General features: G+C 42.4%; 41 protein-coding genes, 1 tRNA gene and 1 other RNA gene (2 of these 43 only partly in view). 26 read left to right on the forward strand and 17 right to left on the reverse strand.

Features of this window, described 5'->3' with window-relative positions; translation table 11 throughout:
* The 5 genes in view from BM739_RS02735 to BM739_RS02755 are tightly spaced (at most 55 nt apart) and all read left to right on the forward strand, a layout consistent with a single transcriptional unit that may run on beyond the window.
* Positions 1-457, forward strand: partial view of a TSUP family transporter gene (locus BM739_RS02735; protein ID WP_076537033.1) — the 3' portion only. 317 nt of this gene lie to the left of the window's left edge; only the last 457 of its 774 coding nucleotides appear in the window; the start codon falls outside the window, past its left edge; its stop codon occupies positions 455-457.
* Positions 454-1,119, forward strand: a complete 666-nt coding sequence (locus BM739_RS02740) for a primosomal replication protein (protein WP_076537035.1) — start codon at positions 454-456, stop codon at positions 1,117-1,119. Before BM739_RS02735 ends, BM739_RS02740 begins: the two co-directional genes overlap by 4 nt.
* 9 nt (positions 1,120-1,128) lie before the next feature.
* Positions 1,129-1,857 (forward strand): DUF2057 domain-containing protein, encoded by a 729-nt coding sequence (locus BM739_RS02745; protein WP_076537037.1) that lies wholly within the window; start codon positions 1,129-1,131, stop codon positions 1,855-1,857.
* Positions 1,857-2,762, forward strand: coding sequence for a histone deacetylase (locus BM739_RS02750; protein ID WP_076537039.1), 906 nt, complete (start codon positions 1,857-1,859; stop codon positions 2,760-2,762). The genes BM739_RS02745 and BM739_RS02750 overlap by 1 nt, the downstream gene beginning before the upstream one ends.
* Positions 2,763-2,817: 55 nt before the next feature.
* Positions 2,818-3,141: a late competence development ComFB family protein gene (locus BM739_RS02755; protein ID WP_076537041.1), complete on the forward strand. Its 324-nt coding sequence runs from the start codon at positions 2,818-2,820 to the stop codon at positions 3,139-3,141.
* A 137-nt stretch (positions 3,142-3,278) separates the two neighbouring features.
* On the opposite strand, the gene ffs is transcribed toward BM739_RS02755, so the two are convergent.
* An RNA gene (ffs, locus tag BM739_RS02760) (signal recognition particle sRNA small type) lies at positions 3,279-3,375 on the reverse strand.
* An 810-nt stretch (positions 3,376-4,185) separates the two neighbouring features.
* Between ffs and BM739_RS02765 the strand changes: the two genes are divergently transcribed.
* The 7 genes from BM739_RS02765 to panP all read left to right on the forward strand — a co-directional run bounded on the left by BM739_RS02765 (position 4,186) and on the right by panP (position 16,031).
* Positions 4,186-6,489 (forward strand): hypothetical protein, encoded by a 2,304-nt coding sequence (locus tag BM739_RS02765; protein WP_139326802.1) that lies wholly within the window; start codon positions 4,186-4,188, stop codon positions 6,487-6,489.
* A gap of 367 nt (positions 6,490-6,856) precedes the next feature.
* Complete coding sequence (locus tag BM739_RS02770; protein ID WP_076537044.1) at positions 6,857-8,848, forward strand: OmcA/MtrC family decaheme c-type cytochrome; 1,992 nt, start codon at positions 6,857-6,859, stop codon at positions 8,846-8,848.
* 82 nt (positions 8,849-8,930) lie between these two features.
* Positions 8,931-9,920: a DmsE family decaheme c-type cytochrome gene (locus tag BM739_RS02775; RefSeq protein ID WP_076537046.1), complete on the forward strand. Its 990-nt coding sequence runs from the start codon at positions 8,931-8,933 to the stop codon at positions 9,918-9,920.
* Positions 9,921-9,932: 12 nt separating this feature from the next.
* A complete protein-coding gene (locus BM739_RS02780; protein ID WP_076537048.1) occupies positions 9,933-12,020 on the forward strand; it encodes an MtrB/PioB family decaheme-associated outer membrane protein in 2,088 nt (695 codons plus the stop codon).
* A 205-nt stretch (positions 12,021-12,225) separates the two neighbouring features.
* Positions 12,226-12,801 (forward strand): hypothetical protein, encoded by a 576-nt coding sequence (locus BM739_RS02785; protein ID WP_076537050.1) that lies wholly within the window; start codon positions 12,226-12,228, stop codon positions 12,799-12,801.
* A 286-nt stretch (positions 12,802-13,087) separates the two neighbouring features.
* Positions 13,088-14,248: a glycerate kinase gene (locus BM739_RS02790; RefSeq protein ID WP_076537052.1), complete on the forward strand. Its 1,161-nt coding sequence runs from the start codon at positions 13,088-13,090 to the stop codon at positions 14,246-14,248.
* Between the two features lie 133 nt (positions 14,249-14,381).
* Positions 14,382-16,031, forward strand: coding sequence for a pyridoxal-dependent aspartate 1-decarboxylase PanP (gene panP / locus BM739_RS02795; RefSeq protein WP_076537054.1), 1,650 nt, complete (start codon positions 14,382-14,384; stop codon positions 16,029-16,031).
* 604 nt (positions 16,032-16,635) lie between these two features.
* On the opposite strand, the gene BM739_RS02800 is transcribed toward panP, so the two are convergent.
* The gene (locus BM739_RS02800; protein ID WP_076537056.1) at positions 16,636-17,457 is read right to left on the reverse strand and encodes a rhamnogalacturonan acetylesterase; all 822 of its coding nucleotides are present in this window, start codon (positions 17,455-17,457) and stop codon (positions 16,636-16,638) included.
* Between the two features lie 872 nt (positions 17,458-18,329).
* Here BM739_RS02800 and BM739_RS02805 point away from each other — a divergent pair.
* The 7 genes from BM739_RS02805 (at position 18,330) to BM739_RS02835 (ending at position 31,354) form a co-directional block, all read left to right on the forward strand.
* Positions 18,330-21,389 carry a TonB-dependent receptor gene (locus BM739_RS02805; protein ID WP_076537058.1) on the forward strand — a complete coding sequence of 1,020 codons (3,060 nt, stop codon included), beginning with the start codon at positions 18,330-18,332 and terminating at the stop codon, positions 21,387-21,389.
* Between the two features lie 138 nt (positions 21,390-21,527).
* The gene (locus tag BM739_RS02810) at positions 21,528-22,829 is read left to right on the forward strand and encodes a right-handed parallel beta-helix repeat-containing protein (RefSeq protein ID WP_139326803.1); all 1,302 of its coding nucleotides are present in this window, start codon (positions 21,528-21,530) and stop codon (positions 22,827-22,829) included.
* A 163-nt stretch (positions 22,830-22,992) separates the two neighbouring features.
* Complete coding sequence (locus tag BM739_RS02815) at positions 22,993-24,471, forward strand: glycoside hydrolase family 28 protein (RefSeq protein ID WP_076537060.1); 1,479 nt, start codon at positions 22,993-22,995, stop codon at positions 24,469-24,471.
* Between the two features lie 34 nt (positions 24,472-24,505).
* A complete protein-coding gene (gene uxaC / locus BM739_RS02820; protein ID WP_076537062.1) occupies positions 24,506-25,951 on the forward strand; it encodes a glucuronate isomerase in 1,446 nt (481 codons plus the stop codon).
* A 19-nt stretch (positions 25,952-25,970) separates the two neighbouring features.
* Entirely contained in the window at positions 25,971-28,592 is a 2,622-nt protein-coding gene (locus BM739_RS02825) for a glycoside hydrolase family 88 protein (protein ID WP_076537064.1), read from the forward strand.
* 92 nt (positions 28,593-28,684) lie between these two features.
* Positions 28,685-29,632, forward strand: a complete 948-nt coding sequence (locus tag BM739_RS02830; protein WP_254843448.1) for an alpha/beta hydrolase — start codon at positions 28,685-28,687, stop codon at positions 29,630-29,632.
* A gap of 78 nt (positions 29,633-29,710) precedes the next feature.
* Positions 29,711-31,354: a pectinesterase family protein gene (locus tag BM739_RS02835; protein WP_076537066.1), complete on the forward strand. Its 1,644-nt coding sequence runs from the start codon at positions 29,711-29,713 to the stop codon at positions 31,352-31,354.
* A 342-nt stretch (positions 31,355-31,696) separates the two neighbouring features.
* Here BM739_RS02835 and BM739_RS20345 read toward each other — a convergent pair whose 3' ends face one another.
* From BM739_RS20345 to kduD, 7 genes are all read right to left on the reverse strand, one after another.
* Positions 31,697-35,410 (reverse strand): CBM35 domain-containing protein, encoded by a 3,714-nt coding sequence (locus tag BM739_RS20345; protein WP_083698044.1) that lies wholly within the window; start codon positions 35,408-35,410, stop codon positions 31,697-31,699.
* 569 nt (positions 35,411-35,979) lie between these two features.
* Positions 35,980-37,002, reverse strand: coding sequence for a LacI family DNA-binding transcriptional regulator (locus tag BM739_RS02845; protein ID WP_076537068.1), 1,023 nt, complete (start codon positions 37,000-37,002; stop codon positions 35,980-35,982).
* Between the two features lie 204 nt (positions 37,003-37,206).
* The gene (locus BM739_RS02850; RefSeq protein ID WP_076537070.1) at positions 37,207-38,505 is read right to left on the reverse strand and encodes a TRAP transporter large permease; all 1,299 of its coding nucleotides are present in this window, start codon (positions 38,503-38,505) and stop codon (positions 37,207-37,209) included.
* Positions 38,505-38,987, reverse strand: a complete 483-nt coding sequence (locus BM739_RS02855) for a TRAP transporter small permease (RefSeq protein ID WP_076537072.1) — start codon at positions 38,985-38,987, stop codon at positions 38,505-38,507. Before BM739_RS02855 ends, BM739_RS02850 begins: the two co-directional genes overlap by 1 nt.
* A 10-nt stretch (positions 38,988-38,997) precedes the next feature.
* Positions 38,998-39,921 (reverse strand): TRAP transporter substrate-binding protein, encoded by a 924-nt coding sequence (locus tag BM739_RS02860; protein ID WP_254843457.1) that lies wholly within the window; start codon positions 39,919-39,921, stop codon positions 38,998-39,000.
* An 89-nt stretch (positions 39,922-40,010) separates the two neighbouring features.
* Entirely contained in the window at positions 40,011-40,856 is an 846-nt protein-coding gene (gene kduI / locus BM739_RS02865; protein WP_076537076.1) for a 5-dehydro-4-deoxy-D-glucuronate isomerase, read from the reverse strand.
* Positions 40,857-40,910: 54 nt separating this feature from the next.
* Positions 40,911-41,672, reverse strand: coding sequence for a 2-dehydro-3-deoxy-D-gluconate 5-dehydrogenase KduD (gene kduD, locus BM739_RS02870; protein ID WP_076537078.1), 762 nt, complete (start codon positions 41,670-41,672; stop codon positions 40,911-40,913).
* Between the two features lie 188 nt (positions 41,673-41,860).
* On the opposite strand from kduD, the gene BM739_RS02875 reads away from it, so the two are divergent.
* Genes BM739_RS02875 through BM739_RS02885 form a run of 3 tightly spaced genes read left to right on the forward strand, consistent with a single transcriptional unit; the run spans position 41,861 to position 45,794 of the window.
* Complete coding sequence (locus BM739_RS02875; protein ID WP_076537080.1) at positions 41,861-43,321, forward strand: tagaturonate reductase; 1,461 nt, start codon at positions 41,861-41,863, stop codon at positions 43,319-43,321.
* Position 43,322: 1 nt separating this feature from the next.
* On the forward strand, positions 43,323-44,810 hold the full coding sequence (locus BM739_RS02880; protein WP_076537332.1) for a UxaA family hydrolase: 1,488 nt from the start codon (positions 43,323-43,325) through the stop codon (positions 44,808-44,810).
* Complete coding sequence (locus BM739_RS02885; protein ID WP_076537082.1) at positions 44,811-45,794, forward strand: sugar kinase; 984 nt, start codon at positions 44,811-44,813, stop codon at positions 45,792-45,794.
* 67 nt (positions 45,795-45,861) lie between these two features.
* Here the strand turns inward: BM739_RS02885 and BM739_RS19985 are convergent, their stop codons facing one another.
* The 8 genes from BM739_RS19985 to BM739_RS02925 form a co-directional block, all read right to left on the reverse strand.
* Positions 45,862-47,211 (reverse strand): GGDEF domain-containing protein, encoded by a 1,350-nt coding sequence (locus BM739_RS19985; protein ID WP_083698045.1) that lies wholly within the window; start codon positions 47,209-47,211, stop codon positions 45,862-45,864.
* 511 nt (positions 47,212-47,722) lie between these two features.
* A tRNA-Ser gene (locus BM739_RS02895) sits at positions 47,723-47,813 on the reverse strand.
* Between the two features lie 132 nt (positions 47,814-47,945).
* Complete coding sequence (locus BM739_RS02900; RefSeq protein WP_076537084.1) at positions 47,946-48,281, reverse strand: hypothetical protein; 336 nt, start codon at positions 48,279-48,281, stop codon at positions 47,946-47,948.
* A gap of 254 nt (positions 48,282-48,535) precedes the next feature.
* On the reverse strand, positions 48,536-49,408 hold the full coding sequence (gene rluB, locus BM739_RS02905; protein ID WP_076537086.1) for a 23S rRNA pseudouridine(2605) synthase RluB: 873 nt from the start codon (positions 49,406-49,408) through the stop codon (positions 48,536-48,538).
* The gene (gene scpB, locus BM739_RS02910; RefSeq protein ID WP_076537089.1) at positions 49,409-49,996 is read right to left on the reverse strand and encodes an SMC-Scp complex subunit ScpB; all 588 of its coding nucleotides are present in this window, start codon (positions 49,994-49,996) and stop codon (positions 49,409-49,411) included. It lies immediately after the preceding gene.
* A 33-nt stretch (positions 49,997-50,029) separates the two neighbouring features.
* The gene (locus tag BM739_RS02915; RefSeq protein WP_076537092.1) at positions 50,030-50,818 is read right to left on the reverse strand and encodes a ScpA family protein; all 789 of its coding nucleotides are present in this window, start codon (positions 50,816-50,818) and stop codon (positions 50,030-50,032) included.
* 241 nt (positions 50,819-51,059) lie between these two features.
* The gene (locus tag BM739_RS02920) at positions 51,060-51,680 is read right to left on the reverse strand and encodes an L-threonylcarbamoyladenylate synthase (protein WP_076537094.1); all 621 of its coding nucleotides are present in this window, start codon (positions 51,678-51,680) and stop codon (positions 51,060-51,062) included.
* Positions 51,677-52,537, reverse strand: coding sequence for a PHP domain-containing protein (locus BM739_RS02925; RefSeq protein ID WP_076537096.1), 861 nt, complete (start codon positions 52,535-52,537; stop codon positions 51,677-51,679). Before BM739_RS02925 ends, BM739_RS02920 begins: the two co-directional genes overlap by 4 nt.
* Before the next feature lie 476 nt (positions 52,538-53,013).
* On the opposite strand from BM739_RS02925, the gene BM739_RS02930 reads away from it, so the two are divergent.
* The 4 genes in view from BM739_RS02930 to trpCF are tightly spaced (at most 38 nt apart) and all read left to right on the forward strand, a layout consistent with a single transcriptional unit that may run on beyond the window.
* Complete coding sequence (locus BM739_RS02930) at positions 53,014-54,564, forward strand: anthranilate synthase component 1 (protein ID WP_139326804.1); 1,551 nt, start codon at positions 53,014-53,016, stop codon at positions 54,562-54,564.
* A 38-nt stretch (positions 54,565-54,602) separates the two neighbouring features.
* The gene (locus BM739_RS02935; RefSeq protein WP_076537335.1) at positions 54,603-55,220 is read left to right on the forward strand and encodes an aminodeoxychorismate/anthranilate synthase component II; all 618 of its coding nucleotides are present in this window, start codon (positions 54,603-54,605) and stop codon (positions 55,218-55,220) included.
* On the forward strand, positions 55,220-56,260 hold the full coding sequence (gene trpD / locus BM739_RS02940; RefSeq protein ID WP_076537098.1) for an anthranilate phosphoribosyltransferase: 1,041 nt from the start codon (positions 55,220-55,222) through the stop codon (positions 56,258-56,260). Before BM739_RS02935 ends, trpD begins: the two co-directional genes overlap by 1 nt.
* Positions 56,260-57,671: the 5' portion of a bifunctional indole-3-glycerol-phosphate synthase TrpC/phosphoribosylanthranilate isomerase TrpF gene (gene trpCF, locus BM739_RS02945; RefSeq protein WP_076537100.1), read on the forward strand. The gene runs 40 nt beyond the window's last position; 1,412 of the gene's 1,452 nt are visible here — the first part of the coding sequence; it begins with the start codon at positions 56,260-56,262; its stop codon lies beyond the right edge, outside the window. The genes trpD and trpCF overlap by 1 nt, the downstream gene beginning before the upstream one ends.

Genomic DNA, 57,671 nt, shown 5'->3' on the forward strand with positions numbered 1-57,671 from the left:
AATCTTACCGCTGATCATTATCGGGATTGCAATCTATACCCTTATAAGCCCCAAAGCGATGGGCGAAACCATCATCAATCAACCCACTGCGCTGCCATCTAAAAACAAACAAATAGTCCAAGGTATGACCTTAGGCGCTTATGATGGTTTTGCAGGCCCCGGTATTGGCGCTTTTTGGACAGTATCTAGCATCAGGCTGCACAAGCTGCCGTTATTAAATAGCTGCGCCTTAGCGCGACTCATGACCTCAGTAAGTAATGTTACCGCATTAGTCATTTTTGCCTTATTAGGCGAAGTGGATTGGATATTAGGATTGTGGATTGGGGTTTGTATGATGGCAGGTTCCTTTATTGGCGCTAAATCTGCTATAAGATTTGGTATTCCCTTTATCAAACCGCTATTTATCATTACTGTATTATCCATTGCAGCACATTTAGCTTGGACGGCTTGGCTATGAGAAACACCAACCAACTCATTTACCAATTAAAACAGCAGCTCAGTTCATTAGAACAAGATGCCTTACATCACGATCAGCAATTGCCTGCGCAACAAAAGAAAATGCTGCAAGATATTGAACGGTTTAATTCACAATTATTTATTCAACAAGGTGCCCAATTAAGCCCTTGTATTGCCCAATTAAAAAAAGACATTCTGCAATTAGAAAAGCAACTTTCTTTCAAACTTGATGTCAGAATCATTGAGCTTAGCTGCCAGCGCATTCAAGATCGCTTTACTGCACTCAGAAGAGCCTTAGTGACCACCAACCTGAATGTGAATACTGAAAAGCAAAAACGTGACAATAGCCGAGCACGCTATGCTAAAAAACAACAGCAACAACATTCAGACAGTGGCTTTGGCTGGATAGCCAGTAATGTAATGAAAAACAGCCACCAAATTTATCAAGAGTTGAACAAACATTTGAATTGGGCTACAACCTTTGAACAAAAAATTGCAGAAATGGAATCTGCACTTGCAAACTGTCATAGTACTGACAAAATCAGATTACAAAATGAAATTCTCTCTCTGCATCGACGGTTAGGAAAATGTCGTCAAGCAATTAGCTATATAGAAGAAAGAATCCAGATGTTTGAACGACCAAATAGAAATTTAAATCGTTAAGGAGCAACAATGAATTTTACCCGAACGCTAAGTGCCACCTTACTTGCATTAGTGACATCTACCTCAGCTTTAGCGGCAAATTTAACCATACCTATGTCGTTTGAGTATTTAGCATTAGATGGCAAAGAAATTGATACTAATAAATTTACCCATAAATCAGATCTAGACCTAAGTAATGGCTCCCATAAAATAGCCATCCGTTACCACGATATGATTGAAGATGACTTCAGCGATAGCCAAAGCTTTATAAAGTCAGCGCCTTTTATTGTCACTATTATGGTCGATGGCGATCATGAGTATTTGCTTAAGCCAGCAGACGGAGAATTTGTAAAGCGTCCAAAAAGCTTTGCTAAAGATCCCCAAGTGATTATCTCACGCCAAGATAATGGCACTGTCGATTACACAATTACCCAAACCGATTTTAAAGAAGGTTCATTTTTAGGCGGATTATTTGGCAGCAATAAAGGTGATGATATTGACGCATTAGCAGCTTCTGCAACCAGTAGCAATGTTGCTCCTGCCGCAGTAAACACTGCAACTGCCACAACAGCAGCCGTAACAGCGACCACAGTAGTGGCTAGCACACCTGCAGCGGCAACAGTTTCTGCAACGCCAACGACATCGCCTGTAGCTGATAAAGCAGCAACTCACCCTGAGCAAATGCTGCAATATTGGTGGTTACAAGCTGATGAGCAAACACGCAAAGAGTTCATGAGTTGGGCTATTAAACAGCTTTAATGGCCATTCCACTTGTCTACCACGCCAGCTATTCCAAGCTGGCGTTACCTAAAAAGCATCGATTTCCAACCAGTAAATATCAACGTTTACAGCAATATTTACTTGAACAAGGTCTCGCTTACCCGCAAGACTTTCATCAGCCTATTCCAATAGATATTGAAGTATTAAAACAAACCCATCAAAGTGACTATGTTGATGGATTTATCAATAACACCCTTGAGAATAAAGTGCTGCGCCGCATCGGCTTTCCTTGGAGCGAATCACTGGTTAACCGCACCCTTCACGCGGTCAATGGCACAGTATTAAGCGCCAATTTGGCAATTGATCATGGTATTGCCCTGCATTTAAGTGGTGGCTATCATCATGCTCATTATGACTTTGGCAGTGGTTTCTGTGTCTTTAACGATTTAATCGTCGCTGCCAAGCAAATGCTTACTCAACAAAAAGCCACCAAAGTGCTTATTATCGATTGCGACGTACATCAAGGCGATGGCACTGCGGCGCTATCTCAAAGCCAAGACAACATCATAAGTTGCTCGCTTCATTGCCAAAAAAACTTCCCATTTAGAAAGCAACGCTCCCACCACGATATAGAATTTGATAACCACACTCTCGACGATGAATATTTATCCGTTATCAAACAGGTGATCCCATACCTCATAAGCATCCATCAACCTGATCTCATTCTTTACGATGCCGGCGTTGATATTCATCAAGATGATGACTTAGGCTATTTGAACATATCAACCAAAGGAATTTTGGACCGAGATACATTTATTTTACAGCAAGCTAAGCAGGCTGAAATACCGATTGCAGCGGTGATTGGAGGCGGTTACAGCCGCGACGAGCAAGCGCTAACTCAAAGACACAGCCAACTTTTTATTGCAGCAAAAGCAATCTGGTAGCACACTAATGATAATCAGATAAAGAAGTTAAATTTCATTCTATAGGGAGTCAAGGATGCAAGTTGATATTCGTAATTACTATGAAGTGCTTTTAATGGAAATATTAAGAGACGAAGGCTTACTCGAAGAGCTGCCTGAGGAGTATTTAGCTGATTTATGCTGCGTTACCTTAAATCAACTTCCTGTTCGCTACATTAGACATCTCGTTGATACTTATTTTTTTGAAAATTACGCAGAGCTGCAACAGATGAAAAACGAGATCCATAGCGCTCTTGAAAAGTCACGACAGTTTTTAAAAGCCAACCTGCATAAAAAGTTAGTCGAAGATGCTGAAAACGCAGCTAAAGAGCCTGCTATCAAGAAAAAACCTAACATCTAACGTGCTAAAATTTTAAATGGCTAGCTTGGTTTACTAAAGAAAGACTCAGCATAAACGCTGATTAAAATGACTTTATAATAAGTAAAATAAGGTGCTTAGAGAGTTTTTTGAAATAAATACTAGGAGTATTGGAGGTTCCCCTAGAGCCACACCCCGGCACACGAGTCACTTGCTGCGGTTGCTCCCTTCCAGGCCTGGCCGAGTTCACAAGTTATCATTGCGGGGGGACCCTAAGGTCACCATAGATTTCTAATTAAGCGAATAAGGTTAAATATCTAATTATTTTAAATAACTAAAATGAACCCTGCTTAACAAGAACAACAGGATTATCCCCTAAGCACTGACCATGTTCAAGTTAAATTCGCTCACTTTTAGCAACAAAGCGCTCGACTGCACAAGCTTTGCCCGATCCAGGTTAAATTAGCTCATTATTTAACTGATTTAAGCATATGACACCTGCAAAGCAGCAGTTCAATTCGACCTTACCAATACACAACACAATGCACAGCAATTTATCAGCTAAAATTAACTGTCCAAACCTCAATTTCAGCAAAATTATTTGACCAAGTGATAATGCACATCAACCACAACAAGATCACGATCACACTTTTAACCGAAACCAGCCTTTAATCATCAAAAAACACACAATTCGCTCAAAGTTTAACCCCGTTTTCACATAAAACACTTATTATTAGTAATGGCAATTTTAGCAATCTATTTAGTAGTGAGTAGTACATTAGCAAAATCATTGCAGATACTAGAGCTTACTGAAATTGGATATCAAACTGAGTTTGATTGCTAATCAACAGGAAAACCTAAAGCAGGCAACCGTTAATTAGCGGCAACTTAACAACTTAAAAACAATAAGTTGTAAATTGCAGAATTTAGAAGTACTCCTTTCGGAATACTAAGATCTTAATCACGGTGGCGCCATAGACAAGTGATTAAAATAGTAGGGCTTATTTCGGATAAGTTTGGATAGTATCCATACGCTTGGTTTTATGATGAAGGATCAAGTGAAAATAAAATCTCTTGCAGGGACAAATGATGAATAAATTTAATTTAAACACGACTGCCAAAGCGGTATTCAGTGCGGGGCTATTAGCTTTTGCATTGACTGGCTGTGGTAGTGATGGCAAAGACGGTACTGACGGTGAAGATGGCGAAGTTGCAATCAACATCAATGCAGCATCTGCATTACAAACTGAAGTCGAACTTGCTAAATACGATGCTGAAGCAGAGTCTTTAACTATTGAGTTCTTACTGACTAACCCTAATGGTGTAGCCATTACTGGTTTAGACACCTTAGAGAGTAAGCCTATTAGCCTTAACTTCGGTCGAATGGGTACACGTGAAGAAGCATTCTTATCTTACGAGACTGATGCTGGCACTGTAACAAGTCGTGGAGATGGCGACAGAGAAATCTGGCTATCTTACATGAATAAAGAAAAAGGTGAGTATATTGCCGGATCTAGCTCTTGGAGCCTTTCAAGCTGCCCTGAAGACACTGAATGTTTGACCTATTTAGGTCAAGGTAAATACAGTTTAACTGTACCTACTCCAATTAATACATTGGCGCTTGACTACGGTTATGATGACACTAAAACACAAGGCATATTCTTGCGTGTGTCTAAGGCAGGTACAAACCAGCTTAATACCAATAGTAAATATTATTGGGAGCCAGCTACTGAAGAAAGTGTTAGCGCCCCTAAATTAGTTACCAACATGGAAACATGTACAAACTGTCATGTTGGCCAAGACAACATAAGACATTCAGATAGAGGTAACACTGCGGCAGAATGTGTTTTCTGTCACACTGATTACACCCTTTATACTGGCACCGATACTGATGGCAATGAATTTACCTATGACGGTTCTATCAAAGGTCTAGTTCACGGAATTCATACTGGTGCGACTGAAACTGACCGCCGCTTACTGAATAAGTTTGCTGAATTAGCAACAAACACAACTACTGGTGTGATTGCTAATAAAGACCCATTAAAGAACCCTGCATTCTCATATAAACATGATGGTGCGATTCTTGATTCTGAAGGTAACCCTGAAGGCCCGCTCAACTTCCCAACATCAATGTCCAACTGTGATACCTGTCATGTTGATTACACCACTACAGAAGAAACACTTCCAGAAGGTGTAACGATCCATGCATTAGATTGGTTTGCTGATCAAGATGCTGATAGCTGTCAAAACTGTCATGGTGACTACCATAACGGTGGTAAGACTGAAGAAACTGAAGATGGGCTAAGCTACGTAGGTTGTGTTACTTGTCATAACTCTGACGATGCTCAAGGATCTCGTTCTGCTGGTGGTGCTTTCCGGCATATTGCAGGCCATGATGAGCTTGGTAATCAAGCAGCAGCTGAAGCGGGCAAACTGGTAGAAGCAACGTATTCTAACCTTGTTTGGACAGAGGGCACTTCTACCCTAACCTTCACTATGAACTTGATGAAAGGCGAAGAAGCTGTAACAAGTGAGTTTGTTCCTAGCGTCACCATTTATGTTAATGCTATTGACTCTGCAGCTCCTGATGCATATTTAGCTTCACGTACTAAGGGTAGCGCAACACAAAATACTGATGGCTCTTACTTAGTAACGGTTGATGCGACTTCAGCTGATTATGTATTGCCTTCTTTAGCAGAGACTATTACTTCAGGAGCTGATTTAGCAATCACTTCAAGCTTTAGCACTTGTTTTGCAAACAAGAGCTCTACACTTTCTCCATTAACTGACGATGGAACAGGCTCAATGAGCTGTGGCGCAGTTTTAAGTCCAAATGCAGCTAAAACAACATTCTTGAAATTAGATGGCAGCGCTGGTGCAGAGCGCGTAAGTGCCGCTGCCTATGAAAACTGTTCAAGCTGTCATAACAACGATATGGTTGCTCGCTCAAGTGGTTATCATTACCGTAATGCTGACTTACATACTTGTGCCCAGTGTCATGAAGCTGGTGATTACAACAGTATGGTAGTTCGTGTACATGGTACTTATGGCAAGGCTCATGGTCGTGAAGATGTGCAAGACTTAGTAAGTAGTAATAATTGTACTGCTTGTCACAGTGACACTAACTATAGTCTAGAGAATGCTCGCTCTACTCCTATGCGTTGGAACAGAAAAGATGAAACGTTCTCTAGCTCCCAAGCTGGTGTATGTGCTTCATGTCACGTTTCTGACAGTTATGAAATTGGCGGTGGCTCTGCATCAGCAGAGGCTCACATCACTAATAATGGTGGTGTAGTTGCAGGTACTTATGAAGATGCACAAATGGCTCAAGAAGGCTGTGCAACATGTCATAGTGCAAGCAAAATTGCTGAAGTACACGGTATTCAGTAAAAGTGATGTTAAGTTTACTTTTTATTGATTAACGATATCCCTCTGCTAATTTATTTGGTAGGGGGATTTTTAGTTTTAAGACTGTAAAATCAATATAATTTTTTATTCACGATAATTTAAAATGAGTATGGATTTGTATTAAGGCGTGAAATCAGCTTTATCGCGGCTAAAACAGCTACCTCTTTATAAATAGACTGATCCGCTTCACAGTATCGGTCGACATATAAAGATTTTTCTCAGGTTGTGGATTAATCTTATATTGATGAATTTAAAATCCAAAAAGTTAAATTGGCTCAATAGACTAAGTATCTAGGCAACACAAAATAAGCCAAGCCAAATTTAACAATGTCTTACTATGCAGGGACAAATGATGAACAAGAAACATTCCAAATTAGCACTGATGCTTGTAGCAAGTGCAGTAAGCGTAGCCTTAACCGGCTGTGGCAGTGACGGAGATGATGGTAAAGATGGTAACCCTGGTCTTCCAGGTGGTGAACCAGCTGAAGCTATCCAACAACTTAAGCTTGAAGTCCTTTCAGTAACGTATGAAGGTGATAACCCAACGCTTAAGGTTTTTGCGACTAATGAAGATGATGAAGCAGTAGTCGGATTATCCGCTTTTGAAGTTAAAAAGGCTGTGCAACTTGTTCCAGCTGGGGCAACAGGTGCTGGTAACAGTGCTGAGTGGCAGTTTATTGGCTCTCAAAACGAATTCACCGATAATAAAAACGGCACTTACAGCTTCACAATTGAAACTGAAGGCTTTAACCCAGAGCTAACTCAGCGTTATAACTTAATCGCAAGTGCGGGTACTTTATTAGATGGTACAACAACGGTACCTCGTACTGAGTTCACTCAAGATTTTGACGGTGAAGGTTACGACGCCAAATATACTAAAAATGTTGTAAGCACCGAAGCATGTCAAGCATGTCATGCTGAAGGTGAAAGCATTTACCATAGCTACACTTCTCTTGATACTTGTACTTCTTGCCATACTGATGAAATGGTTGAAGAAAAAGAAAAAGTACAAGTTGGTTTCAACCACCTCATTCATAATGTCCATAATAACAACAAGATGTATGGTCGCAATATGGACAAAAGTGCTGAAACTGCACACAACATCGTTCAAGATAACTGTCAAAACTGTCACGTCGAGTCTGAAGAGTTAACTGAATGGGGTAACTGGACTCGCGTTCCAACTATGGAAACGTGTTCAAGTTGTCACAACGACATCGACTTTTTAGCAGGCCAAGGTCACCCACAACAGTCTGATAACTCAAACTGTATCGCCTGTCACAATGCCAGCTGGACAGAAGAAATCCACACTAGTGGCTTTACTGAGAAAAAAGCCTTCATCGACATGTACGGTATGAATTCAACCCTGACTGTTAATGAAGACAAATCAGCTAAGCTTTCAGTTTCTATTACTGATGCTTCTGGCAATGCTATTGATGTAACAAGTTTAGTGAGTCAAATTCAACGCCTTGAAACTATTACCAATGTCGGCCCTAACTTCCCAGTAATGGGTTACAACCCTAGCCCTATTAGTGGATTAGCTAAAGTTGCGGTTGACTTAGTTAGTGTTGGTGAATTACAAGAAGCTGTAACAATTGTTGATGGCAACTTAGAATACACTATCCCTTCTTTACCATTTGGTGTTGATTCACCAGCTGGCATTCAAGATACTGATACAGCGTTCAGCTTTATTGGTTTAGAAATGTGTAACGATGGTACTTCTGCTGTTGCGTGTGGTGATGATGTCATGACTACCAGCATGAAAGCAGACATGACTTTCGGTACTTTCTCTGGTGAAGCAGCAAGCATGCGCCACACTAACTCTGTAGCGTTTAATACCTGTGAAAACTGTCATGGTGAAACATTTGAAATCCATAAAGGTCATCATGCTGGTTTCGTAATGACCGAACAATTAGGACGCGAAAATGCTGACGGTGAAGTCGTTGTCGGTGTTGATGCATGTGTGGCTTGTCATACCCCTGATGGTACTTACGCTTCTGGTGGTAACCAAGGCGCGCTTGAAATGAAACTTCACAGTGTTCATGGCGAGCAAGGTATCATTAGCGATTGTACGCAGTGTCATAATGACTTCAACTTGGATGCATTCAAGCTTAAAGGTGCACTAGCATCAGATAACCCTAATTATTCTGGTACTTTATACACTACCCCAATCACAGCAACTTGTGCTTCTTGTCATGGCTTTGAAGAAATCAAGCTTCATGCTGAAGGTCAAGGCGGTGTTGTAAATGGGTCTTTCGAAGAAGCAACTGACTCTGCTCCTCTTGAATTCTGTATGGGTTGTCACGCACCAACCATTTTCGATCACACTGCGATAAAGATGTAATTTACGCTTAAGGGAGAAGCTTGCTTCTCCCTTAAATTACATAAATCACATCAACATCATGGATAGATTGGGAAGCCTCACTATGAAAATTAAAATGAAATTAAACACTTTAATCCCGACATTTATGGCAGTTGTTTTGCTATCTCTTGGGATGTCTCACTCGGCTTATGCGTCGAAGTGGGATGCAAAAATGACACCTGACGAAGTTGAAGCCGTACTTGATAAAAAGTTCGAAGAAGGGAGTTATTCACCTAAAGGCGCTGACTCATGCTTAATGTGTCATAAGCGTTCAGAAAAAGTTATGGATATCTTCAAAGGTGTTCATGGCGCAATTGAATCGTCAAAAAGCCCGATGGCTGGCCTTCAATGTGAAGCTTGTCATGGCCCTATGGGTAAACATAACCGTGGTGGTAATGAGCCTGTTATTGCTTTTGGACCTGACTCAACGTTATCTCCAGAAAAGCAAAACAGTGTTTGTATCAGTTGTCACTTAGATGACGAACGTATGTCATGGAATACCAGCCATCATGATAATGCTGATGTTTCTTGTGCATCTTGTCACAGTGTTCATACTGCAAACGACCCTATTTTGTCTAAAAAGACTGAAATGGAAGTTTGTACTAGCTGTCACGTCAAAGTTAAAACAGACATCAACAAACGCTCAAGTCATCCAATGAAGTTTGACCAAATGACCTGTAGTGATTGTCACAACCCACATGGCAGCATGGCTGATTCAGATCTTGTTAAACCAAGTGTGAATGAAACCTGTTACTCATGTCATGCTGAGAAACGTGGTCCAAAACTTTGGGAACACGCGCCAGTGACAGAAAACTGTGTAAGTTGTCATAACCCACATGGTTCAGTTAACGAAGGAATGCTAAAAACTCGTGCTCCTCAGCTATGTCAGCAATGTCATGCCAGCGATGGTCATGCTAGCAATGCTTACTTAGGCAATACAGGAATGGGTTCTAATGTTGGTGATAATGCCTTTACTGGTGGCCGCAGTTGTTTAAATTGTCATAGCCAAGTACATGGTTCAAACCACCCTTCTGGCAAATTACTTCAGCGTTAAGGATGTACGACTATGAAATTTAAACTGAACTTAATCACCTTAGCGCTAGTAGCCAATGCAGGTTTTGCAATGGCAGCTGATGGTTACGGTGTCGGTAATGCCAACACAGACAAAGTCAAATATGACAAGTGGGTTTGTAAAGGTTGTGCTGTAGAAACTGGCGTAACAGGTAGTGTGGGTGTAGGCGTTGCTTATAACAGCGAAGACGATATTCACTCTGCCAATGCATTTGGTAGCAGCAACGAGTTTGCTCCTAAAGTTGATGCTGATATTAACTATATTGGTAAATCAGGCTACCGCGCTAAAGTTGAAGCTACCGATTTAGGCCTAGACAATGGCCGTTTAGATGTCAATGTTGGCAAATTAGGCCAATATAACTTTAACCTAAATTATCGCTCAATTGCTACTTATAGCTCTAATACCGTGATGTCTCCATACAGTGGTATTGGTGGTAACGACTTAACCTTGCCTGATGGCTGGGTTACTGCTGGTTCTACCGATGGTATGACTGAGCTTGGTAACAGCTTAAACCCGTTTGAATTGTCACTTAAACGTGAACGTGCAGGTTTAGGGTTTGAATATCAAACTGAGTCACTATTCACCACTTATGTGAATTATCAACGTGAAGAAAAAACCGGCACCAAAACGGCGTCGGGTAGCTTTTTCAATCAATCTATGATAATTGCAGAGCCTGTTGATTACACGACTGATACTATCAATGCGGGTATTAAATTTAGAGGCGCTAACTGGTTCACTAGCCTTAACTATGACGGTTCTATCTTTAAAAATGATAATGCCCAGTTAAGCTATGACAATGCCTTTAACCCAACCTTTGGTGGTCAAACCCGTGGTTATATGTCATTAGACCCTGACAACGAATCACATATTGTGTCGTTATTAGGTCAATACAATGAAAATGGCGCAGCGATCAGTGGCCGTTTGATGTTTGGTCAAATGACTCAAGATCAAGATTTAGTCACCTCAGGCTATGGTTACAGCGTTCCAACTGAATCAATCGATGCCAAAGTTGATATCACTGGCTTAACGTTAAAAGCAGCTAAGCGTATCAACCGTGAAGTTCGTGTTACTGGTAGCTACGACTACTCAGATCGCGACAACAACACCAACATCGAAGAGTGGACTCAAATCAGCATCAATGATGTTAACGGTCAAGTGGCTTATAACACGCCATACGATCAAACCACTCATAGAGCGAAACTTGCTGCAGATTACCGCATTAGCCGTGGTATGAAACTGGATGCCGGTGTTGACTATAATCGTGATGAACGTAGTTATTCTGAGCGTGAAGTCACTGAAGAAAGCACAGTTTGGGCCCGTTACCGTTTAAACAGTTTTGATAAATGGGACATGTGGGTTAAAGGTAGCTTTGGCAGCCGCGATGGTTCAGATTACCAAGCGTCTGAGTGGACCTCTTCAGAAAATAACGACCTATTACGTAAATACTACATCGCAGATCGTGACCGTAGTATGGTTGAAGCACGTGTGAGCTATAGCCCTCTTGAAGCATTAGCCATCGATTTTGGCGCGCGTTACGCACTTGATGATTACACTGATACTGAAATTGGCTTAACTGAGTCGAAAGACACCAGTTACGATATCAATTTTAACTACATGTTTAATAAAGATGTGATGTTAAATGCATTTTATAATTATCAAATCATTGAGTCACAACAAGCGGGTAGTAGCACATTCTCAGGTCCAACTTGGGAAGCTGATATTGAAGATACTATCGATGTTGTCGGTGCAAACTTAAGTTACAACAACTTAATGGATAGCCGTTTACGTTTAGGTTTAGATTACACCTATTCAGAATCTGACAGTACGACTCAAGTTCGCCAAAATGTTACTGGCAACTACGGTGACTACTTTGCTAAAGTGCACAACGTCAATTTATATGGTCAATACCAAGCCACTGACAAAATGGCTGTCCGTTTAGACTACAAAATTGAAAAGTACTTAGATAATGATGCTGCCAATGATATCCAACCAGATACCATTTGGAATGTAATGAGTTTTGGCAGTAATAGCCATGACTACACTGCACATATGATTATGTTAAGTGTAAATTACAAATTATAAAACTAAGTAAAAAATACCAGCCTGCTATCGCAATATAGCAGGCTTTTTTTTGCCAGAAATTTAACGTTTTGTGCAGTAACTATCAATAAACTACAAATAATCTGCAATTACTAAATTAACAAAAGCTATTACACTAATAGTCGATTAAAATTTACTGCTAGTGCCACTATCTTTGATTTCATACAGTAGAAATAGCCAAATTATTATGCAAAAAACATCAATTGTTCTGCTTAGCTCACTGGTTGCATTTCCGGCATTTGCCGCCAGTTCGACCGTTATGACCAATAACAGCATTCTTATCTTCATTGCTTTAATGGCCTTTACTTGCGTAAATGCTATCGCGCAAGCTAGCTGCTATTTTGCAGGCTTATACGTACAAAAAAGCGTTAGCCAAAAGCATGTCACACTGAGCTTAGTGTTTCCGCTTATTGCGTTAATTGGCTTTATTGCCGAGTATCAATCCTTAGCACAATTTATTTTATATTTGGGCGCTGTGTTATTAGCCTTTGGTGCAGCGTTAGTGCCACTGCTGTTAACCAATAAAAAAGTGCCTTGTATGCAATCGGCGCTAATACTACTAACAGGGGCGATTATTATTTTGCCTTTAAGCATTATTGTTGCCCCAATCAGTCTTTTTTCTATTGTATTGTGCCACTTAGCCTTAAAACAAACGCCTATTGCGCCAGTGGCAAAGTTTTCGACCATATTGACACTGTTAACCAGCTACGGTTTATTTGGCTATTGGTTATTCCAGTTGTTTAACCAAATTGCCCTCGCCTAAGCTTCAGCTACGCTTTGGTGGTTTTCAGCTGAATTACCTATTTATGGGCATTTATCATGAGATGAGTGCCCATTTTCATTTTTGATCCTAGCCTAAGTCCTATCCCCAAGTCCTGCCCCTATCAAACCCAGCGTTATGGCTAATATCCACTTATCCAATAGCAATAATAGAATTTTTCAATAGCTGCTTCGTTTTAAGCATTTATCAAACATACATTAACTGCTAATTTATTCATAAGCTCAGGTTTAAACGCTAATCACTAAGTTACTACAAGGAAAGGACACCTATGAAAATTGTCATTGCGCCAGACTCCTTCAAAGAAAGCCTCAGCGCCTTAGGTGTTGCTAATGCCATCGAAGCAGGCTTTAAGCGGGTATTTCCTAATGCAGAGTATTGTAAAGTGCCTATGGCTGATGGAGGCGAAGGTACAGTGCAGGCCATGGTTGACGCGACCCAAGGGGAAATTATCAGCATGCAAGTCACAGGGCCACAAGGCACTCCTGTAAACGCTCATTACGGCATCATTAATCAAGATGCTCAAACTGCGACCGCCGTGATTGAGATGGCCGCAGCATCAGGTCTAAATTACGTTGAACGTTCGAATCGTAACCCTATGCTAATGACCAGTTATGGCACTGGTGAACTAATAAAAGATGCCTTAGATCGCGGCATAAAACATATTATTTTAGGTTTAGGTGGCAGTGCGACAAACGATGCGGGTGCAGGTATGGCGCAGGCGTTAGGTTTTACCTTACTTACAGCACAAAATAAGCCTATTTGTTATGGCGCCTTGGGGTTAACCGAACTTGCAAAAATTGATAATGCATCAGCTCACCCGTTACTGGCGAAATGTAAAATTGAGGTGGCCTGTGATGTAGATAATCCGCTATGCGGCCCTAATGGCGCATCCGCTGTTTTTGGTCCTCAAAAAGGCGCAGATGAACAGATGGTTACAGAACTTGATGCTGCATTAGCCCACTTTGCCAAGGTGGTTTGTGCAACTCATTCACTTACAACGACAACTGAGCTGGCTGAGTTTCCTGGCGCAGGCGCAGCCGGCGGTATGGGCTATGGGGTGATGACACTACTCAATGCCAAGCTAAAGCCGGGGGTCGATATCGTCATTGACACGGTGAAGCTTGCAGATGCTATCGCTGGCGCCGATCTGGTGATCACCGGTGAAGGCCGCATGGACAGCCAGACATTAGGCGGTAAAACCCCAATGGGGGTGCTACAACAAGCTATACATCAAGACGTACCTGTCATTGGCATTGCTGGCTGCTTTGGTGATGGCGCCGAGCTTATTTTAGCTCAAGGCATGACAGCGATATTTCCTATTATTCCGTCATTAGCACCACTGGATGATATTCTAGCTAACGCCCATGACAATCTGGCGAAAACTGCGCAGAATATCGCCGCAACTTATCAGTTATCGCTGGGTAAATAGACAGTTTGAGTTAAAAACTTGCTGAGCAATAATCCTTGCAGTAAAGTTAGCCCTCATAATGGCCATGAAAGCGCTTATATCAATATATTTAGCACATTAATGGCCCAAGAATAAAAAATGATGGCACCAGTTAATGACCAAAAACGACCGCATAGCACAAGCATCAGAGGCAAGTCTTCTGCGTATTTTTACCGTACCAGAAGACGCCGACTCAACCTTAAGCATTATCGAGCAGAAACTTTCTGAAGACTTAGCGGGCTTTTTAGGTAAGAGTATTGCGGCATTAGAAAAGCCATTATCACTTATTGAAACTGACTTTAAAGCGTTTCAAATTCCTGACTCGCCTCGTTTTGTGTCTGATTATACCGACGAAATAATGCAAAACTTGGTCGCACACTCGGTACATACCTCGGCGCCGAGCTTCATCGGTCATATGACATCAGCGCTGCCCTACTTTGTTTTACCCTTGTCTAAAATGATGGTGGGCTTGAACCAGAACTTAGTCAAAATCGAAACATCTAAAGCCTTTACCCCACTAGAGCGCCAAGTTTTGGGGATGATGCACCACTTAATTTACAGCCAAGACACTGACTTTTATGAGCAATGGATGCACAGCGCTGATTACTCCCTTGGCGCATTTTGTTCTGGCGGCACGGTGGCCAATATCACCGCATTATGGATAGCACGAAACCAGTTACTAAAAGCTGATGGTAATTTTAAAGGCATTAACCGTGAAGGATTACCCAAAGCATTAAAACACTATGGATATGATGATTTAGCCATCTTAGTGTCTGAGCGCGGTCATTACTCAATTGGTAAAACCGCTGACTTACTGGGTATTGGTCGTGACAACATCATCAGTATCCCCACCACAGCGGACAATAAAGTCGATGTAGCAGCCATGCGTCAAACCGCATTAAAGCTCGCTAAAGACAATATTAAGGTGATGGCTATTGTCGGTGTTGCAGGCACCACCGAAACCGGTAATATTGACCCACTGGTTGAACTTGCAACACTTGCAAGTGAACTCCAATGCCACTTTCATGTTGATGCCGCTTGGGGCGGCGCCAGTTTACTGTCGAACAAATACCGCTATTTACTCGATGGTATTGAATTAGCCGACTCGGTCACTATTGATGCCCACAAACAAATGTACGTGCCTATGGGCGCCGGCATGGTGTTATTTAAAGACCCAGAGCTTGCCCACGCCATTGCCCATCATGCCGAGTATATTTTGCGAGTTGGCTCTAAAGATTTAGGAAGTCAAACCCTTGAAGGCTCCCGGCCTGGCATGGCAATGCTAGTGCATGCTTGTTTACAGATCATTGGCGGCGACGGTTATGAGATTTTAATCAACAACGGCCTAGAAATGGCCCGATATTTCGCATCACATATTGCTGCAGATGAAAATTTTGAGCTTATCACAGAGCCTGAATTATGTATTTTAACTTACCGTTACGTGCCTAAGACTGTTCAACTAACAATTGATAAAGCATTAGCCAATGGTGATGTAAATACTGTAGAGCGCTGTAATTACTTGCTTGACCGCTTAACCCGCTTTATTCAAAAGCACCAACGTGAACAAGGTAAATCATTTGTCTCACGTACCAGAATAAAACCAGCAAAATACCACCGTGAAATCGTCACGGTATTTAGAGTGGTATTAGCAAACCCGCTTACTACCCATGAAATTTTACATGATGTATTAACCGAACAAGCCGAAATTGCCAAATTGGATAACGAGTTTTTACCGCAGTTATTAGCCATAGCAAAAGCTTACTGATTAATTTTACCTGCAAGTGACCTAACCAATAAAATTAGCCCACATCAAGTGGGCTTATTTATGGGTCTTTGTTCGTCTTTGTGTGGAATATTTATTTAAAATACAGCAACGAACAAGCTTTCTTGTTTTAGAAACCTCATCATAAATAGGTACCCTCATTATCAATTAGAGTAACAATGTACTCTGCTGGCTTTAAACCAAATAGCTGAAGTCGCGCTCCCAAAAAGCAACGGTTAAACCAGTACCACTTAACAACTGACATCTGCAGCGCACTATTTTTGATGACCGATTCGCCATTTTTGAATTAGCTCAATAAAGTAACAAGTTAAATGTTCAATTGTTGTAATAGAGCGTGCTTTCCCAACTTATCTTTTGAGATAACAAATTAAGCGGCTCCTCAAACCTCACAACAGGCATTGCTAGGACTACTGCAATAGTTTTCAAGGTAAATTAACCGCCTAGTACACAGCTCCGATAAGGCATATTTATAAGCTCTTAATTCATATTAATCAGCATCATGAGCTATTCACGCAGGGAGACTACTTTAACGGTTTAATCAACTAAAAAGCACTAAATCGGCTGTATTTAGCCAGAAAGTCTCTTTCTAGTTTATCGTAATGCCAATTTGCGCAGAGTTATCTATTTCCGTTGGCGCGGACAAGTTTAAATGCTTGGGATCTGGCTTTCTTAGGTGATTTACTAATGGATGGTCAATTTCACGAAGCTTGGCTAACACTAATTGCGCAACTTCTCGTGCACCTAATTCATTTAAATGGGTATTGTCTGTGACACCATTGGGGTAATTAGGATGAACATTAGCAGCTAGGTGCATAAATCGCATCGCTGAACCTGCATCTTCCAAAGATTGAAAATACGCTTGGGTTACTCGCTCCATATCAATAAAATCAACTTGTGTCTCTTTTGCTACCCTTCTGACTAAATCGGCATAAATGGGGTGAGTATCTTTTATTTTGCCTTGCTCATCAAAATTACGACGAGTGATCGGTGTCATCAACAGCGGCAACCCTCGACGTTCTCGAACGTCGTTGATAAACTGGGTTAAGTTGGTGACAAATTCATCAGGTGGTGTATATCTATCTAGTTTATGTTTTGATTGATCATTATGCCCAAATTGAATAATCACAATATCATTGATTTTAAGTTGTTCAATTACGCCTTGCCAACGTAATTCGCTGATAAAGGTACGAGTACTTCGACCATTTTTAGCCCGATTATCCACTACAATAGTTTCATCAAAAAAAGTGCTAAACGGCATTCCCCAGCCAGTTTCTGGGTAATCTTTTATATCTTTGATCGACATGGTTGAATCACCTGCCATGTACACATGCATTGGCAGCTCATTAGCAAGTACTGTCATAGGACTCAAAAACAGCATGCCTCGCAATAAATATTTTACATATCCCATAGTGTCTCCTACTATGCCAGCTCGTACAAAGACCATCTAACGTCTGTGTGTTACAGCCCTTTAAGTGGTGCTGCTCTGCCCAAAGCTGGCGCCTAATACCAGCGACTAATACTGCTATTTTCATCAAAGGAAAAATGGTTAGCAATACTTATCCCAACAACCAATCAATGATTGCAATGTTCAAAAAATCAACGCTAATTGTTTTGTTTCCCAACAGATTGACTTGTAAAGCAACCAAACGACCTGTTTCAAAGCCCCAGAAGCAACTCGATCGACAATACTTTTTTATTAATCGATATGGCGAACTTTTAATTGCTAGTAGCTAGCCTAATACAATGCTTTAAATCCAATATTGGCATTCCCTTCACCATGTATTTACCCAACTAATAAATATTCATCTTTAAATATTTAGTAATGCATCACATTAAGTGGCAATAAAACCAATACATAAAACTCTTCGTGATGTTTAATTATACTAGCGCCAATCTGCCACCGGTGGCAATAGTTTATTTCCCATTCGTTTAAAAACTGAGATTTTTTCGTTTAAACCACCACAAGCCCGATAAACACCTAACGAACAACGACAACCTAAAAACAAGTACAAAGTTTAAACAATTATTTGACAATTGATTCTACAAGGGCTAATTTCACTAATGCCACCGGTGGCAGGATTCGGAACAAAAACAAACAAACCATTAACATTAAATTGACATTTTAAATACTAGCCTGTTATTTTTAAATACGAATTGGGGAATTCAAACTACATTTGCCACCGGTAGCAGGGGGAGATGTTAACAAATAGACTACTACTTGATGACATTACATCTATCGGATCAAAAAGACCTACATATTATAATTATTGGGGAAATATTATGAAGCAACGACATAAATTCAAACTCAACAGCTTGCTCTCATGCATGTTGTTAGCTGGCGCCTTACCAGCAGTATATGCAGCTGAACCAGAAGAAACAGTTGAAGTTGAATCGAAAGTCACCACAGCTACAACCGAAGTTGCTGCAGATGAAGCAGAAATTGAAGTAATTAAAGTCAGTGGCTATAGAAGCAGTATTAACGCAGCATTGTTATCAAAACGTGCCGCTGTAGGTAGCAAAGAAACCATTATCGCAGAAGATATTGGTAAATTCCCCGACTTGAATGTGGCAGACTCGCTTTCACGCATCCCAGGTATCGCCATTGAAGAGGATGCCGGTGAAGGGCGCCAAATCACAGTTCGTGGTTTAGGTTCTCGCTATGTAAAAACCACTATTAACGGTATGGAATCGGCTTCTGCAGGTGCTGCAACCGATGCTGCAGGTGGTTCAAATAAATCTCGTGCATTTGATTTTAACGTCTTTGCCTCTGAACTATTTACCCAAATTGACGTTTATAAAACTTCTTCTGCAGAGTTAGAAGATGGCGGTATTTCAGGTAATGTGAACTTGCAGACCGCCCGCCCTTTCCAGTATGACGATACTCAATTTGCTTATAACGTTAATGCTAGTTACAACGATGCTGCTGAAGAGTTCTCACCACGAGTCAGCTTTATGGCCAGTAAAAACTGGAATGACACCTTTGGTGGTCTGGTGTCAGTGGCTTATTCCAAAAATAAAGTACAAAGTGAAGGTGCTACTACCGTTCGCTGGACAGTGAACAATCCATTATATGTTGAGGATGGCGCATCAATTAGCGAAGGCGGTAGTAACTACCTCACCGCGAAACCCAAAACCGTGATGATGGAAAATGGTAACTACACCAATGAAAACATGAATGGCTTATATCTACCACGTATTCCACGTTACTCGATTTTTTCGAAAGAACAAGAACGCTTAGGTGTTACAGCAGCATTACAATTTGCTCCCACCGACAACTTTGAAATGCAACTCGATATCTTGCATGCCGATCTCAATACCACTATGGATGAATACGAGTACTCGGTATTGCTGCGCGATCAAAAAAATATTGTCCCAGAAAATCTTTATATCGACGCCAACAACACCATTGTTGCAGGCTCATTTTCCGATGCAATTATACGCTCAGAAGCCCGTCAAGATGAATCAGAATCAAATTTTGACCAAGTCACTTTAGGTGGTGACTGGCAAATTAATGACAGCATGCGTTTAACCTTTATGCTGGGTAAAGGTCAGTCTGATTTAGAAGTGCCTCATTCACGCACATTTGCGCTAGATAGCACAGGTTCAACGGTAGCTTACAGTTATGATAACTCGATCAATCCGTTAGATTTAATCAACAACACGGGTGGCGTGGCGCTTAATCAAGGTAGCATGACCACGGGTATCCCATCTTTTGCGTTTGCACCAGGTGCAGCCCCTGGTGGCACTTATACCAAAGAGCAACTTGAAGACATGATGATTGATTCAAGCAATTATTCTGTGGGATTAGTTCGTAATCGTGCACAAACTATCGAAAGTGATAATACTAGTTTCAAAATTGATTTTGCTTATGACATCAATGATGAGTTGACTTTGAAAGTGGGTGCCAATAAGCGGGTATTTGAAACTGAACAACACGATTATCGTAACGATTGGAAAAACCTTGATAAAGAAACCAATAAAACTAGCGGTGCTAAAGCAGAAGTTCAAGTTGTCGATTTAGCTGCAGATATTATCGCTGGTGATATCTATGGCACCACATTAGCAGATTTAGGTGCTCACTTTGGCAATACTTTATCTGTTCCATCCAGTTCAACTCTTCACGGCAGTACTTGGTTAACCCCTGACTACGGCACCATGATGAACACGTTTTCAAGCTACGACTTTTTTGAAGCAAAAGAAGCCTATAAACGTGCTTATGCGATTAAAGAAGATGTATTTGCTTTGTACGCTCAGCTTGACTTCAGATATGACATATTTGATAGAGAGCTACGTGGTAACATTGGCCTTCGATATATCGATAATGAAAACACCAGCAGAATTGTTAACTTAGATGACATTTATAAAGATGGCTCAACAGCTGGACGTGGTGAAGGTGCTAACTACCCGGGTGGTTACAGATGGCGTAAATCTGTCAGTGAAGGCGATGATATCTTACCTTCATTAAACTTGGCCTACGATATAACTGATGATGTTATCTTGCGTTTCAGTTATGCAGAAGCCATTACCCGTGCGAAATTATCTGACTTAAGTTCAGCTATTAGTGTCAATGTACCCGATGAGCAAGATCCTAGTGCAGAAATCAAACTCGGTGCAGGCCCAACATTAGAACCTTACAAATCTGAACAGTTTGACCTTGGGGTTGAGTGGTACTTTGCTGAAGAGTCATTGTTAGCTGGTACCGTCTTCTTTAAAGACATCTCAGGTTTAACCAAGGAAAGTAGTGATCAGGTATTAACGGCAGCGCAGTTAGATGCATTAGGTATCGATATTGGCGATATGGATCCGTCATCAATCACTTGGCAAGTAACCCAACTCACCAATACAGACCCTGAAGACATGTGGGGTGCTGAATTTATTTACCAGCAACCATTTAGCTTCTTACCTTCGCCATTTGATAACTTAGGCCTGCAAGCGAACTATACCTATATCGACTATACCCGTGATATTGAAGATCCTTTTTATGGTACTCAGCTAGAGTTAGTTGAAGAGGAAACCTCAAAGAATACTTATAACATAACTCTCTATTACGAAGTCGATGATTGGTCAGCACGATTCTCATACAACTTCCGTGAAGGTTACAATAAACAATACCGAAACGAATATGCTGATGAATCAACCTTTGTCCGTGGTTATGAAGATAAGGAAAAACTCAACTTCTCGGCGCGCTACAACCTGATGGAGAACATGAGCTTATCTTTTGAGGCTATTAACCTTACTAATGAATCTCAAAATCAATGGAATGATATTTATACCCCTCGTCCTTACGAGAACTTAACGACGGGTCGCCAATATCTTGTGGGTCTTCGAGGCTCTTTCTAAAGCGCTTCAATTGTAAATGGCATAAGGAGAATCTTATGCCATTTTTTCAACACTCACTAAGCGTGCAAATGACCGTTAAAAATTAACAAAATTCAATATCATATTTGTATTCAGATCCCATAAAAGGCTCCCTGCGCTATGATGATATTTACCCGTTTTATGTTAATCACCAGCATTATTGCTATTAATCTATTAGCCATACCAATCCATAGCGAACCACTGCTCTCACTTGAACAGATCAGTGGTTTTGGCATGGACACCCAGGGAGGAGAACACGGCAGTATCATTAAAGTCACCAACACTAACAACCAAGGCGAAGGCTCCCTAAGGTGGGCGGTTAGCCAACCCGGAAAACGACTCGTGGTATTTGAAGTCGGCGGCGTTATCGACTTACAAAAACAGACACTAAAAATTAATACACCTTACTTAACCATTGCCGGTGAAACCGCGCCACCCCCCGGTATTACCTTAATACGCGGTGGCATCAAAATTACCAGCCATGATATTCGTATCCGTCATCTTGCTGTCAGGCCCGGTGATAATAATGAAGCTAAGCGCTCTGGTTGGGCACCCGATGCCATAGGTGCATCAGGGCGCTCAGCTTATAACATCCACATTGACCACTGCTCAGCTACATGGGCAATTGATGAAAACATGTCAGCCTCAGGGCCAAGAGATAAAGGCCACGAATTTACCGCTAAAAAAATCACCTTTAGCAATTCGATTATTGCTCAAGCCCTCGATAACGCAACCCATAAAAAAGGTAAGCATTCAAAGGGATTACTCATTCATGATTTTATTGAAGATATTGCCATCATCGGCAACTTATTTGCCCATAACGACAGGCGCAACCCTTACTTTAAAGGAAGTAGCAGCGGCGTGGTAGTAAACAATCTAATGTATAACTTGGGTAATGCTGCCGTACAGCTGGGATTTGTTAATGATGAATTCACACATAGCGCTTTTGAGCCTGATAACCCCAAAGTGACGGTGATTGGTAATAAGCTTATTTATGGCAATAGTAGTTACTCCGACTTGCCGTTAGTGGCTTATCAAGGCAATGTGTTTATGCAAGATAATCAAGTGATCAACTTGGACGGAGAGCCCATGCCACAAGTACATGGGGCAATTAATCTGTTAAGTGCGCCCCCACTATGGCCCAATGGGTTAATCGCTATACCTGTTAAGACACTGGAAGATCGCATTCTGGCACAGGTAGGTGCACGTCCATGGGATCGAGACCCCATTGATCAACGCATCATCAACTCGGTTAAACAGCGCGGCGGCAACATTATCGACAGCCAAAATGAGGTTGGCGGTTACCCAAACTATGCTACAACCCATCGCAGCTTAACAGTGCCTGACAATAACCAAAATACTGAGGCTATTCGCCAGTGGTTATTAACTTTTACCAAAGTAAATGAGTATGTTAGTCCTTAAAAAGCATCGCCATATTCACTTTATTGACACTGTCATTGCGTTTTAAATATTATGAATCAAAAAACGTTGCCACCGGTGGCAGTGTTTGTTAATGTGTGACCAAGTTCAAATAATATTGATTAACATCCGCTAAGCAAAACGATGTAAATAGGTTAGAGGAAATATGAATAACAACAGAAGAACCATGCTTAAAGCGCTCAGCGCTTGCACATTACTTTCTGCCGCAAAGACTCCGCTAGCATTAGCAAGCAGCTTAATGGCTAAGCAAACGGTTACCCCACCAGCGTCAGCAGCAAACGACTGGCAGCAAGCAGCACAAATTCGCCAAAGTATCGTCGTGCCACAATTTGCTGATAACCTATTTAATATTACTGATTTTGGCGCAGTTAATGATGATAAAACACTTTGTACCAGCGCTATTAATAATGCCATCAAAGCCTGCAATAAAGCTGGCGGTGGGCGCGTATTAGTGCCACAAGGCAGCTTTAAAACCGGTGCAATTCATTTACTTTCCAATGTGGAGCTGCATTTACATCAACACGCCACCTTGAGCTTTAGCACAAATCCAAATGATTACTTACCGGCGGTTTTAACCCGTTGGGAAGGTATGGAAATGATGGGCTATTCGCCACTGATTTATGCTTACCGTCAGCGCAATATCGCCATCACAGGTAAAGGGACTTTACAAGGCAATGCCAGTGATGAAGTTTGGTGGCCTTGGAAAGGCCCCCACAAAGAAAAGCACTGGCAATTGATTGCTGGACAAGACCAAAAAACTGCCCGTAAACAATTGATGCTTGATGCAGAAAACGCCGTACCGGTTGCCGATCGTCACTACGGCGATGGCGCTTATTTACGTCCACCCTTTATCCAACCTTATGAATGCCAGCAAGTGCTGATCCAAGGGGTTACCATTAAAAACTCGCCATTTTGGTTAGTCAATCCTGTTTTGTGCAACAAGGTTACCATTACTGAGGTGTCTTTTTTAAGTCACGGTCCTAACTCTGATGGTTGCAACCCAGAAAGCTGCGATCATGTATTAATTGAAAACTGTATCTTTGACACCGGCGATGACTGTATTGCCATCAAGTCTGGCCGTAATGCTGACGGTAGACGCATTAATATTCCTAGCCAAAATATCGTGATTGCCAATAACTACATGCACGCCGGTCATGGTGGTGTTGTTATGGGCAGTGAAATATCTGGCGGGGTAAATAATGTATTTGTTGAAAACTGCACCATGGATAGCCCAGATCTTGAACGAGCTATCCGTATCAAAACCAACTCAATTCGCGGCGGGCTGATAGAACATATCCGCATTCGCAATATCAAAGTCGGCACAGTTAAAAACGCCATCGTAATTAATTTTTATTATGAAGAAGGCGATATTGGCAAGTTCGATCCGGTAGTACGTGATATCCACATTGAAAATCTTGTGTGCGACAAAGTGCTGAGCAAAGCGCTTTATCTACGCGGTTTTGAGCGCGCTCCCATTGGGGCAATGTCTCTTAACCATTGTCATTTCAATCAAGTTGCAGAACCGTCGATTGTCGAAAATATCAATGATCTCTCCATAAACGATGTCAGCATCAATGGTAAGCAGATCAGCGCTAAATCGCTATTAAATCGAACTTTAAGCTAATGGCACAGCCATATTATTGTTGAAGGAACTATTAATGAACACGCCAAACCAGCCATTAACCTTACATCCAAATAGGCTTTTTTCAAGCGATCCGCACGTTATCGAGATTGCGACTAAGCTGTATGAAAAAATAAAAGACTTACCCATCATCAGCCCCCATGGGCATACTGATCCAAGCTGGTTCAATCTCAATAATAACTTTGGCAATGCCACAGACTTGCTTATCAAACCTGATCACTACGTGTTTCGTATGCTATACAGCCAAGGCGTAGATTTAACCGAGCTGGGTATTCCTCAACATGGCTTACAAGGCGACCTTGACGCTTCGCGCAGTTGTGACCCAGAAAAAGTGTGGCAAATTTTTGCAGAGCATTTTTATTTATTTGCTGGCACGCCTAGTGGCTATTGGCTTAACTCTGTGTTCAGCCAAGTTTTTGGTCTCACACAAACCTTATGCAGCGACAATGCCAGCCATTATTACCACACCATTACTGCCGCTTTGGCCACCCCAGAATATAAACCACGCGCCTTAATGGATCGCTTTAACATTGAACTGATAGCCACCACTGAGGGCGCGCTGGATGATTTAGCCCATCATATTGCCCTAGCAGGCACACCAATGGCAGCGAGAGTTATTACCAATTTCCGCCCAGATGATATTGTTGATGCCGGCCGTGAAGACTTCATCGACAACATCGCCAAACTCGGTGACATCACCGGCGAAGATACTCGCCAATGGCAGGGATATTTAAATGCCATCCGTATTCGTCGCGCATTCTTTCGCGAGGCAGGCCGTGCCACTGCGACCGACCACGGTCACCCAAGCGCTATGACTGCCGATTTAAGCTTAAATGAATGTGAGGCATTATTTAAAACGTGTCTTTCAGGTCAATCGACCCCTGAACAACAAGAACTATTTCGTGGCCAAATGATGACGGAACTCGCAGGCATGAGTATTGAAGATGGCATGGTAATGCAAATTCACCCTGGCGCCCATCGCAATCATAATCAGCCTATTTTTGATAAATTTGGCCGTGACAAAGGTGCTGATATTCCAAGTGCAACCGAATACGTTAACGCGTTAAAACCCTTGCTGAGCAAATATGGCAATGACCCCCGCTTAAACATCATTCTGTTTACCTTAGATGAAACCACCTACAGCCGTGAACTAGCGCCATTGGCAGGCCATTATCCTAGCCTTAAACTAGGCCCTGCATGGTGGTTCCATGACAGCCCTGCAGGTATGTTACGTTTTAGACAGCAAACCACTGAAACAGCAGGATTTTATAATACTGTTGGCTTTAATGATGATACCCGAGCGTTTTTATCTATTCCCGCACGCCATGATGTTGCCCGTCGGGTTGACTGCCGCTTTTTAGCTGAGCTGGTTGCTAATCATCAAATCACGATCACTGAAGCCCATGAGTTGGCCTATCAGCTAACCTATGGTTTAGTGAAAAAAGCGTACAAACTCGATTAATATGCCAAGGAACTGCGTAATGACTCAATATAATTCACTGCAATCGACGATGTTTTTGTCAATGTTAATCGGCATTTCACTGCTTTCTGGCTGTAGTAAAGCGCTGGAGTCTCAGCCATTACCTGCACAAGCACAAACCAGCGAGCCACTGACAATAGCCCAGCCTTTAGCAAGTCTGGACATTGCCAACCCATCGACATTTACTCGCCAAAAGCAGCCAATTTATATCAGTTATTACGATTTAGGCCTAGATAGCGATATCAAAGCCGATAACGCCAGCGTCCCGTTAATGGTCAAACTCAACAACCAATTGATCGACAGCCAAGCGGTGGATAACGATGCCGACGGCCAACTTGACGGCTTACTGGTATTGGTTGATCTTGCCCCAAGTGCCAGCGTTAAGTTGGACATCTGGTCGCCAGAGACTAGTGAGCCAAGCGCTACTCGCTCAAGTGACATCGCGCCAGTGACATTAACGCAAGCGGATTTATCGGTTAAAAAAGGCGGTCAATGGGTGCCTCATACCAAGCCGCCTCGCCATAACCCCAAGCAGCAATATCAAGAATATATTGGTGGCCAGTTTGAACATGTCACAGAAGTCACCCCACCAGCTTATTACACCGATCACTCCAACTGGATCCGTTACGAAGGCCCAGGATTAGAATCCGATAAAGTCGCTTATCGATTTTATTTAGACTGGCGCAATGGGTTTGATATTTTTGGTAAACGCACTTCAGAGCCTGTATTGCAGCAAGTGGGATTGGATGGTTATGACAGCTATCATCAAGCTGCAGATTGGGGTATGGATATTTTAAAAGTCGGTAATTCACTGGGTGCCGGTGGATTTGGGCTACTTGCAGGCGACAAACAGCAAACTGTAGAGCGGGTATCATTTGTTGATAGTTGGACCGCCAAAATCACCGCCAATGGTGCGCTGCAATCATCTATCGCGATTGATTATAACGGTTGGCAAAACAGCATTAATAAGCAAGATTTACAAGCCAATATTTCAATTCAAGGTGGTAGCCGCTTAGCAAAAGTAAACCTTAAATTAACTCAAGACCTCCCCAATATGGCTGCAGGGATTGTTAAACACCCTGACACCGAGTTCATCCAAGGTAATCAGGACATTACCGGTGATGCTTACACTTACATAGCCAGTTTTGGGCAACAAAGTCTTGATGGCAGTCAATTAGGTATGGCGCTGTTTTATCGTAAAAATGATTTAATGACCATCACAGAGGATGCCAATAACTACCTGGTTAAACTTAAGCCCAAAGGACAGTCAGGCCAGCAAAGCATCAACTACTATTTTGCTGCAGCTTGGCAAGTGGAAAGTGGTATCAATGACCGGGATGACTTTGTCCGCTATCTTGACCAAGAAGCTGAAAAGCTCACTTTAACCCCAAGAGTGAGATTTAAAACCCAATTGAGCATTGACCAACAACAAGCACCATTGACTGCCGAAAGTGCCTTAAACTGGAGCGTAAAATTGGCCGATGCCGAGCTTGCTCGTAAAACCCTTGGTTATCATTATGCTGGTTGGGATGTAAATCGGCAGCGCTTGCCAAAATTTGAATACGATATCGTGGGGTTATTACCTTTCGCCTACGATGAATTGGCTAAAGCCACTGGCAATAATAAATATACCGAAGTGCTTCCTACGGTCACTGCAAGTTTTGTCACTGACGATGGCGATATTCGCCGTTATAAATTAGCTAACTTCAACATTGATAGTATTGCTCCAGGTCGTAACTTAATTCGCTTATATCAACAAACCCAAGATCCTAAATATCGCCAAGCCGCAACATTACTGCGCCAGCAACTTGAGCAACAGCCTCGCACCTCAGCTGGCGCATTCTGGCACAAACAAAAATACCCGCACCAACTTTGGCTAGACGGGGTATATATGGGCATGCCATTTTTAACTGAATACGCCCTCGCATTTGAAAGCGGTGAACAGCAGCAACATAGTTTACAAGAGGTGGTTAATGAATTTCTTCTCACCCAGCAACAGCTGAAAGACCCGGCAACAGGTCTGTATTACCACGCTTGGGATGAGCAAAAACAGCAAGACTGGGCAGACAAAAACACCGGCTTATCGGCTCACTTTTGGGCCAGAGGTATGGGCTGGCTAGCCATGGCGATAGTCGATGTATTACCCCAACTACCTGATGACCCAGATAATAAGTTAAGCGCTCAGCGTGAGCAGTTAATTGCGATGGTGAATGACATCGCCGACAGCTTAAGTAAAGTACAAGATCCACACACGGGGACTTGGTGGCAAATTCTTGATAAACCCAATGCGACGGCGAATTACCGTGAGTCTAGCGCCAGCGCCATGTTTACTTACTTTTATGCTAAGGCGATTAACCAAGGCTATTTGTCTGACAAGTATCGCCCTATTGCGCTAAAGGCTTATCAAGGTTTGCTCGCTGAATTTACCCTTAGTCATGCTGATGGCAGCACAAGTATGACTAACCAATGTTACGTTGCAGGCTTAGGTTTTGGCCGTAACGGCAGCTATAAATATTACATGAGCGAACGGATTTCTAGCAACGACCCTAAAGGTACAGGCCCTTATATCCTTGCGGGCATTGAAATATCGCGCTTACTGCAAGCCGCAACGGCAGTAAAATAATCACTGTGCGATATCGTAAGTTGCTAACCAAGCCAGAAATGGCTTGGCTTTTTATCATCTTAGCCTTGGCTGCTGATCTTAGCAGGGCAAACGTGTCTGTTCAGCAATCTAGCATTCAACATGATGATAGTTATACCTTACAAAAAGCCTATCACAAGCTTCAAAAACATCACCCTGATATTGCTATCCCTACTGATATCAGTCAGCGAGTTAATATCAGCCACGCCCTGCCCTATAAGGTTATCCACCAGCAAACATTGTTCGTTGATATTTACCAGCCAAAGGCTCAAAAAGGCGCTTTGCCGCTAGTCACACTCATTCATGGTGGCGCTTGGCGTTCTGGCAACCCTAGCATTATGAGTCATTTAGCCGCGTCTCTGGCACTGCGAGGCTATGTCGTTGCGGTGCCGAGCTATCGCTTATCGCCCCAAGCGCAATATCCTGCGGCGGTCAATGACCTTTATGATGCGCTAACTTGGCTAATCGAAAATGCTTTAACATTTAACATTAATCAGCAGCAATTAGTGCTTGCTGGCAGCTCAGCCGGTGGTCAATTAGCTGCATTATTAGCGTATAGCGGCGGCCAGTTAAACACAGATCAATCAACTTTTTCAGCTCCCAGCTGCGCTTTGTCAAACAGAGCACGTTTACCTATAGCAGCCTTAATCAATATTGATGGCTTAAGTGACTTTACCTCGCCGGAAGCATTACGCCATGAGAACGATCCTAATAAACACCCAAGCGCCGCCCAAGCATGGTTTGGCGGGCGCTATCAACAAGTACCGCAACGTTGGCAGCAAGCATCGCCAGTGTATTACATTGACGAAAATGCGCCGCCAACCTTGTTTATTAACGGCCAAAAATCGCGCTTTTATGCCGGTAGAACTCAGGCTATTAGTGCGCTAACAGAATTTGGCAACCCCTCTAAAATAGTCACCTTTCCTCAAGCGCCGCATTCATTTTGGTTGTTTGAGCCATGGCAGACACCCACCCTTGTCGCAATGGATGACTTTTTAAAGCACAACCTCAAGCTAGACTAATCGTCACACAAGGGTTATGGGTAAGCGGTAAGGCAATCAATACAAGCAATTAATTTTGAAGAATAATCAGGACCAATTATGGAAATATCAAAACTGATGCTGTCAATGTTAGTCTGTGGCTCTATTAGCGGCTGTGAATTTGACAATAATTCTAATGTACCCGACAAGGCCCATATCACTGCAAACGCTATTTCCAACCCCGCGAACGAACCCGATGCGACTTATGGCAGTCTTATCGACAAAACCTTGCCGGCATCAGGTTCGGTTGAACAGCATATCGATAGCCCACTGTCTTTAGTGTTTGATAATGAGCCGACTTTAGGTGAAATTGGTAAGGTACGCATTTATGATGCCGCCGATGACAGCCTAGTGGATACCCTAGTATTGGGTAAAGACAATGACAATATTGGCCATGCTACTATTGATAAATTCCGCAATGTAAACTATCAATCCATTAGTTTAAATGGCAATACCCTGACAATTAAACCCCACAACCGAGCACTAGCATACGCCAAAAAATACTACGTCGTTATTGGCGACAAGGTGGTTGAAGGTGGAAAACTTAATGGCAGTAATTTTGTAGGCTTAGGTAAAGAAGGTAAATGGTCATTTAGCACTAAAGCCAGCGCTCCAACAGGCAGTAACATTCTGGTGGATGACAACGGCCCAGCTGATTTTAGAACCCTGCAAGGGGCGATAGATTACGTTGTTGACATGATTGACAAAGACACTCCCGCTACTATTACCTTAAAAGATGGCATCTATGAAGAGCTACTTTATTTACGCAACAAGAACAATTTAACCATTCAAGGTGAAAGCCGCGCCAACACCCGAGTGCAATACAATAATTACGAAAGCTATAACCCAGATTGGCGCAGTCGCGCGGTGTTTTTAGTCGAATCAGCAGATAATTTGCTGCTGAAAAACTTTACCCTTAAAAATACCCACACTCGTACGGGCTCTGGCGATCAAGCTGAAACCCTGTATTTTAACAGTCCCTATCGTCTGATCGCGGATAATATGAGCTTTATCAGTGAACAAGACACCCTATTACTGAAGGGTTATAACTGGTTTTATAACAGCCTCGTCGCCGGTAACGTCGATTTTATCTGGGGTTATAGTAATGCCAGCTTATTTGAAAACAGCGAAATTCGTACCATTGGGGATTCTAAATATGGCGACGATGTGAACTCGCCCGGCGGCTATATTTTACAAGCTCGTAATCAAAATGAAACCGATGCAGGCTTTGTTTTCTTAAACAGTCGCTTTACCCGCGGACCAGGGCCATTAGGAAATAATGTCTTAGATGACTCAACTTATATTGCAAGAAGCAGCGGTAAAAGTGATGCCTTTGACCACGTCGTGCTCATTAACAACTACATGGATAAGCATATCGCTAGTGTAGGTTGGGCTGCAGAGGGGGTTAATAATCAACCCGCTCCTAACCCCACTGTTGCCACAGCCATAAGTGGTTGGCGTGAATATGGCTCAATGGATTTAGACGGCAACGTACTCGACCTATCAAGCAGAGTTGGTGGTTACTTGCTCAACCCAGATGAAGCCCTAACCTACCTTACCCGCAGCGCGGTTTTCAGCAGCTACAACAATGGTGCAGGCTGGTTACCATCCCCGTTACCGGCAGCTGAAATATCAATCGGCTCAATCGACGGAGGTTTTGCTAGTAATAACGGTAATATGACTGGCGCGCCGTCAAGGCAGTAAAGATGCAATGCATCCTTATTACCCCTTGAATACATACCCCTCGTATAGCGCATTCTCCCATTCTGAGAACAAGTTGCTGAGCACCATACTATTGAGAAACTGATACAAAGTCGCTAAATTATTTGCCGCTAAAGGGCGCAGGGAAATGTAAGCTGACATTCATAACAACTAATGGTGCGACAGCAAAACTACTTGTATAAGTGCTTGTATGAGTGCTTGTATGAGTAAAACATTACAGACTATAAAGCGCCTAGCTCACATACCAATGAGCTAGGCGCTTTGAAATGATATCGCGGCTAGTATTAGCCGCGATATCAGCATGAGATTACAGGTAATATTAGATTACTGGCAACTATTAGGCGCAGCTGCAATAATATTATTTTTACCTTCGCTGTAGCTCGACAACCAAGGCGTTTTACCTCCTTTACCCGCCGCAGCCATCACGTAGTTACGTAAGTCTGTACCTACACTTAGCTTATTACTATTAATCGCATTTTTAGATGCTGAATTATAATCTGCTAGCATATTGGGCACGCTGCCTTGCGCAACATCTAGCGATGCTGAGCCACCAGAAGTACTACAAGTTGAATCAGATTCAAATACGTAGCTGTTATTGATTTCTAACGCGCCATCTTGAATGGCGTCATCAAATAACGATAAATCCCAATCGGCTAAATCATCACCTTTTGAGTTATCAATTGGGTTCATAAACAAGTTGTCATCCAGTAATGCTCTTGCACCAACGCGTAAGCTCATAACGTCTTTACGATAACCATAAAAGACGTTATTAAACATATGTGTTTGGCCACGACGTAGTAATGGCACTCGACGCATGGTGTTATATGAGCTAGACCCAAAATTATCATCCGTGGTAACAAACAAGTTGTTATGGATAGTGGTAGTGATTTGTTGGTTTACAGGGCGGCTATCGCTTGAGCCATGTAAAGCTGCACGCTTAACGTTAAGCAGTTTATTAAATGATACAGTGATGTCGTGTGCGCCAACTTTAACATCAAAGGCAGAATCGCCAGTGGTGTCAAAGGTATTTTGGTGGATCCAAATATCATGAGATTCGCCGGTCGAGCGGATCATATCAGGGTCAAGATTATGATCTTCAGTATGACCTACACCCACAAATTTATTGTTGGTGATGATGACATTCTCTGATTGATGGGTCGATGCACCACTACTATCAGAACCAATTTTAAAACCGTTAAAGGTAAAGGTGGCTTTAGCTCCACGCCCATCAATAGTGGTATTACTATCGATTAAATAGTTACGTACCGGCAGGCTGCTGTCATTTAATTCGTCATTAAAAAAAGTGACTAAACAGTTAGAGCTCGATACTCCTTTAGCTGCACACCAAGCATAGGGATCACGACAGGTCGCTTCATTCACACCTAATGCCGATTGCATTGAGCTACTGGCACAATATGGACGATACATCATAATTGCCGTTTCGTTAGCAAAGTCATCTTTATCAAACACAATCCAGTTATGATTGCTTGATGAAATTGCCGCCAAGATTTGATCTTCCGGTTTATCATTGGTAATGATAACCAGCTTACTGCCGCCATTTGGGTTGTAACCGCCAGTGGCTCTTTCGCCATAGCCCACAGCTGTCCCTAATGATTCAGCTAAACATTGAATGATTTGCTGATCAGATTGCAACGATGACTCACGCCAGTTGATTGAATCATTATTAATTAAATCAGCACATTCAGCATTAGGGTATACAGGATCAATGGGATCGACAGGGTCAACTGGAGGGTCAATAATCACCCCGCCGCCATTACAGTCTCCTGCCGTTGGGGCAATACCAGTTACCGCTAAGCTATCAATATTGGCTAAACCACTGCTGCCTGTCGCTTGCAAGCGCACAAGGTTGTCGCCCGCATTTAGCTGGACGCTTATCTCGCTAGTTGATGTAAATGCACTCCACGTACCGGTTCCTGCAAACGCTAAACTGGCTGCTAAAGTATCATTAATTAACAAGGCTGCAGGGCGATCACTATCACCATTAGCATAACGGAACGAGATACTATAGCTGCCAGCTGCAGGCACTGAAATAGCATAGTCCACGCCTTTACCTGACTCATTATCCGTATTGGCATAGCCGACACCATTATAACCACTGTGATCGTTTTCTATCGCGCCATCAACAGAGCAAAACCCATCATCATTTTCTTCAAATATTTCTGTCACCGCTGAGCCGGTTTGTACATTGGCCGCTATGGCTGAGGAGTTGTATTTAGTACCATCATCACCGGTGATTTTCACCGAGTAATAATAACTGCCATCTGCCACATTGTAATCAGTGAAACTATCACCGGTTAACCCTGATGCAATCCGCACTCGGCCAGATAAATTAGCATCAGTATCACGGTAAACCTCTCGCCCGCTTACATTAATGTCTTGCGTATTCCAACTTACGGTAACGTCACTACCCGATACACTTGCCGATGCGCTAACTGAACCGGGAATGACAGGATCAACCGGATCTACAGGTTCAACGGGGGTTGTAAAGGTAGCGAGGTAAGTTTCAAACTCTGCAACCTTAGGGGTACCTGAAGCTGACTCAATGACAAAATTGACTTTAGACAGGGAGGTTTGAGCGAAACTTATATAATCATTAATGCCATTGCCCGATGATAAAGTATCGCCATTATCGTTATTAATCAGGCTCCACACCCCAATTGTGCCTTGTGAGCCATCAGCTTCGATAATCCGCACTGTATTAATTGGGCTGCTTAAGCTTTTAATCGAAATCCGACCCGTTGAGCCGGTGGGTGACCAGTAAGTATCTAAGTTACCGTCACGCACACTACCATAACTGCCAGTGCCTTTTGAACTACCATCAGAACCAGCACTGAGCGAGAAGTTTTCGCCTGTATTAATCACATCACCATTGCCAGGATCAACTGGATCAACTGGATCAACTGGATCAACTGGATCAACTGGATCAACTGGATCAACTGCAGAACAGCTACCATCAGAGACTTTAATGCCTTTGTTTGCACCAGCCGTGGCAGCAAGAATATTTTTGACACAACTGGCATCGTCCATCACGTAATTGTAAGGAATATTTACCGATGTGGTTGAAACAGGATTAGGCCCTGCTGGGTGATTATCATCACCATCTTCGGTCCATACCACTGTATCGGTGAAAATATTTCCGTTAACTTCCCAATAGCCTTTATCGTTAGTATAAAAAGTGCCTAAGGGATCTTTCGCCTTTTCAAAGTAGTTGTGTTCGACCTTAATTTCACCGCCAATGCGTGAGTTAATGCCTGATTTATTGATACCGTTAAAATGGTTGTTGTAAGTATGAGCTAGGCGACCACGAAATAATGGTACTCTTGAGTCAATGTTTTGATAAATATTATGGTGAAATGTCACCGGACCATTTTGATCGTCACTTGAGCTAGAGCCCACTAAGCCACCACGACCTGAATTACGTAAAATACTATAAGAAAGCGTGACATACTTGGTGTTGTTCTTTATATCAAATAAAGCATCATAGCCGTCACTTTCACCACCTTGCGCCTCTAAAGTTACATGATCGACCCAGACATTTGAGACATTATTTTCCATCCCAATAGCATCACCCCCATTTGACGTAGGCGAGCCTGACTTTTTAACATTACGAACATGTAAATTCTGTAAAATGATGTTTGATGAATTACGTATATGAATACCTAGCTCGTCAAATAATGCGCCATTACCCACACCAATAATGGATATATTACTAATTTCTTTCAGTTCAATCACCCCATCAGCGGTATTACAACTACCACTTTGTTTGAACGTGTTACCGTGATTGATTGTCCCCTCCACATGAATAATCAGTGGCGTGTCATCAGCGGCACGATTACAGATAGCTGCATGTATTTGCGTCCCCGTTGTCGCTTTGATAACTGCACCGCCTTGGCCACCTGTTGTACCGCCATTTTCAGTAGAAAAACCATATTGCGCTGCACTGGATAGACCGCTAAGCATCGCACTAGCTAGTATCCCTAAACTAAATGAATGCTTTAGCATCGTTATTTTGTTCATGTTAATCCTTAATATCATTATTTTAGAATCAAGAGATGACACCCACAATCGCCACCGGTGGCATTTGTGGGTAAATATAACCTCTTTCTAGTGAATCTTAACCCCCTAATACAAATGCTGTCGGTGGCATTTACGATAAGATTCTGACTCTTTTATAAACCTTGTTCCTGATACAGATACTGCCGAACGATTCTGTAATAAGGTTGATTACTCAGTGAAATTTTGTTGCACCATTTATGCCCAACAATTGCCACCGGTGGCAATTGCGGTTGCTTATTTGTGTTTTTTTTACAAAATTCTATTGTAGTCTATTCGTTGTAAGTATAAAGATCAATCATTTGAAGCTTTAAATACTTTTAAAAACCGGATTTAGGCAGCATCAACCCATTAGGATAAGCGCTAAACATTGCTAGCCTCCTATGAATAAAAGCGCTGCAGCAAGCAGCCATAAAAAATCCGATAATACATATTATCGGATTTCATTGATAAACAATTTGGACAAAAGAACCGCTATTTTATTATCGCAAAATGACTTAACTGAACAAGATTAATAGCATTAAGAAATGCTATTAATTTTCTGTGCGCTTTCCAGTCGACTCACGGCAAATTAACACGGGGGTAATCGCTTTAGTTAATTTTAATGGCATGCTATCGTCGCTTTGACTCATATTAATTAGTTTTTGCACCGCTAAGCTGGCCATATTTTCAACAGGACGGCAAATTGTTGTCAAAGAAGGAATAATTCTAGATGCAAGGATGTTGTCATCAAAACCAGCCACTGACAATTGATCAGGTACCGACAATTTCAAGTTATGCGCCACTCTTAATGCCCCTGCAGCCATTTCATCATTATTGGCTACAATGGCAGTCGGCTTTACTGGGCCACTTAATAACTGCTCTGCACATACAATCCCACTTTCATAACTATTTCGCCCCTCAATAATACGATTGCTGGATATGTTTACACCGCATTCTTCAAGCGCGGACACAAAGCCTTCCATACGCTCCATTGATGACTTGAAATAATGTGGTCCTGAAATAAATCCAATATCTTTATGGCCCAACGACACCAAATGAGTGGCCATTTCTTTCATCGCTGAACGTTCATCACACACAACCGTGTTTTGATGATCATCTAAATCAACAGATGCCAAACGGATATAATGGCAACCTGCCTGACAAATAGCTGCTGCTAAGGCTTTATTTTCTGATACTGGGGGTAGAATAATTACACCATCTAACTTTGAACGGGAGATAAAGCTTAGACAATCAGCTATAAAATCAATCGCTTTAGACTGGCAAGGATGCACAACAAGTTCATAGCCCAACTCCGAACATACATCTAAAGCGCCACGCTGCACTTGATCGATATACAATGCATCGGGGTTATCGTAAATCAAACCCAATAAATACGAACGACTAGAGGCCAAGCCTCGCGCCTGTTTGTCAGGCGAAAAATTAAGATCATGTATTATTTTTAGCACACGCTCGCGCGTAGCTTCGCCCACCGAGGGAGAGCGGTTTATTACTCTAGAAACGGTGCGTTTAGATACGCCAGAAAGTTTAGCGACATCGTTAATTGTCACAGCCATAAAAAAGCCCTTAAAACATCATAAATGCATTGTAGCATTGCCATAATGGGGTTCCAAATAATTGCTTGTTTAACAAAACAACCCCAATGCATAATCAAAACACACAAGCATAATCAAAAAACAGACGTTAGATTAACAAAAAAACAGATTAACAGGTCACATGACCCTATCGCGTTGTGACCCGCTCATATGCATTGAGTGACCTTAAAGTAAGCCAAATAGTCTTGGTAATGTTTCACTAATGGCTGGCACGTAAGTAACCAACATTAATACGATAAACATCACTAAATACAGCGGAAGCATCGGACGAATAATGTTGTGAATTGAGGTTTTTGCCACCGCACAACTCACAAACAGCACACTGCCCACTGGCGGTGAAACCAACCCTATGGATAAATTGAGTACAATCATAATGCCAAATTGGATCGGTGACATACCAAACTGCTCAGCTACCGGTAAAAATATCGGCGTAAAAATTAATACCGCTGGTGTCATATCAATAAAGGCACCAACTAGGATTAAAATCAAATTAATCAGTAACAGCACCACCAAAGGGTTATCACTTAAGGTTAAGAAAAAATCACTGACCGTTTGCGGAATATGGGCATAGGACAACAACCACGACATGGCTGATGACGCGCCAATAATCAACATCACAATCGCTGTAGTTTCACAGGCTTTAAGCAGTAGTTTTGGTAAATCGGCAATATTAATCGCCCGATAAATCACCACTGACAAAAAGAAAGCATACAGTACTGATACAGCACCAGCTTCAGTCGCGGTGAACACTCCGCCGATAATGCCGCCAATCACAATAAAAATAAGCAACATTGAAGGTAACGCGGCAATCACTTTACCAAAAGCTACCTTTAACGGCAGCCTTGCCGTTACCGGGTACTTTTTACGAATAGCATAGACTGAACAAACCGCCATCAATGCTAACCCCACAAGCAGCCCTGGTGCATAGCCTGCAATAAACAAGGCGGCAATCGATACCCCACCACTGGCAATTGCATAAACAATAAGAATATTACTCGGCGGGATCAACATCCCTGTGGTGGCGGCTGTCGCAGTTACGGCAGCAGAAAAGTTAGCATCATAACCGTGCTTTTTCATTTCCGGTACCATAAAGCTACCAATGGCCGATGTCGCGGCTACCGCTGAGCCAGAAATAGCCCCAAATAGCATGCAAGACATCACATTCACCAGCGCCAATCCACCGGGAAGCGAGCCAATAATTGCCATTGCACACTCAATTAAACGTTTGGCAATACCGCCTTGCCCCATAATCAGCCCTGACAAAATAAAAAATGGAATGGCCAGTAAAGCAAAACTATCAATACCACCAACCAACTGCTGAGCAATGGTGATGGTTGCTGGGGTAAAGTCGATGTGCAGCAATACGGCAAATAAGGTCGCCAGCCCAATACACACTGAAATAGGTACATACAATAACAGCAGGGCAAAAAAGCTAACCACTAAAACCAATGAAGTCATGTCCACTATGCTGCTCCTTTCTCTGCGAGTATTTTGCTAATATTTGTCACGCAATACATGAGTATCAGCACGCCTGATAAAGGCAGTACGCTATATACCAGCCCAACTTTAATTTCCAAGGACGCTGAAATCTGATTCAGATCCAAGGTCATCCATACCAATAAAGAGCCACCATAAACTAGAATACTCGCAGCAAACACAATCACCAGTAGCTCAATAAGTACCAAAACGGGCCACTTTGACTGCTCAGGAATACGCTCAACGAGGATATCTAACCCTAGGTGAGCTTTATTTTTATAGGCATAGGCCGCCCCCAACACCCCAATCCAGATCAGTAAAAATCGTGCTAATTCTTCAGTGTATGAGCTCGGTGATTGCAAAATAAATCGCGAAAACACCTGCCAAGTCACCACCACCACAATTGCCGCCATTAAGGTAATGAGCACCTTTTCTAGCAATTGGTTAATCAAAGACATCAAACTTTGCATGTTATATCCCTTACATTGATTTGATTTTGACTATTTGTTCACCCACTACAGTCCCATCAAATGAGCGATGAAAGGGTTCTACTTTCGCTTGAAAAAGCGCTTTATCTGGATAACTTACAATCGTGCCAGCCGCTTGGACCTGCGCTAAGGCATGATCAGAGGCTTCTTGCCACAATGACTTTTGATAAACCACAGAGTCAGCCATCGCTGCTGATAACCATTGCTGTTGCTGCGCGGTTAAGCCATTCCATACCGGCAAGCTGGCCAAAATAATGTCAGGCACAAAGGTGTGCTCATCAAGGCTGTAATATTTAGCAATTTCATAGTGACGAGAAAGATAATAGCTAGGCGGGTTATTCTCTGCGCCATCAACCACCCCTTGCTGCAGTGCGGCATACAATTCCCCCCAAGAAATTGGTGCAGCAGCGCCACCTAAAGCCTGCACCATGCTAACGGCAGTAGGGCTATTGACCACTCGGATCTTATTACCAAGCAGATCGTCTGGCGTATTAATTGGCGCATTAGTGGTATAAAAGCTGCGGCTACCGGCATCGTAGTAACCCATACCTTTAAGCCTGGCAACTTTGACTTTTTCCAATAATGACTGACCTATTTCGCCCTCTAATACACGCCAAAAATGCTCACGATCGCGCATCAAATAAGGAATACCAAACAGCTTCATTTCTGGCACAAAGCCTTCTAATGGACTAGTTGAAACCTTGGTCATCGCCAAACTACCAATTTGCAGTAGCTCGATTAACTCCCGCTCAGATCCCAGTTGACCATTAGGATAAATGACGATTTCCATTGAACCAGCCGAATAATAATGTAACCGGCTAGCCATATGTTCCATCGCCAAATGCACCACATGACGCGTATCCAAGGTGTGAGCTAAAGTTAAGGTGACTTTTTTATTACTACTGCCACAGCTCATTAAAAAAAACACACCCGCGATGGCAACAAATTTAAAAAGAAGATTATTTTTCATTTTTATCACTTCTATGGTTGTTAAAAATGACCAGATTAGCGCAGCTCATTGGGTTGATATTTATCCATATCATCGTAATCCAAATTCTCGCCAGCCATACCCCAAATAAAACTGTAATTTTGGGTACCGCTACCGGCATGAATCGACCAAGGAGGTGAAATAACGGCTTGTTCGTTATGTACCCAAATATGGCGAGTTTCTTGGGGCTGGCCCATAAAATGACATACCGCTTGTGATTCAGGCACTTCAAAATAGAAATACACTTCATTGCGACGATCATGCTGATGGGCTGGCATGGTGTTCCACACACTCCCAGTATTTAATGCCGTTAGGCCCATTTGTAATTGGCAGGTTTTTACCACAGTACTAATAAGCATTTGGCGAATATCACGCTCATTTGAGGTCGCTAAACTGCCAAGATGAAGCACGTTGGCGTCTTGTTTGGTCACCAATTGAGTAGGATAAGCATGGTGGGCTGGCGCTGAGTTTAAATAAAATTTCGCAGGAGTAGCAGCATCATCACTGGCAAAAATAACCTGTTGATTATCTTTACCAATATAAAGCGCATCTTGATAATTTAACGAGTAACAGGTGCCATCAACGGTAATGGTGCCCTGCCCACCCACATTGATAACCCCAAGCTCACGACCATGTAAGAAAGTGGCCGCTTTTAATGGCTCTAAGGTTTCTAACTGTAACGGCTGAACGGTTGGCACAGCACTGCCCACCATAAAGCGTTCGTAGTGACTATAAACCCAATAAACCTGATTAGGTTGCATTAGTTTATCTACCAAAAATTCATTGCGTAATTGATTTGTATCGAAGCCTTTCACTTCATTTGGGCCCACTGCATAGCGGGTTTCCACTTCCGTTAAACTCATTGTTATCTCCTTATTACGTATTTAGCTGTGTTATCAAACTAAATACTTGTGCTGTTAACGAGCCAACCAGCCACCATCAACCGCCAAAATATGACCATTAACGTAGTCGCTAGCACTTGAGGCTAAAAATATTGCTGCGCCAACTAAATCTTCCGGCTCTCCCCAGCGTCCAGCAGGAATACGCTTTTCAATCTCGGCATTGCGTTGTGCATCATCTTGCAGCGCTTGGGTGTTATCGGTACGAAAATACCCTGGAGCTATCGCATTAACTTGTATGTTTTGACTTGCCCACTCATTCGCTAACGCCTTGGTTAATCCCGCTACCGCATGCTTGCTTGCGGTGTAAGCAGGTACTGTCATGCCGCCGCTGTATGACAACATTGAGGCAATATTGATAATTTTTCCTTGTTGTTTGGTCATCATTGCTGGCGCAACAGCTTGGGCAAGTAAAAAACTAGCATCAAGATTGACTCGCATGACCCGCTGCCATTCTTCATAGTCATAATCCACAGCCGGCTGGCGATATATCGTGCCGCCGACATTGACTAAAATATCAATCGCTGACACTTGCCCCAGAACTTGCTCACTCATATGGCGTATATCTTCCGCTTTCGATAAATCGGCATAACACTGACTTGCCTGTAAACCTGCACCGGCAATAAGTGCCAAGGTGTCATCGCATCCATGCTCACGTGAACTGCTGCAAATTACTGTTGCACCCGCTTTGGCTAAACCGAGAGCGATTTGTTGACCCAAACCGCGGCTAGCACCAGTGACTAGTGCGACCTTGCCACTCAGGTTAAATAATTCTGTCATCCTGATTATTCCTGTTAGATTTGAAAACAAGCATTTACACAACAAACTGTTACCACCAAGTTAACTCGACTTAGCGCTCTTGTTAAGGCACATTCTTCGCCACCGGTAGCAATTTGTCAAATTTTATTTGCCACCGGTGGCATTAGGTCGTAAACTAAATGCAATTCAAGTGTCATTAAGGGAATGCCATGCTACAACTCAATAGAAAAAACTTTAATAAAAACCAATACCCTACAAAGGTTATGCAATTCGGTGAAGGGAATTTTTTACGGGCATTTATTGATTGGCAAATAGATATACTTAATGAAACAACGGACTTGCAGGCAGGTGTTAGCGTCATTCGACCTATCGATTATGACACTTTACCCTTACTGAATACCCAAGATGGTTTGTACACCACTATTATTCGCGGCCTAAATGAAAACGGTGAGACCGTTTCAGACAAACGGATAATCTCTTGTATTAATGAAGAAATCCCAGTTTATAAAGATTTCAGCCGCTATTTAGCATTAGCTGAAAACCCTGATATTAAATTGATTTTCTCTAATACCACAGAAGCAGGCATTGATTATAATGCGCAAGATAAACTAGACGATGCCCCCGCAAGCACTTTTCCGGCCAAACTAACGCAATGGCTATACCGCCGATACCAGCACTTCAATGGTGCTGACAGCGCAGGTTTGGTCATGATTCCCTGTGAGTTAATTGATTACAACGGTGAAAAGTTAAAACAAATCGTCCATCAATATGCCCAGCTATGGCAACTGCCGGCTGAATTTGTCACTTGGCTTAACCACGCCAATCATTTCTGCTCAACCTTAGTCGACCGTATTGTGACAGGCTTTCCCCGCAGCGAACATGAGTCATTACAACAAGAAGTGGGTTATTTAGATAACTTCATGGTGACTGCAGAGCACTTTCATCTATTTGTGATTCAAGGACCTAAACACCTTGCCGATTTGCTTTGTTTACATGGCAGTACACTGAATATCAAAATTGTTGATGACATTTCGCCGTATAAACAGCGTAAAGTGGCTATTCTAAATGGGGCTCACACCGCAGTCGTACCGCTTGCTTATATGGCAAATATTGACTCGGTTGGCGAAACCTTAGCGCAGCCATTATTTGAACAATATTTGAACCAGCTTATCTACCGGGAAATTATTCCAACACTATCACTACCCGAAGATGAGCTTAACTCCTTTGCCCGAGATGTGATGAACCGCTTTCGTAATCCATATATTTACCACGAATTACTGTCTATTTCGCTAAATAGCATGACCAAATACACCACCCGTATTGTGCCGCAGCTAAACCTGTACCTTAAAAACAGCCAATCTGTGCCACCAATGATGGCGCTGGCCTTTGCCGGACAGATGTGGTTTTACCGCGGCTTACGTGATGGCGAAGTCATTGCCCTTAGCGATAATAAACAATGGTTATCATTATTTAACGATCTTTGGAGCCAAGTTGCTGCAGGTGATATAACTGTTGGCTACCTAGTGACTGAAGTATTAGGGGCAAGCTGGCACTGGGGACAAGATTTAAATCAACTCGACGGATTCACAGCGCAAGTCACCAACAACCTTGAATCGCTTATGGCCAATGGTGTTGTTGCCACGATGACCGCGGCATTGGATGACCTTTAATATGAAAGACATAATTAAACTGCACCCGTTAGATGATGTAGCCATTGCACTTAGGGATATCAATGCAGGGGAAACCTTCAATATTGATCAGTTAAGCCTCTGCGTTAACCATGATATTAAAAAAGGCCATAAAATCGCCCTTAAAGCGATAACTGCTAAGTCTAAAGTGATCAAATATGGTGCGCCCATTGGCACCGCAGTGCACGATATTGCTCTAGGTGATTGGGTACATACCCATAGCATTAAAACGACCTTGAACGATGAGCTCGGCTATCAATATCAACCTGACTTTATCACGGCAGCGGAAGCTAAATCGTCGCCAGAGGTAATGCTGTATCGCCGTGCTAATGGTGATGTCGCCATTCGTAACGAAATTTGGCTGATCCCAACTGTAGGTTGCGTCAATGGCATGATTGCACAAATGGCCAAAACCTTTTTAGCCCGTAACCCTGATCTCGCTATTGATGGCGTGCATGTTTTTCCCCATCAATTTGGTTGCTCACAACTTGGCGATGACTTAGAAACCACCCGAATATTGCTACAAAATATGGTACTACACCCGAATGCCGGTGGCGCTCTTGTTGTTGGACTTGGTTGTGAGAACAATCAAATCTCGGTATTTAAAGAAGGACTGGGCAAATTTGACGACAAACGAGTCAAGTTTTTGCTCACCCAAACAGCGGAAGATGAAATTGAAGAAGGCGTGGCCCATCTTGAAGCAATCTATGCCGAAATGCGCCAAGACAAACGAGTAACGGGCAGCTTAAGTGAAGTGAAGTTTGGTTTAGAATGTGGCGGCAGTGACGGTCTTTCAGGTATTACAGCTAATCCATTATTAGGCTATTTTTCAGATTATCTTATCGCCCAAGGCGGCACCACAGTACTCACTGAAGTGCCAGAAATGTTCGGCGCTGAAACCATTTTAATGTCGCGCTGTAAAGACAAAGCCACCTTTTATGACTTAGTAGACATGGTTAATGGCTTTAAGCGTTATTACAAAGACCATAATCAACCGGTTTACGAAAACCCATCACCGGGTAATAAAGACGGTGGCATCACCACCTTAGAAGATAAATCATTAGGCTGTACCCAAAAAGCCGGTACCAGTAAAGTTCAGGCGGTATTGAAATATGGCCAGCGCCTCAGTACACCCGGGCTTAACTTACTCACTGCGCCCGGCAATGATCCTATAGCCACCAGCGCACTTGGGGCCTGTGGATGTCATATGGTGCTATTTACCACGGGGCGAGGAACGCCTTATGGCGGCTTTGTGCCAACCCTAAAAATGTCTACTAATTCTGAATTAGCACAAAGAAAACCCCGCTGGATTGACTTTGATGCAGGGGTATTAATTAATGATGCCAATATGGAACAAGTGCATGCGGAATTTTTACAACTGTTAGTTGCCATAGTGAACGGCCAACCAACCTGTAATGAAAAAAATGACATTAGAGAAGTCGCTATCTGGAAAAAGGGAGTGACTTTATAAATGAGCAGTTTAAAAATAGCCGTGATTGGCGAATGCATGATTGAACTTAAAGGCCAAGTATTTGGTGACATGCAACAGCACTTTGGCGGTGATGTGATGAATACGGCCATTTACTTAAAAAAACTGGCAGCCGATACAATGGATGTTAGCTTTGTGTCAAGTATGGGCACAGATACATTAAGCATTGCCCTGATCGATCGCTGGTTATCCCATGGTATTTTAGTCGACAAAGTGTTACTTAACCCCCACAAAAATGCAGGCTTATATCTCATCCAAAACACCCCTGATGGCGAACGCACTTTTCAGTATTGGCGAAATGACTCCGCGGCAAAGTATATGGTTCAGCATCTGCAATTCAACTCAGTTATTGATGATTTAGCAAAGTTTGATGCCATTTATTTGTCAGGCATCTCCTTGGCAATATTGCCCTCAGAAGATGCACAATACCTATTGTTAAAACTTAAAAGGCTGACTCAAAAAGGGGTAAAACTGATCTTCGACAGCAATTACCGACCAAGTTTGTGGTCAAGTAAGCAAGCATGTCAGCAACGGATGAAAGCTGTCATGGCAATGTCGAGTCTAGCCTTAGTCACATTTGAAGATGAGCAACTGCTTTGGGGAGATAAAAGCCTCAGCTTTGCTCGTCAAAGACTGCATCAACAAGGTGCGTCGCTGCTCGTCATAAAAGATGGTGCCAACGGTTGTCATATTAGCCATCAAAATAGCTCAGGGATAATAGAAACTCAGCATTACCCTACCGAGCCGGTCACCCATGTTGTTGACACAACTGCTGCAGGAGATTCATTTAATGCAGGTTTTCTTTGCTACTGGCTACAAGGTGAGCCTTTTGCTAATTGTGCTCTAGCAGGCAACTTCACCGCTGCTCAAGTGATTGCTCAAACAGGCGCAATTGTGGAAATTGATCCTAAGAAGATTTACATCGGCAGTCATGTCGCGGAAAACGACACTTTGTTGCCTATATGAAGATATGAAGGGTTCAGACTCTCGGGGGTAAACGTTGGTGGGGCCTCAGTACCTGACCCTAATTATTTTAAATAATATCTGAAGCAACTTGATCTCTTCCATTACTTTTTGCTTTATATAGCTGCTCATCTGTCAGTCTATAGAGTTTGTCAGTATCGAGGTGTTCATAGTTTTTAACTTCTATAACACCGATTGAAATCGTGACACATTTATATTTAATATTTTCACTATGGTCTATAGCTAAGTCTTCAACACTTTTACAAATATGAGTAAAGTAATCTATGTAATTTTCATTATTATTTAGCTGTGTGATAATGGCAAACTCTTCACCTCCCGTGCGAAAAGAAAAATCACCAGCGCGATTATTATGCTTTACCAAGACTTGTGCAATTTTTTGTAATACGACATCCCCCGCTTGGTGTCCATATGTATCATTGTATTTTTTAAAGTAATCTATATCTAACATTGCAATTACAAAAGAACGCTTCTCACGTTTTGCGCGATTAAATTCTGAAAAAAGAATTTGATCGAAATGTCGTCGATTATATAAATTAGTTAAGGAATCAATAATGGCCATTTTTTGAAGTTCTTTAGTGCGTTCTAAAAATATAGCATTCAAATCTACCGCCATCTCTTCATGTTTAGCTAGAATTTCACGAGCTTCAAGCATCATCGTTTCTAATTCATTTATATAACTTTCTCTTAATGTTGCCTTATACTTCAGTGCTTTGTTTTGCCAAATCACACTTTGCACTTCTTCTGGTGTCAAACATAAAGTTGACCCAAGGTCTAAATTATTGATTCGGGTATCTAAACTTTCAGCATTGTCTTTTGACTTTAATCTGAATCTTATGGTAACTATCGTTCTTATCAATAGTGGATTGGGTGCATAAGGTTCTGATAACGTTATTTCAGATTCTACATACTCCATATCATCTACTAGGGTAGCACCGCCGTAAAAAAAGCCTTTAAGATAATCGGGTAAGAATGGCATTACGTTCTCATAAACTGCAATGCCTGTTATCTCATCCATTGATAGAAGGCGACACCAACCAACCTCGTTTCTACTCCCTCCACAAACAACAGAGTTGAAACCGCTTTCGTCGCTTTTATAAAGCCAGTCGACGCCTGAATCAACCATATATCCGCCAAGACTTTGTTCAACCCATATACTTGCAAAGTTAACTCCAGCTTGAAATAGAACATACGCAGAAGGAGATATATCTTTAATAGTGTTAAGAATATTTATTAGGTATGAATAAGGGTACCATCTATTGGGTTCAATATTACTTGGTTGAATATCGAGACTAGCAGCAGGAAGAATAATGGTATTATTGAATGAACGAATAACCGAAAGTAAAAATGCACCAGACACTTCGCCTGTGATATCACTTTGATTAATATGAGCATTTAACATTATAAATCCTTTATAATTTCATCTTAGTACATGGGTACCTAAATCATTCATACTAATAAACATAGCAGCTTGTACTTGAAAAGTTGTGATTAATTGGTGGAGGTCTGTTCTAGAGTAAATGCCATATGACAATAATTAGCACCTTTAAAAAATGGCCGACAACCTTAAAACCCACTATATAATGTTGGACATGACGACAACGATAATTGCTCAGCTGTTACAATGAAAGATATCAACGAAGAAACTTTAATATCAAAAGGAAAGCCTTTATCGCGTAACGATTTGGCTAAGCAGATACGAGTGAAGTACACGTTATTTGGTGCTCTGCTGATGCAAAAGCAGGGATATTGACTGAGTCAATCTTCTCAAAGCAGATAAGTGACTATAAAACAGGCATTTAAAACACTAGTCAATAAAAGCAATTTTAGATTTATAGCATTAAATTTTAATTTTATTAGTCACTTAAACGAAAAAAGGCTCATCATTTCTGATGAGCCTTTCGTCTTGAATATGGCGGAGAGATAGGGATTTGAACCCTAGATGGGCTACAAACCCATGCCGGTTTTCAAGACCGGTGCATTCGACCACTCTGCCATCTCTCCGAACGAGCGAGATAATAGCTATCTCACTGTCTGGTGTAAAGCATAAATTGTCATAATCTTTCTGTTTGGCTATTTCGGCAGCAACTTTGTGGTTTATGCTGCTATTTCGTACTCACTATTTGTAATCTGATACTAGTTATCCATTTTTACTGGGGTTAGGCCTTTTGCTCGATCTTCTATGGCATCTTCTAATTCAAACCCTGACTGTTTCCATGTCCCCGCTTCTTCTGGGTTAAATTTCTCTTTTGACCACTCTGCTGCAGACTCAACATTAAAGCTCGCTTGGGTCCATTGCTGTGATTGTTCAGCATTAAAGCCACTTTTACTCCATTTTTGAGCTTTAGCTGCATCAAAGCCTATTGCTTTCCAATCTGCAATATCTCTTTCTGACATTCCTTCCCAGGTTGCTGGCGATGAAGCACAGCCATAGATAAGGCAAATAAAGATGGCACCGATTAACTTTTTCATTGAATACTCCCTTAACTGTAAGTGTACGTAATTGATGAAAAAACCATCAACACTAAATATAGTTAGCAGTTTTCACAGTTTCAAGTAAGCAATAGCCAATTATGAGATTAATAACAAAACACGACAAAGGGTTGAAATAACAGTGCGTTTTTATAGGTCTTTTCAATAAGCAGATGGAAGTAATACTATTTAGGGTATAAAAAAGGCCACATTATGTGGCCTTTAAGTTCAAACAAACGCTAGCGTTAAATGTATTAACTACGTTGGCGGTTTGATTTAGGACGCGCTGCGGTAGTTTTGTGCTTACGCACTGCTCGGCGGATCTTAGCGCCTTTCACTTTAGCGCGAGCGACACTGTGTTTATCAGTACCTAACATGGTGCGAGTTTCAGGCTCTAGGCCTGCAACTTGGCGCAAGTAGTTCACTTGCTCCATATCCAGCTCAACCCAACCGCCACGTGGTAGTGACTTAGGTAGCTCAACCATGCCGTAACGAATACGGATAAGACGGCTAACTTGTACTTCTTGTGATTCCCATAAGCGGCGAACTTCGCGGTTACGCCCTTCTTTTAGGGTCACATGCCACCATTTATTAAGACCTTCACCACCAGCAGCTTTGATGGTGTCAAAGTTGGCAGGACCATCTTCTAATGTCACGCCTTTACGAAGACGCTGAACAGCCGCTTCTGGTACATCACCAAATGTGCGCACCGCATATTCACGGTCAACTTCGTTTGATGGATGCATTAAACGGTTAGCTAGTTCACCATCAGAGGTAAATAACAATAAACCTGAAGTATTGATATCCAAACGCCCTACTGCTACCCAACGTGAGTCACGTATTGTCGGTAAACGTTCGAAAACCGTTGTTCTGCCTTCAGGATCTTTACGACTACAAATTTCACCTTCTGGCTTATGGTATGCCAACACACGACAAATAATGTCATCTTCGGTTTTGATGGTTATAGCACGGCCATCGATGCGGATTTTAGCTTCTGCTTCAACGCGATCACCTAAGTTGGCAATTTCTCCGTCTACACTAACACGGCCTGCAGCAATCCATGCCTCCATCTCACGACGGGAGCCATGGCCTGCACGGGCCAAGACTTTCTGCAATTTTTCGCTCATCTAGTTCGACTCTTCTGTTTGTTGTGGCGCCATTGAGACTTTCTCAAATAACGCCTGCAATGACTCTTCATCCGATAGCGACGGTAAGTCTGCTAGGGTTTTCAAGCCAAAATAAGATAAAAATTCACTGGTGGTGGCATAGAGTGCTGGTCGCCCAGGCACTTCTTTATGACCCACTGTTTTTACCCAGTGTCTATCAGCTAAACTCTTTATTATGTGGCTGCTGACGGCCACACCTCTTACATATTCAATATCACCGCGAGTAACTGGTTGCCTGTATGCAATGACTGCTAAGGTTTCTAAGGTCGCACGTGAATATTTAGGGGATTTCTCTTGCCACAATGGTTGTAAGAATTCACTTAACAGCTCTTGGGTTTGAAAGCGATAACCACCAGCCACTTCGACCAGTTGTACCCCACGCTCTTGATAATCTTGTTGTAATTCATCGAGGCATTCTTTAATGCGTGCTCGAGAGACATCAAACTTCACTAATACTGTGTCTTTTAATGCTTTTACGGTTAGTGGTTTACCCAAGACAAATAAACTGGCTTCGATTAATTGTTTTAATTGAATCGTGTTTATTTGCATGGTCATCCTTTCTCGTATCTTGTGCAATGCAGCTTAAAACGCTTTGACATAAATGGGGGTTAACGGCTCGTTTTGAACCAAGTCAACCAATAGCTCTTTAACCAGTTCCATTAAGGCTAAAAAGCTCACTACCACACCAGCTCGGCCTTCACTGATGTCAAATAAATCAGTAAATGGCACATAATGCTCGGTCGATAGTAAAGCTAATATCTGACTCATGCGTTCACGGGTCGATAGTAGCTCGCGTTTTACATGGTGATGTTCGTTGGCATCAATTCTTTTGAGTACCTCTGAAAATGCTTGAGCAATATCAACTAAAGACACTTCCGGTGGCATCACCATAGGTTTTACATTGGGCGAGAGTGTCGCTTTCGCTAAAAATACATCTCGCTCGAGCCTCGGAAGTTCATCTAAATCAGCTGATGCCTGTTTGATAACTTCATAAGCTTTTAATTGACGAATCAACACTACCCGAGGATCTTCATCATCGTCTTCTTCGGTTGCCATTTTAGGCAACAGTAGTCGTGACTTTATCTCGGCTAATGTGGCTGCCATGACTAAATAATCAGCGGCAAGCTCTATTCGCGCTTCGGTTAAAATTTCAATATAAGCTAAATATTGGCTGGTGATTTTTTCTATTGGTAAGTCAACAACGTCGAGCTTTTGCTTACGAATTAAGTACAACAATAAATCTAGCGGGCCTTCGAATGTTTCTAAAAACACCTCAAGGGCTTCAGGAGGGATGAATAAATCATTGGGCATTGCGTCAAACGCTTCGCCTCGAACAACCGCTAAAGGTAAACTTTTCTGGATACCTTGCATTGTCGTTCCTTAATTTAATGATTAAAATCAGTTTTCTAAGTCAAATAACTTATTAAACTACATTCCTACTGTGTGGCTATATTTGTTGTATTTCACAAAGATTAAACTTATATCGACTGAGTATTCAGAACATATCTGCATTTAATTTTAGCGAGAAATTACCAAACGCGCGATTATACGCACTATTGACTGTGGTTGAAACCACTATCAAACAAACTTGTGCATTCAACACTTGCAAGGGTTATTCAAAAATACTGGTATCGCCGGCGCCTTGGCGAATAATATCGATATCGCCTTCTGACATATCAATAACCGTGGTTTGATTTTCAGCAAGGTAACCACCATGAATAATGGCATCGACATTGTGTTCTAAAATATCGCGAATATGCTCAGGATCTGACTCGGCAAATTCTGCATCTGGCATCACTAAACTGGTAGACATAATTGGCGCTTCTAATGCTTCCAATAATGCTAGTGCAATTAAATTGTTTGGCACACGAATACCAATGGTTTTCTTCTTGTCACATTGTAGACGGCGCGGCACTTCTTTACTGGCTTTAAAGATGAAGGTGTACGGCCCAGGTGTGCAGCTTTTTAATAAGCGGTAAGCTTGATTATCCACTCGAGCGAAATTGGCTAATTCAGATAAATCGCGACACATTAACGAAAAGTTATTGTCGTTATCGATTTTACGAATGCGCGCCATACGGGTCATGGCATCTTTTTCACCTATCATGCAGCCCAGTGCATAACCTGAATCGGTAGGGTAAACAATCACCCCACCTTGCTTTAAAATATTAACCGCTTGGCTAATCAACCTCGCCTGTGGGTTTTCATCATGTATATAAAAAAATTGGCTCATGTTCGCTCCGTCCAAGATTCTGCTTGCCACACCCACTGTATCCCAGCAGGTTGGAATAAATTTTTACCCAACTCAATCCAATTACTTGGAAAATGAAAATCACTGCCAATTGAACCCATCAGGTTGTTCAAATGACTTAATGCGACCAAGTTGGCTCTATCATCAATACTTTGTTGTCCTAATACGACTTCCATCGCATCACCGCCCGCTTCTTTATATTCACGGACTAATTTTTTAAGCCATTTAGCAGATAGCTTATATCCACTTGGGTGAGCTAATACCGCAACGCCACCACTACGGTGAATAATATCAATGGCACTGGCCATATCGCCCCAATTATTGGGAACATAACCAGTTTTATTACGGGCTAAATAACGTTTAAAAACACTAGGCATATCTTTAGCATAGCCATTTTCAGCCAACCAGCGTGCATAATGGCCTCGACTGATAGCAGCGCCTGCGGCAAATTTTTGTGCGCCTTCATACGCACCTTCAATACCGGCCTTAGCTAAACGAATACCAATTTCTTTAGCACGTTGCTCACGTAATTCACGTTGGTTTGTTAAAAACGCCAGTAGCGCAGCATTGGTAATATCCATATTTAAACCGACAATATGAATATCAAAGTTATTCCAACGGGTTGAAATTTCAACGCCATTAATCAGTTTTAACGGCGTGGGATGTTGGTTATTGTATTGATGCGCTTCAGCCAATCCAGCAACGGTGTCATGATCAGTAATAGCGAACATTTGCACGCCTTTATCAATGGCACGTTCAACAAGTTCAGCTGGAGTGAGTACGCCGTCAGATGCGGTCGTGTGGCTGTGAAGATCGGCCAATAGGGTGTCTGTTATCATTAGGTTATTGTACTTTAAACTTTGTTAGAATGCTTAGCCATCTAGTGTTTATTTGCTACATATACATCAAATTGCTACTGCTTTAGCCACTGGTTGCAAAAAAATAATAAATTTGAGAAATATTCAATTGACTTTATAAGCCAGCTAAGGTCTTCTATAGCTAGTTACAGAATATAAAACCCATTATAAATGACTTCGCAGTGAAATGACCTGCAAATGACTTAAAGAGATATTAATTTAAATGACACATTTTAACGCATTAAACATCAGTTGGTGGTGGCACTTCCCAAATTAACGGGTGGTGTGAAGCGTTGTGGTTATTTAAATAACACAAGATTTTACTAAAAAGCCCGCAGAGATGTGGGCTTTTTTGCTATTTACGGCTTGCACTCTCCAATAAATCTAACGCAAACCAAGCTAAAATGAAGAGAACAGAGTATGAAAAAGCACACTATAAGGGAGGCGCAATAAGCATCATGGAACATCAATTTGCCCACGTGGTAACCCAAAAGCAGCCATTGGCGTATCACGCTGACCCGCTTAGTCTTTATCAGCATATTACTGCTAACGCGCCTCATACTATGTTGTTAGAGTCAGCTGAAATAGAAAGCAAAGACCATCTCAAAAGTATCGTATTAACCCATGCAGCCATGATGGTCCGCTGTGATGGTTACCAGCTCACCTTTACAGCATTAACCGATAACGGCGCCAGCTTACTTGCGCCCATCAGTGACTTTTTCCAGTACAGTGAGCAGCAACGCCAAGATAATGTTATTACCATTCAACTTGCTAAAGCCAAAGAGTTACAAGATGAAGATGCGCGCTTAAAGTCCACTTCACCCCTTGATGGCTTAAGAATGTTTGTCCAGCACATTCAAACGGATCAAAGTGATGCTTTTGAGGACTTATTTTTAGGCGGTGTGTTGGCCTATGACTTGATTGATACGGTAGAGCCGCTACCTGATGTTCCCAATGCCGACAACGATTGCCCTGATTACTTATTTTATTTAGCTGAAACCTTAATCTTGGTTGACCATCAAACTCAGCAAGCCGATATTATCACCCACCAATTTTTCGACAGTGCAGCTCAGGCCACATCATTGCTTGAGCGAGTGACTCAGCTTAAAGCTAATTGCCAGACATTAACAGCAGTTGCACCATTGGTCAGTATTGATGCCCCTACTCAAGTCAATATCAGCGATGAAGCCTTTAAACAAACCGTAGTTGAGTTAAAAGAGCACATTGTTGCCGGCGATATTTTTCAGGTTGTCCCCTCACGCAGTTTTAGCTTGCCTTGCCCTAATACTCTAGGTGCATACCGCGCATTAAGACTGACTAACCCAAGTCCATATATGTTTTATTTTCGCGGCCCTGATTTTACTTTATTTGGCGCATCACCTGAAAGTGCCCTTAAATATGAAGCCGCCACCAATCAAGTTGAAATCTACCCAATTGCGGGGACTCGCCAACGTGGTAAAACTGCCGATGGTCAGATTGATTTTGATTTAGATAGCCGTATTGAGCTTGAACTGCGCCTTGATAAAAAAGAGCTCTCTGAGCACTTAATGTTAGTGGATTTGGCCCGTAACGATATTGCCCGCATTAGTCAAAGCGGCAGCCGTAAAGTGGCCGAGTTATTAAAAGTTGACCGCTACTCTCACGTGATGCACTTGGTGAGTCGCGTGACAGGTCAATTACGCGAAGATTTAGATGCGCTACATGCCTATCAAGCCAGTATGAATATGGGCACCTTAGTTGGCGCGCCTAAAGTTCGTGCTTCACAGTTAGTTAGACAAGCTGAACAAGCTCGTCGTGGCAGTTATGGCGGCGCTGTCGGTTACCTTAATGGTTTAGGTGATATGGATACCTGTATTGTGATCCGCTCAGCCTTTGTTAAACATGATGTTGCCCATATTCAAGCTGGCGCAGGTGTGGTGTTTGACTCCGATCCCCAAGCTGAAGCCAACGAAACCCGTCAAAAAGCACAAGCCGTTATTTCAGCGATTAAAATGGGAGGCGGACTATGAGCACTCTTTTAAACACAACTGCCAGCCAAGACCATAATATGAAATTGTATTTACTCGATAACTTCGACTCATTTACCTATAACTTAGTGGATCAATTCCGCTGCTTAGGTTTTGAAGTGATGATTTATCGTAATGATGTCAGTGCAGATTATTTAGCAGAAAAGCTAATAAGCGAAAACGGTCAAGCCGCATTAGTGTTATCACCCGGCCCCGGTGCGCCTCACGAAGCTGGCTGCATGATGGAGCTTATTGCAAAAGTGGCGGGTAAAGTGCCTATGTTGGGAATTTGTCTGGGTCATCAAGCCATGGTTGAGCATTACGGCGGTAAAGTTGAGCGCGCTCCTTTTGTGGTGCATGGTAAAGCCAGTCCAACCATTCATAATGGCGAAGGTGTGTTCGCTAACCTGCCTTCACCACTGCCCGTTGCCCGTTATCACAGCCTAGTTGCCACTCAAGTGCCGCCATGTTTAGAGGTTATTGCCAGTACAGATGATATGCCAATGGCTATTTTGCATCCTCAAGATAAAGTGGTGGGTTTTCAATTTCACCCAGAATCAATATTAACCACCTTAGGCAGCACTTTATTAACGCAAACGCTTACCTACCTAACTCAAACGTCAGCAGATGTTGATACGCCAGTAAAAGGAGCCCTGTAATGGCAGATCTACAACCACTTTTAGACTCGTTATACCAAGGTAATGCCCTTACTCGCGGCCAAAGTGCGCAATTATTTAGTGCTATTGTTGCTGGTGAAATGGACCCTGTCGCCATGGCGGGCATGTTAGTGGCGCTCAAAATGCGCGGCGAAACCATTGATGAAATAACAGGTGCTGCAGATGCACTGCGTCAAGCGGCTAAACCTTTCCCAAGAAGCGCCTCGTCGTTAAGCCAAGGCGTAGTGGATATTGTTGGCACAGGTGGCGATGGTCATAACACCATTAATATCTCTACTACTGCGTCTTTTGTTGCTGCAGCTGCAGGAGCAAAAGTCACTAAACACGGTAACCGCGGCGTTTCGAGTAAATCGGGCGCATCTGATGTGCTATCGCACTGCGGCATAGCGTTAACCATGAGCCCTGAATATGCTAGTAAATGTGTTGATGATTTTGGTTTGTGTTTCTTATTCGCGCCCCATTATCATGCCGGTGTAAGGCATGCCGTGCCTGTAAGGCAAGCCCTTAAAACCCGCACTATCTTTAATATTCTTGGGCCATTAATTAATCCGGCTAAACCTGAAGCCATGTTACTTGGGGTGTATTCACCAAAACTTATCGCGCCGATTGTCAATGTGCTTGATGCCTTAGGTGTGAAACGCGCAATGGTGGTTTACGGCAGCGGTTTAGATGAAGTGGCGTTACACGGCGAAACCCAAGTGGCAGAGCTCAATGATGGTAAAATTCGTTTTTATAAATTAACCCCACAAGACTTAGGTGTTGAGCCTGCAGACATTAAAGCCTTAGAAGGCGGTGAGCCAAGTGACAACGCCCTAATCACCCAAGCAATTTTAAAAGGTGAAGGCCAACCTGCTCATCGCGACGCTGTCGCCATTAATGCAGGCTGCGCGCTTTATGTCAGCGGAGTGTGTGACACAGTGCAGCAAGGCACTGCGTTAGCACTTGAAACCATTAACAGTGGTAAAGCCTATGAGGTATTAACCCAACTCGCTGCAGCAAGCCAACAAGAGGATGCGAAATAATGACCACAACTAACTCTGGCGCGACTACAGCAGATAAAGAATCAAACGTATTAACCAAGATTGTTGATACCAAAGTGGCGCATATTGCCTCATTAAAATTGCGCTATCCTGAAGCCAGTTTGCAGCCCAAAATGTCAGACCGTAGTTTGTTTGATGCACTCAAGCAGCCTAATGCCGGTTATATTTTTGAATGTAAAAAAGCCAGTCCTTCTAAAGGACTCATTCGCCCAGTGTTTGATGTTGAAGCCATTGCCGACATTTATGTCAAATATGCCGCCGGTATTTCAGTATTAACCGATGAACAGTTTTTCCAAGGCGATATCGACTATATTCCGTTAGTGCGTGCCCGAGTAAGCCAACCAATTTTGTGTAAAGACTTCTTTGTTGACCCTTACCAAATCAAGCTCGCAGCCCATCAAGGCGCCGATGCGGTGCTATTAATGCTGTCAGTACTTGATGATGAGCAGTACAAACTTTTAGCCGCTGAAGCCGTAAAATACAATTTAGATGCCTTAACCGAGGTCAGTAATCAACAAGAGTTAGACCGAGCAATTGAACTTAATGCCGCTATTATCGGTATTAATAACCGTAACTTGCGTGACTTAAGCACTGACCTTGCCATGACAGAAGCCTTAGCACCGCAAATTCCAGCTGACCGAGTTATTATTAGTGAGTCTGGTATTTACACCAACCAACAAGTTAAGCGATTAAACCCACTGGTTGATGGCTACCTTGTTGGCAGTTCAATTATGGCCCAAGATGATATTGATTTAGCCTGTCGTCAGCTTATTTTTGGCAATAACAAGGTGTGTGGTTTAACCCGTATTGAAGACATTAAAGCCGTGGCTCAAGCGGGCGCGGTATTTGGCGGATTAATCTTTCATCCCAAATCCCCACGCCATGTCAGCGTTAAACACGCGGCAGAACTTGTTAACCAAAGCCAGCAAGCAGGCATTGGACTTCATTTTGTGGGCGTATTTGTCAATCAAGCCAATGCAGAAATCGTTGCAACCGTTAAGGCTGTTGGTTTGTCGGTCGTGCAATTACACGGCAATGAAACCAGCGCCGACATTAGCGAGCTTAAACAATTACTTGCAAGCGCAAAGCTTGATTGCCAAATTTGGAAAGCGGTGAGCGTAGACAGCAGCACCAATACCGTTGGCGATAAACCACAAGGCTGTGACCGATACTTATTCGACAGTAAAAACAGTGCTGGATTTGGTGGCACTGGCGAGACATTTAACTGGCAAGGGTTACTCGACTCATCAGCAATTACAGCGGCTGAACGAGATAACGCCATGCTTGCAGGTGGGCTGACACCCGAAAACATATTTGAAGCCAACCAGCAAGGCTTTTATGGCTTAGATGTTAATTCAGGGGTTGAATCTGCGCCCGGAATTAAAGATGCACA

Source organism: Shewanella sp. UCD-KL21 (assembly GCF_001957135.1).
In the GTDB taxonomy this organism is placed as follows: Bacteria; Pseudomonadota; Gammaproteobacteria; order Enterobacterales; family Shewanellaceae; genus Shewanella.

What these genes read in the sequence shown, in the direction of transcription:
- rluB (WP_076537086.1), bottom strand. Translation starts at nt 49,408, where the DNA reads ATGAGCGAAAAATTGCAGAAAGTCTTGGCCCGTGCAGGCCATGGCTCC.
- BM739_RS02875 (WP_076537080.1), top strand. Translation starts at nt 41,861, where the DNA reads ATGCTACAACTCAATAGAAAAAACTTTAATAAAAACCAATACCCTACA.
- BM739_RS02915 (WP_076537092.1), bottom strand. Translation starts at nt 50,818, where the DNA reads ATGCAAGGTATCCAGAAAAGTTTACCTTTAGCGGTTGTTCGAGGCGAA.
- BM739_RS02765 (WP_139326802.1), top strand. Translation starts at nt 4,186, where the DNA reads ATGATGAATAAATTTAATTTAAACACGACTGCCAAAGCGGTATTCAGT.
- BM739_RS02750 (WP_076537039.1), top strand. Translation starts at nt 1,857, where the DNA reads ATGGCCATTCCACTTGTCTACCACGCCAGCTATTCCAAGCTGGCGTTA.
- panP (WP_076537054.1), top strand. Translation starts at nt 14,382, where the DNA reads ATGACCAAAAACGACCGCATAGCACAAGCATCAGAGGCAAGTCTTCTG.
- BM739_RS02860 (WP_254843457.1), bottom strand. Translation starts at nt 39,921, where the DNA reads ATGAGCTGTGGCAGTAGTAATAAAAAAGTCACCTTAACTTTAGCTCAC.
- BM739_RS02885 (WP_076537082.1), top strand. Translation starts at nt 44,811, where the DNA reads ATGAGCAGTTTAAAAATAGCCGTGATTGGCGAATGCATGATTGAACTT.
- BM739_RS02770 (WP_076537044.1), top strand. Translation starts at nt 6,857, where the DNA reads ATGATGAACAAGAAACATTCCAAATTAGCACTGATGCTTGTAGCAAGT.
- BM739_RS02920 (WP_076537094.1), bottom strand. Translation starts at nt 51,680, where the DNA reads ATGAGCCAATTTTTTTATATACATGATGAAAACCCACAGGCGAGGTTG.
- BM739_RS02790 (WP_076537052.1), top strand. Translation starts at nt 13,088, where the DNA reads ATGAAAATTGTCATTGCGCCAGACTCCTTCAAAGAAAGCCTCAGCGCC.
- BM739_RS02900 (WP_076537084.1), bottom strand. Translation starts at nt 48,281, where the DNA reads ATGAAAAAGTTAATCGGTGCCATCTTTATTTGCCTTATCTATGGCTGT.
- BM739_RS02855 (WP_076537072.1), bottom strand. Translation starts at nt 38,987, where the DNA reads ATGCAAAGTTTGATGTCTTTGATTAACCAATTGCTAGAAAAGGTGCTC.
- kduI (WP_076537076.1), bottom strand. Translation starts at nt 40,856, where the DNA reads ATGAGTTTAACGGAAGTGGAAACCCGCTATGCAGTGGGCCCAAATGAA.
- BM739_RS02925 (WP_076537096.1), bottom strand. Translation starts at nt 52,537, where the DNA reads ATGATAACAGACACCCTATTGGCCGATCTTCACAGCCACACGACCGCA.
- kduD (WP_076537078.1), bottom strand. Translation starts at nt 41,672, where the DNA reads ATGACAGAATTATTTAACCTGAGTGGCAAGGTCGCACTAGTCACTGGT.
- BM739_RS02745 (WP_076537037.1), top strand. Translation starts at nt 1,129, where the DNA reads ATGAATTTTACCCGAACGCTAAGTGCCACCTTACTTGCATTAGTGACA.
- BM739_RS02935 (WP_076537335.1), top strand. Translation starts at nt 54,603, where the DNA reads ATGAAATTGTATTTACTCGATAACTTCGACTCATTTACCTATAACTTA.
- BM739_RS20345 (WP_083698044.1), bottom strand. Translation starts at nt 35,410, where the DNA reads ATGAACAAAATAACGATGCTAAAGCATTCATTTAGTTTAGGGATACTA.
- BM739_RS02740 (WP_076537035.1), top strand. Translation starts at nt 454, where the DNA reads ATGAGAAACACCAACCAACTCATTTACCAATTAAAACAGCAGCTCAGT.
- BM739_RS02825 (WP_076537064.1), top strand. Translation starts at nt 25,971, where the DNA reads ATGACTCAATATAATTCACTGCAATCGACGATGTTTTTGTCAATGTTA.
- trpD (WP_076537098.1), top strand. Translation starts at nt 55,220, where the DNA reads ATGGCAGATCTACAACCACTTTTAGACTCGTTATACCAAGGTAATGCC.
- BM739_RS02785 (WP_076537050.1), top strand. Translation starts at nt 12,226, where the DNA reads ATGCAAAAAACATCAATTGTTCTGCTTAGCTCACTGGTTGCATTTCCG.
- BM739_RS19985 (WP_083698045.1), bottom strand. Translation starts at nt 47,211, where the DNA reads ATGTTAAATGCTCATATTAATCAAAGTGATATCACAGGCGAAGTGTCT.
- BM739_RS02845 (WP_076537068.1), bottom strand. Translation starts at nt 37,002, where the DNA reads ATGGCTGTGACAATTAACGATGTCGCTAAACTTTCTGGCGTATCTAAA.
- BM739_RS02805 (WP_076537058.1), top strand. Translation starts at nt 18,330, where the DNA reads ATGAAGCAACGACATAAATTCAAACTCAACAGCTTGCTCTCATGCATG.
- BM739_RS02800 (WP_076537056.1), bottom strand. Translation starts at nt 17,457, where the DNA reads ATGGGATATGTAAAATATTTATTGCGAGGCATGCTGTTTTTGAGTCCT.
- BM739_RS02810 (WP_139326803.1), top strand. Translation starts at nt 21,528, where the DNA reads ATGATGATATTTACCCGTTTTATGTTAATCACCAGCATTATTGCTATT.
- BM739_RS02780 (WP_076537048.1), top strand. Translation starts at nt 9,933, where the DNA reads ATGAAATTTAAACTGAACTTAATCACCTTAGCGCTAGTAGCCAATGCA.
- BM739_RS02755 (WP_076537041.1), top strand. Translation starts at nt 2,818, where the DNA reads ATGCAAGTTGATATTCGTAATTACTATGAAGTGCTTTTAATGGAAATA.
- BM739_RS02775 (WP_076537046.1), top strand. Translation starts at nt 8,931, where the DNA reads ATGAAAATTAAAATGAAATTAAACACTTTAATCCCGACATTTATGGCA.
- scpB (WP_076537089.1), bottom strand. Translation starts at nt 49,996, where the DNA reads ATGCAAATAAACACGATTCAATTAAAACAATTAATCGAAGCCAGTTTA.
- uxaC (WP_076537062.1), top strand. Translation starts at nt 24,506, where the DNA reads ATGAACACGCCAAACCAGCCATTAACCTTACATCCAAATAGGCTTTTT.
- BM739_RS02815 (WP_076537060.1), top strand. Translation starts at nt 22,993, where the DNA reads ATGAATAACAACAGAAGAACCATGCTTAAAGCGCTCAGCGCTTGCACA.
- BM739_RS02930 (WP_139326804.1), top strand. Translation starts at nt 53,014, where the DNA reads ATGGAACATCAATTTGCCCACGTGGTAACCCAAAAGCAGCCATTGGCG.
- BM739_RS02880 (WP_076537332.1), top strand. Translation starts at nt 43,323, where the DNA reads ATGAAAGACATAATTAAACTGCACCCGTTAGATGATGTAGCCATTGCA.
- BM739_RS02835 (WP_076537066.1), top strand. Translation starts at nt 29,711, where the DNA reads ATGGAAATATCAAAACTGATGCTGTCAATGTTAGTCTGTGGCTCTATT.